The sequence below is a fragment of the Pelagerythrobacter sp. genome, assembly GCF_041912895.1.
Lineage (GTDB): Bacteria > Pseudomonadota > Alphaproteobacteria > Sphingomonadales > Sphingomonadaceae > Pelagerythrobacter.
This window is the reverse complement of record NZ_JAYSGI010000002.1, coordinates 554,613-612,164: the sequence shown is the minus strand read 5'-3', so window position 1 is coordinate 612,164 and position 57,552 is coordinate 554,613. Positions and strand designations below refer to the sequence as shown.

General features: G+C 68.4%; 46 protein-coding genes (2 of these 46 running past the window's edge). 20 read left to right on the top strand and 26 right to left on the bottom strand.

The genetic code is table 11. The annotated features are described in order from the left end of the window. The 7 genes from ACE3QC_RS09995 to ACE3QC_RS09965 form a co-directional block, all read right to left on the bottom strand. Positions 1-1,084: the 5' portion of a PLP-dependent aspartate aminotransferase family protein gene (locus ACE3QC_RS09995; protein WP_374407763.1), read on the bottom strand. Its footprint begins 68 nt before the window's first position; only the first 1,084 of its 1,152 coding nucleotides appear in the window; it begins with the start codon at positions 1,082-1,084; its stop codon lies off the left edge, out of view. 66 nt (positions 1,085-1,150) lie between these two features. After that, positions 1,151-1,861 (bottom strand): endonuclease III, encoded by a 711-nt coding sequence (gene nth / locus ACE3QC_RS09990; RefSeq protein ID WP_374407761.1) that lies wholly within the window; start codon positions 1,859-1,861, stop codon positions 1,151-1,153. 9 nt (positions 1,862-1,870) lie between these two features. Beyond that, the gene (locus ACE3QC_RS09985; RefSeq protein WP_374407760.1) at positions 1,871-2,257 is read right to left on the bottom strand and encodes a type II toxin-antitoxin system VapC family toxin; all 387 of its coding nucleotides are present in this window, start codon (positions 2,255-2,257) and stop codon (positions 1,871-1,873) included. A 5-nt stretch (positions 2,258-2,262) separates the two neighbouring features. Then, complete coding sequence (locus ACE3QC_RS09980) at positions 2,263-2,520, bottom strand: type II toxin-antitoxin system Phd/YefM family antitoxin (protein ID WP_374407759.1); 258 nt, start codon at positions 2,518-2,520, stop codon at positions 2,263-2,265. Between the two features lie 107 nt (positions 2,521-2,627). Next, a complete protein-coding gene (guaA, locus tag ACE3QC_RS09975; RefSeq protein WP_374407758.1) occupies positions 2,628-4,202 on the bottom strand; it encodes a glutamine-hydrolyzing GMP synthase in 1,575 nt (524 codons plus the stop codon). 425 nt (positions 4,203-4,627) lie between these two features. After that, a complete protein-coding gene (locus tag ACE3QC_RS09970; RefSeq protein WP_374407757.1) occupies positions 4,628-6,184 on the bottom strand; it encodes a class I adenylate-forming enzyme family protein in 1,557 nt (518 codons plus the stop codon). 32 nt (positions 6,185-6,216) lie between these two features. Next, positions 6,217-6,933: a ZIP family metal transporter gene (locus ACE3QC_RS09965; RefSeq protein WP_374407755.1), complete on the bottom strand. Its 717-nt coding sequence runs from the start codon at positions 6,931-6,933 to the stop codon at positions 6,217-6,219. A gap of 101 nt (positions 6,934-7,034) precedes the next feature. Between ACE3QC_RS09965 and gyrB the strand changes: the two genes are divergently transcribed. Continuing rightward, positions 7,035-9,563, top strand: a complete 2,529-nt coding sequence (gene gyrB / locus ACE3QC_RS09960; protein WP_374407754.1) for a DNA topoisomerase (ATP-hydrolyzing) subunit B — start codon at positions 7,035-7,037, stop codon at positions 9,561-9,563. A 3-nt stretch (positions 9,564-9,566) separates the two neighbouring features. Here the strand turns inward: gyrB and ACE3QC_RS09955 are convergent, their stop codons facing one another. Further along, complete coding sequence (locus tag ACE3QC_RS09955; protein ID WP_374407753.1) at positions 9,567-10,061, bottom strand: hypothetical protein; 495 nt, start codon at positions 10,059-10,061, stop codon at positions 9,567-9,569. 189 nt (positions 10,062-10,250) lie between these two features. Between ACE3QC_RS09955 and ACE3QC_RS09950 the strand changes: the two genes are divergently transcribed. After that, entirely contained in the window at positions 10,251-11,981 is a 1,731-nt protein-coding gene (locus tag ACE3QC_RS09950) for a bifunctional UDP-sugar hydrolase/5'-nucleotidase (protein WP_374407752.1), read from the top strand. A gap of 9 nt (positions 11,982-11,990) precedes the next feature. On the opposite strand, the gene ACE3QC_RS09945 is transcribed toward ACE3QC_RS09950, so the two are convergent. From ACE3QC_RS09945 to ACE3QC_RS09925, 5 genes are all read right to left on the bottom strand, one after another. Beyond that, positions 11,991-12,638, bottom strand: a complete 648-nt coding sequence (locus ACE3QC_RS09945) for a hypothetical protein (protein WP_374407750.1) — start codon at positions 12,636-12,638, stop codon at positions 11,991-11,993. A gap of 40 nt (positions 12,639-12,678) precedes the next feature. Beyond that, on the bottom strand, positions 12,679-13,242 hold the full coding sequence (locus ACE3QC_RS09940; protein ID WP_374407748.1) for a hypothetical protein: 564 nt from the start codon (positions 13,240-13,242) through the stop codon (positions 12,679-12,681). A 75-nt stretch (positions 13,243-13,317) separates the two neighbouring features. After that, complete coding sequence (locus ACE3QC_RS09935) at positions 13,318-14,925, bottom strand: carboxyl transferase domain-containing protein (protein ID WP_374407746.1); 1,608 nt, start codon at positions 14,923-14,925, stop codon at positions 13,318-13,320. Continuing rightward, entirely contained in the window at positions 14,922-15,347 is a 426-nt protein-coding gene (locus ACE3QC_RS09930) for a hypothetical protein (RefSeq protein ID WP_374407745.1), read from the bottom strand. Before ACE3QC_RS09930 ends, ACE3QC_RS09935 begins: the two co-directional genes overlap by 4 nt. Continuing rightward, positions 15,344-16,504, bottom strand: a complete 1,161-nt coding sequence (locus ACE3QC_RS09925; protein WP_374407743.1) for an isovaleryl-CoA dehydrogenase — start codon at positions 16,502-16,504, stop codon at positions 15,344-15,346. Before ACE3QC_RS09925 ends, ACE3QC_RS09930 begins: the two co-directional genes overlap by 4 nt. 145 nt (positions 16,505-16,649) lie before the next feature. Between ACE3QC_RS09925 and ACE3QC_RS09920 the strand changes: the two genes are divergently transcribed. Genes ACE3QC_RS09920 through ACE3QC_RS09910 form a run of 3 tightly spaced genes read left to right on the top strand, consistent with a single transcriptional unit; the run spans position 16,650 to position 20,510 of the window. After that, a complete protein-coding gene (locus ACE3QC_RS09920) occupies positions 16,650-18,170 on the top strand; it encodes a PAS domain-containing protein (protein ID WP_374407742.1) in 1,521 nt (506 codons plus the stop codon). Positions 18,171-18,207: 37 nt separating this feature from the next. Further along, positions 18,208-18,975 (top strand): ATP-binding cassette domain-containing protein, encoded by a 768-nt coding sequence (locus ACE3QC_RS09915; protein WP_374407740.1) that lies wholly within the window; start codon positions 18,208-18,210, stop codon positions 18,973-18,975. Further along, positions 18,972-20,510, top strand: a complete 1,539-nt coding sequence (locus ACE3QC_RS09910) for an ABC transporter permease/substrate-binding protein (protein ID WP_374407738.1) — start codon at positions 18,972-18,974, stop codon at positions 20,508-20,510. Before ACE3QC_RS09915 ends, ACE3QC_RS09910 begins: the two co-directional genes overlap by 4 nt. Here the strand turns inward: ACE3QC_RS09910 and ACE3QC_RS09905 are convergent. Together ACE3QC_RS09905 and lgt are read right to left on the bottom strand one after the other, a co-directional pair. After that, positions 20,507-21,583, bottom strand: a complete 1,077-nt coding sequence (locus ACE3QC_RS09905; protein WP_374407736.1) for a class I SAM-dependent methyltransferase — start codon at positions 21,581-21,583, stop codon at positions 20,507-20,509. The two genes, ACE3QC_RS09910 and ACE3QC_RS09905, sit on opposite strands and share 4 nt — an antisense overlap. Continuing rightward, complete coding sequence (gene lgt, locus ACE3QC_RS09900; protein ID WP_374407735.1) at positions 21,580-22,437, bottom strand: prolipoprotein diacylglyceryl transferase; 858 nt, start codon at positions 22,435-22,437, stop codon at positions 21,580-21,582. The genes ACE3QC_RS09905 and lgt overlap by 4 nt, the downstream gene beginning before the upstream one ends. A gap of 149 nt (positions 22,438-22,586) precedes the next feature. Here lgt and ACE3QC_RS09895 point away from each other — a divergent pair, with 149 nt between their 5' ends. The 3 genes from ACE3QC_RS09895 (at position 22,587) to ACE3QC_RS09885 (ending at position 29,906) form a co-directional block, all read left to right on the top strand. Beyond that, a complete protein-coding gene (locus ACE3QC_RS09895; RefSeq protein WP_374407734.1) occupies positions 22,587-24,284 on the top strand; it encodes a class I adenylate-forming enzyme family protein in 1,698 nt (565 codons plus the stop codon). Next, positions 24,281-27,040, top strand: a complete 2,760-nt coding sequence (locus ACE3QC_RS09890) for a [protein-PII] uridylyltransferase (RefSeq protein WP_374407732.1) — start codon at positions 24,281-24,283, stop codon at positions 27,038-27,040. Before ACE3QC_RS09895 ends, ACE3QC_RS09890 begins: the two co-directional genes overlap by 4 nt. 136 nt (positions 27,041-27,176) lie before the next feature. After that, complete coding sequence (locus tag ACE3QC_RS09885; protein ID WP_374407730.1) at positions 27,177-29,906, top strand: TonB-dependent receptor; 2,730 nt, start codon at positions 27,177-27,179, stop codon at positions 29,904-29,906. A gap of 54 nt (positions 29,907-29,960) precedes the next feature. Here the strand turns inward: ACE3QC_RS09885 and ACE3QC_RS09880 are convergent, their stop codons facing one another. Continuing rightward, positions 29,961-30,635 (bottom strand): YggS family pyridoxal phosphate-dependent enzyme, encoded by a 675-nt coding sequence (locus tag ACE3QC_RS09880; RefSeq protein WP_374407728.1) that lies wholly within the window; start codon positions 30,633-30,635, stop codon positions 29,961-29,963. Positions 30,636-30,657: 22 nt separating this feature from the next. On the opposite strand from ACE3QC_RS09880, the gene ACE3QC_RS09875 reads away from it, so the two are divergent. Continuing rightward, entirely contained in the window at positions 30,658-31,194 is a 537-nt protein-coding gene (locus ACE3QC_RS09875; RefSeq protein WP_374407726.1) for a thiamine phosphate synthase, read from the top strand. 305 nt (positions 31,195-31,499) lie between these two features. After that, positions 31,500-33,842 carry a DNA translocase FtsK 4TM domain-containing protein gene (locus ACE3QC_RS09870; RefSeq protein ID WP_374407724.1) on the top strand — a complete coding sequence of 781 codons (2,343 nt, stop codon included), beginning with the start codon at positions 31,500-31,502 and terminating at the stop codon, positions 33,840-33,842. An 8-nt stretch (positions 33,843-33,850) separates the two neighbouring features. On the opposite strand, the gene ACE3QC_RS09865 is transcribed toward ACE3QC_RS09870, so the two are convergent. The 7 genes from ACE3QC_RS09865 to ACE3QC_RS09835 all read right to left on the bottom strand — a co-directional run bounded on the left by ACE3QC_RS09865 (position 33,851) and on the right by ACE3QC_RS09835 (position 42,108). After that, the gene (locus ACE3QC_RS09865) at positions 33,851-34,360 is read right to left on the bottom strand and encodes a GDYXXLXY domain-containing protein (RefSeq protein ID WP_374407722.1); all 510 of its coding nucleotides are present in this window, start codon (positions 34,358-34,360) and stop codon (positions 33,851-33,853) included. Beyond that, positions 34,357-35,511: a DUF2157 domain-containing protein gene (locus tag ACE3QC_RS09860; protein ID WP_374407720.1), complete on the bottom strand. Its 1,155-nt coding sequence runs from the start codon at positions 35,509-35,511 to the stop codon at positions 34,357-34,359. Before ACE3QC_RS09860 ends, ACE3QC_RS09865 begins: the two co-directional genes overlap by 4 nt. Before the next feature lie 21 nt (positions 35,512-35,532). After that, positions 35,533-38,184, bottom strand: coding sequence for a DNA ligase D (gene ligD / locus ACE3QC_RS09855; RefSeq protein ID WP_374407718.1), 2,652 nt, complete (start codon positions 38,182-38,184; stop codon positions 35,533-35,535). After that, positions 38,181-38,654, bottom strand: coding sequence for an MgtC/SapB family protein (locus tag ACE3QC_RS09850; protein WP_374407716.1), 474 nt, complete (start codon positions 38,652-38,654; stop codon positions 38,181-38,183). The genes ligD and ACE3QC_RS09850 overlap by 4 nt, the downstream gene beginning before the upstream one ends. Continuing rightward, on the bottom strand, positions 38,654-39,508 hold the full coding sequence (locus ACE3QC_RS09845) for a Ku protein (RefSeq protein ID WP_374407714.1): 855 nt from the start codon (positions 39,506-39,508) through the stop codon (positions 38,654-38,656). The genes ACE3QC_RS09850 and ACE3QC_RS09845 overlap by 1 nt, the downstream gene beginning before the upstream one ends. Positions 39,509-39,631: 123 nt before the next feature. Next, positions 39,632-40,675 carry a substrate-binding domain-containing protein gene (locus ACE3QC_RS09840; RefSeq protein ID WP_374407712.1) on the bottom strand — a complete coding sequence of 348 codons (1,044 nt, stop codon included), beginning with the start codon at positions 40,673-40,675 and terminating at the stop codon, positions 39,632-39,634. A gap of 77 nt (positions 40,676-40,752) precedes the next feature. Next, complete coding sequence (locus ACE3QC_RS09835) at positions 40,753-42,108, bottom strand: OprO/OprP family phosphate-selective porin (protein ID WP_374407710.1); 1,356 nt, start codon at positions 42,106-42,108, stop codon at positions 40,753-40,755. Between the two features lie 183 nt (positions 42,109-42,291). Between ACE3QC_RS09835 and ald the strand changes: the two genes are divergently transcribed. From ald to ACE3QC_RS09820, 3 genes are read left to right on the top strand one after another with little or no spacing between them, the layout of a single operon-like run. Further along, positions 42,292-43,407, top strand: coding sequence for an alanine dehydrogenase (ald, locus tag ACE3QC_RS09830; RefSeq protein ID WP_374407708.1), 1,116 nt, complete (start codon positions 42,292-42,294; stop codon positions 43,405-43,407). A 54-nt stretch (positions 43,408-43,461) separates the two neighbouring features. Next, positions 43,462-45,171: a diguanylate cyclase domain-containing protein gene (locus ACE3QC_RS09825; protein ID WP_374407706.1), complete on the top strand. Its 1,710-nt coding sequence runs from the start codon at positions 43,462-43,464 to the stop codon at positions 45,169-45,171. Between the two features lie 57 nt (positions 45,172-45,228). After that, the gene (locus ACE3QC_RS09820) at positions 45,229-46,947 is read left to right on the top strand and encodes a diguanylate cyclase (RefSeq protein WP_374407704.1); all 1,719 of its coding nucleotides are present in this window, start codon (positions 45,229-45,231) and stop codon (positions 46,945-46,947) included. On the opposite strand, the gene ACE3QC_RS09815 is transcribed toward ACE3QC_RS09820, so the two are convergent. Together ACE3QC_RS09815 and ACE3QC_RS09810 are read right to left on the bottom strand one after the other, a co-directional pair. Continuing rightward, on the bottom strand, positions 46,944-47,330 hold the full coding sequence (locus tag ACE3QC_RS09815) for an acyl-CoA thioesterase (RefSeq protein WP_374408053.1): 387 nt from the start codon (positions 47,328-47,330) through the stop codon (positions 46,944-46,946). The genes ACE3QC_RS09820 and ACE3QC_RS09815 overlap by 4 nt on opposite strands. After that, entirely contained in the window at positions 47,330-49,414 is a 2,085-nt protein-coding gene (locus tag ACE3QC_RS09810; RefSeq protein WP_374407702.1) for a S9 family peptidase, read from the bottom strand. Before ACE3QC_RS09810 ends, ACE3QC_RS09815 begins: the two co-directional genes overlap by 1 nt. A 37-nt stretch (positions 49,415-49,451) precedes the next feature. Between ACE3QC_RS09810 and ACE3QC_RS09805 the strand changes: the two genes are divergently transcribed. The 6 genes from ACE3QC_RS09805 (at position 49,452) to ACE3QC_RS09780 (ending at position 55,294) form a co-directional block, all read left to right on the top strand. Next, positions 49,452-51,269 carry an aminopeptidase P family protein gene (locus tag ACE3QC_RS09805; protein WP_374407700.1) on the top strand — a complete coding sequence of 606 codons (1,818 nt, stop codon included), beginning with the start codon at positions 49,452-49,454 and terminating at the stop codon, positions 51,267-51,269. Between the two features lie 75 nt (positions 51,270-51,344). After that, entirely contained in the window at positions 51,345-51,737 is a 393-nt protein-coding gene (locus ACE3QC_RS09800) for a VOC family protein (protein WP_374407698.1), read from the top strand. Beyond that, complete coding sequence (locus ACE3QC_RS09795) at positions 51,737-52,135, top strand: cupin domain-containing protein (protein ID WP_374407696.1); 399 nt, start codon at positions 51,737-51,739, stop codon at positions 52,133-52,135. The genes ACE3QC_RS09800 and ACE3QC_RS09795 overlap by 1 nt, the downstream gene beginning before the upstream one ends. Before the next feature lie 194 nt (positions 52,136-52,329). Continuing rightward, on the top strand, positions 52,330-53,097 hold the full coding sequence (locus ACE3QC_RS09790; protein WP_374407694.1) for a hypothetical protein: 768 nt from the start codon (positions 52,330-52,332) through the stop codon (positions 53,095-53,097). Positions 53,098-53,162: 65 nt separating this feature from the next. Next, positions 53,163-53,897 carry a response regulator gene (locus tag ACE3QC_RS09785; RefSeq protein WP_374407692.1) on the top strand — a complete coding sequence of 245 codons (735 nt, stop codon included), beginning with the start codon at positions 53,163-53,165 and terminating at the stop codon, positions 53,895-53,897. Continuing rightward, positions 53,894-55,294: a sensor histidine kinase gene (locus ACE3QC_RS09780; RefSeq protein WP_374407690.1), complete on the top strand. Its 1,401-nt coding sequence runs from the start codon at positions 53,894-53,896 to the stop codon at positions 55,292-55,294. Before ACE3QC_RS09785 ends, ACE3QC_RS09780 begins: the two co-directional genes overlap by 4 nt. Here the strand turns inward: ACE3QC_RS09780 and ACE3QC_RS09775 are convergent. Further along, positions 55,291-56,865, bottom strand: coding sequence for a helicase HerA-like domain-containing protein (locus tag ACE3QC_RS09775; protein ID WP_374407688.1), 1,575 nt, complete (start codon positions 56,863-56,865; stop codon positions 55,291-55,293). The two genes, ACE3QC_RS09780 and ACE3QC_RS09775, sit on opposite strands and share 4 nt — an antisense overlap. Before the next feature lie 102 nt (positions 56,866-56,967). Here ACE3QC_RS09775 and pabB point away from each other — a divergent pair, with 102 nt between their 5' ends. Further along, positions 56,968-57,552: the 5' portion of an aminodeoxychorismate synthase component I gene (gene pabB, locus ACE3QC_RS09770; protein WP_374407686.1), read on the top strand. It continues 1,239 nt past the right edge of the window; the window shows 585 of its 1,824 coding nt (coding positions 1-585); the start codon lies at positions 56,968-56,970; the stop codon falls past the right edge of the window.

Genomic DNA, 57,552 nt, shown 5'->3' with positions numbered 1-57,552 from the left:
GCAGCGTGCGCGGCATGCGGCCCTCTTGCTCGGACCCCGGATCGCGGCGGTGGGGGCTGGTGACGAGACTCTCGACCCCGCCCCAGCTGATCGCCTTGCCGAAGAGCTTCAGCCGGTTACCGATAGCGAGCGTTGCGGCGTGATCGGGCAGGTCGAACTCGGTCGAGAACAAGCCGGAGTGCCCGCGCATCTGGCGCGCGAACAGGTCCGCCTGCGCGCCCTCCGCAAGCGCGGGATGGAACACGCGGCGCACCTTCGGATGATCGGCCAGCCAGCGCGCCACCGCCAGCGCGTCGGCCTGTTGCTGCGCCAGCCGCGCGGGCAGCGTCATCAGCCCGCGCAGCAGCAGCCAGGCGTCGAACGGCGCCATCGCCGCGCCCATCGGCATGTAGGCGCGGTAGAAGATCCGCTCGACCAGTTCGCGCGACCCCGCGACCGCGCCGCCCAGCGTGTCCGAATGCCCGCCGATGTACTTGGTCAGCGAATGCAGTGCGAGATCGCAGCCGAGCGCGAGCGGCTTCTGCAGCAGCGGGGTGGCGACCGTATTGTCGATCGCGGTGAGGATGCCGCGCGCTTTCGCCAGCGCGCAGACCTGCTCGATCGGCAGCAGTTCGAAGCGCATCGAGCCGGGGCTTTCGAGGTAAATCAGCCTCGTCGCGGGCGTCAGCGCGGCTTCGATCCCGTCGATATCGGCGGCGAAGCAGCGGCTGTGCGACACGCCGTACCCCTCCAGCCGCTGCGCGAACCCGATCGTCGGGCCGTAGATGTCGCCGCAGAACAGCACGTGATCGCCCTGCCCGAGCAGCGCGAACAGCGTCGCCGAGATCGCGCCCATGCCGCTGGCGAAGCACTTGGCCGCCTCGGCGCGTTCGAGCGCGGCCAGCGCGGTCTCCAACTCGCGCACCGTGGGATTGGTGCCGCGCGAATAGACGCTCGTCTCGTGCTCGCGATCCTGCGCGGCGAACAGTTCCTCAAGCGTCTCGAACCGGAACAGCGAAGCCTGCACGATCGGCGGCATGATCGGCCCCGCCGCGTGGCCCGAGCGCAGGCAGGTCAGGGTGTCGGCGGGATCGATCGCGTCCATCGGCGGCGTATTCCTCTCGCTGTCGCTCGGCCTTGCGGGAGGCAGGCCATCGGCGAGATCGCGCATTCACGCAAGCCCGGAGCCGGTGCGGCAATCGCCGCGCACCGGGCAGGCCGGGCACTGCGGCTGGCGGGGTCGGCAGAGGACCTGTCCGAGGCGCTTCACCAGCAGGTGGTGCTCGTCGATATCGGCGGCGGACCAATCGGTGGGGAGAACCGGCATCAGCGCATCGTAGGCACGGGTGGTGTCGGCGTGCGACGGCACCAGCGCCATGCGCTGGACCACGCGGCGGTGATGGCCGTCGATCACCAGCGCGCGCCGCCGAAGCGTCGAGGTGTTCACCACCCCCGCGGCGACCTTCCGCGCGACGCCGGGCAGCGTCTCGAGCCAGGCCAGCGCGGCGTCGGTTTCCATCGCGGCGAGATGTTCGAGATCGACCGCGCCGCGCCGCTCGATGATCGCGACGAGGCAATCCTTGAGCCGCGCGGCGGCGACATCGGGAAAGGTCTGCCGAGCCAGCCGCGCCTCCAGCGCCGCGACAGGCACCACCGCGACGGCTTCCCAGCTGCCGAAATCGGCGAGCAGCCGATCGGTCGCCTCATTCGAAATCCGCGTCTTCGTGCGCGCGCCGATCACGCCCTGCACCAGCACCCACACCGGATCGCGCCGCTTTGCCGCCGGTCGCACGATGCGCCCGAACCGCGATATCAGCGCCGCCTGCATCCGCCGCAGTACTTCCGTGCGCGGGTCCGGGCCGAGCGGGAGCTGTCCGGTCACGCGGGCCCTTCAGGCCGCGGCGAGGATATCGGTCTGCGCGAAATCATCGCCCTTGAACAGCAGCGGAAGGCCGCGCGTCTTCGCCAGCGCATAGGCGAACAGATCGCCGAAATTGAGCTGCGCGGGGTGGCCGCTGCCCTTGCCGTAGCGAACGAAGGCTGCGTGGGCGGCATCGGCCTGCGCGATATCGACCGGGATTATGTCGAATTCCCCGGAGGCTAGAAACGCATCCAGTCGCTCGACCATGGCCGTCCCGGAACGGCGATGCAGGACGAGCCGTGCTTCGACCAGCGTTGCGGCACTGACGGCACAGGTTTCCGCCCTGCTCATCGCAGTTCGCAACGTGTCGCGCTCGGGCTCCGCCAGCATGATCGCGACGAGTGCCGACGTGTCCACGCAAATCATATGGGCAGGCCGTTCTCATCCCATTCGAGATCGGACGGACCATCGGTACGTGGCAGCTGGTCGGCCTCAGCCAGAATCGCATCGATGCGTCTGCGCCGTTCCGCCTTGTCCACTGCTTGCGCGACAGCGAGCGGTGTCAGCCGCACCTGTGGCACGCCATCCTTGTCGATCACCACTTCTTCGCCGCGAAGGGCGGCGGCGATGAGCTTCGACAATTGCGCCTTTGCGTCACCGATGTTGAAGTGCACCGTCATGGAGTGAAATTAGGTTGACCAAGCAGGTTGGTCAAGATCGCGTTCGACGCGCCTCATGTCGCCGAGCGAACCGGCCGCGCCCGTCCTGGACGGTCGCAATTCGTGATTTACTCCCATTCGATCGTGCCGGGCGGCTTGCTGGTGTAGTCGTAAACCACGCGGTTGACGCCCTTCACCTCGTTGACGATGCGCGTGGCCACGCGGGTCAGGAAACTGGCGTCGAACGGATAGACGTCGGCGGTCATGCCGTCAGTGCTGGTCACCGCGCGCAGGCCGCAGACGCTGTCGTAGGTGCGGCCGTCTCCCATCACGCCCACGGTCTTGACCGGCAGCAGCACCGCGAAGGCCTGCCAGATCGCATCATATAGCCCTGCGGCGCGGATTTCTTCCAAGTAGATCGCGTCGGCCTTGCGCAGGATGTCGCAGCGTTCCTTGGTCACTTCGCCGGGAATGCGGATCGCGAGGCCGGGGCCGGGGAAGGGGTGGCGGCCGACGAACACCTCGGGCAGCCCCAGTTCGCGGCCCAGCGCGCGGACCTCGTCCTTGAACAGCTCGCGCAGCGGTTCGACGAGCTGCATGTTCATCCGTTCGGGCAGGCCGCCGACGTTGTGGTGGCTCTTGATCGTGACGCTCGGCCCGCCGGTGAACGAAACGCTTTCGATCACGTCCGGGTAGAGCGTGCCCTGCGCGAGGAAATCCGCGCCGCCGATCTTGGTCGCCTCGGCCTCGAACAGGTCGATGAACGCCTTGCCGATGAACTTGCGCTTTTTCTCCGGGTCGGTCTCGCCCGCGAGGCCGCCGAGGAACTGCTCCTCCGCATCCACATGGACGAGCGGGATGTTGTAGTGATCGCGGAACAGCGTGACGACCTGGCTCGCCTCGTTCATCCGCATCAGGCCGTGATCGACGAAGACGCAGGTGAGCTGCTCGCCGATCGCCTCGTGGATCAGCACTGCGGCGACCGCGCTGTCGACCCCGCCCGACAGGCCGCAGATGACCTTGCCGTCACCCACCTGCGCGCGGATTTCCTCGATCTTGGTTTTGCGGAATTCGGCCATCGTCCAGTCGCCCGCGAGGCCGCAGACGTGGCGCACGAAATTCGCCAGCAGCCGCGCGCCGTCGGGCGTGTGGACCACTTCGGGGTGGAACTGCGTGCCGTAGTAGCGCCGCTCGTCGTCGGCGATCAGCGCGAAGGGCGCGCCGTCGCTGACCGCGACGATGCGGAAGCCCGGGGCGAGCTGCGTGACCTTGTCGCCGTGGCTCATCCACACCTGATGACGTTCGCCCGGTTGCCACAGCCCGTCGAACAGCACGCATTCCTCGCTGACGGTGCAGTAGGCGCGCCCGAACTCGCCGCCTTCACCCGTTTCGTGGCCCGGGCGAACCTCGCCGCCCAGCTGCTGCGTCATCACCTGCTGGCCGTAGCAGATGCCGAGGATCGGCACGCCGCTGTCGAACAGCACCTGCGGCGCGCGCGGGCTGCCTTCGTCGGGCACGCTTGCCGGCCCACCCGAGAGGATGATGCCTTTGGGCTTCATCCGTTCGAAGGCTTCTTCGGCCTGCGTGAACGGAGCGATTTCGGAATAGACTCCGGCTTCGCGCACGCGGCGTGCGATCAACTGGGTCACCTGGCTGCCGAAATCGACGATAAGGATGGAATCGGGGAGATGCTGCGGGTCCATGCGCCCCGTTAGGGGGTGCGCGCGTCGCCTGTCCAGCGGCTCGCTACGGACTCGAACTTTCGAACGCCCGCACACTCCGTCGATTGCATTCTATCGATCATCTTTCCCACAAAACCCAGCAATGTGTTGCGCATTTTGCAACAAATCTGGCAGTTTTCTCATTTGTGAAAAGCATCGCGAAAGATTATTTCACGCCTTGAGCCGGGCGGAAGGTCTCTCCTCTCTCCCTCCTTCCCCCGGCTTGCAACAGGAGACACGCCATGCGCACGACTGCATCGCATTTCCTGGCCTTCCTCGTGGCGGCTTCGATAAGCAGCCTCATGCTCGGCGCGGCAATCGCCTGAGTTGACACGAACGGTCAGCGAACGAGACGCGGCCGCCCCAGTCCTCTCCCCCGAAAACTGGCGGCCGCGTCTCAATCGCGCCTATTCGATTCCCCCGATACTCTCGGCGCGCGCGCGCAGTTCGGTCTTGAGCAGCTTGCCGATATGGCTGCGCGGCATCTCGTCGATCGCGTGAAGCATTGCGAGGCGCTGGGTCTTGCCCAGCCGCGCATTGACCGCGGCAAGGATCGCTTCGGTCGTTTCCCCGGCCTCGCTTAAACGGACGAAGCCCACCGGCGTCTCGCCCCAGCGGCGGCTCGCCACGCCCACCACCGCAGCCTCGACCACGCCGGGTTCCCTTTCCAGCTCGGCCTCGAGGTCCGAAGGAAACACGTTGAACCCGCCCGAGATGATCATGTCGTTGGCGCGGCCGACCAGTTCGACGAAGCCGTCGGCATCAAGCCGGCCGATGTCGCCCATGCGCTGCCAGGTCTCGCCGGTCGCGGGATCGGTCCAGTAGGCCTCGCGCGTCTTGTCCGGCCGGTTGCGGTATCCGCTCATCATCGTCTGGCTGCGGCCCACCAGATTACCCGCGGTGCCCTGTGGCACCTCTTCGTCGGCATCATCGAGCACCTTCAATTCGCTCCCCGGCGCGGGGCGGCCCACGGTGTGGAGCTTGTCGGGAAATTCGTGGCACGGCAGCAGGCACACCACCCCGCCCTCGGTCATCGAATAGATCTCGATCAACGCGCCGGGCATCCGCTTCAGCACCTCGCGCTTGAGCGGGGCGGGGAACGGGGCCGAGGTGCAGTACTTGACCGCCAGCGCCGAGAGGTCGAATTCGGCAAAGCGCGGCTCGTCCATCAGCCGCTGGTATTGCACCGGCACCAGCATCGTCGCCGTGGTGCGGTCGGCCTGCGCGCCTTCGAGCCAGCCGAGCGCCGAGAACTTGCCGGCCACCCGCACCGTGCCGCCGGCCAGCAGCGGCGCGAGGAACGCGACCATCGTGGTGTTCGAATAGAGCGGGGTCGAGGCGAAGGCCCGCACCTCCAGCTCGCTGGCGATGTAGGACGCGGCGATGCTGGCGAACTGCCGCCAGCGCATCCGGTGCGAATGGACGATGCCTTTCGGAATGCCCGTGGTGCCGCTCGAATAGATGATGTTGAACGGCTCGTCCGGCTGCGGATCGAAGGCGTCGGCGCGGGTTCCGGCTGGCGCCATCCAGCCGTCGAGTTCCTCGTCGAGCACGATCCGGTCGAGATGGGGAAGGAAATCGGCGCCCAGTTCTTCCGCTTTCGCGCGATCGACGAACAGGTGGCGCGCCCCGCTGTCGCGCGCCATGCCTTCGAGCTGTTCGCGGCTCGCGCTGGTGGTGAGCGGCGCGGCCACCCCGCCCGCGCGTACCGCCGCGAGGAAAACGAGCGCGTAGGCCACGCTCGAATATCCGAGGATCGCGACCGACTGTCCGCGCTCCAGGCCCGTCTGTTGCAACTTCGCCGCGATCCGTTCGACCCGCTCGCCGAGTTGGCCCCAGCTTATCTCGCCGTGCTCGTCGCGCAGCGCGGGCTTGCCGGGCTGTCGCCTCGCCCATGCGGCGAGGATATCGGGGAAGGCGCCATAAGGTTCGGCGAGCGCGGCGGCGGGATCGGCTATCGGCATACCCGCCGTTCTATTTCCTGCGCAGCGCTTGTCTAGCCGCCGAGTTCGCCGAGCGCGAAGGCGAGGATCACGCCGAGCGCGGTCGCGACTCCGGCCCAATGGCGATCTTCCTTGAACGCTTCGGGGAACACGGTGATGGCGAGGCTGGCGACCACCGCCCCGGCGGCGAAGCAGCGGATGAAGGCGAGGTGGTGTTCGCTCGCGCCCTCGAGCAGCACATTGCCACCGATCGCCGCCAGCGAGAGCAACGCCGCGGTCGCGGCCCACAGCGTGAAGATGTTCCCCTTGGAACGGCCGGTATCGGCCATCTGCCGCGCGCCGCCGGCCGCCTCGGGCAGATTGGACAGCAGGATCGATCCCGCCAGCGCGGCGACTTCGGGCGCGCCCGCGCCGATCAGTGCGACCCCGAGCGCGAGGTTTTCCGGTATCCCGTCGAGCGTGATCGCGGCGAGCAGCCCGCCGCCCGAATCGGGACCCCAGCGCTCGTCGATCCAGTAATCGGCCACGGCGAACACCACCGCGCCGCCGGCCACCCCGAGAGCGGCGACCCACAGCGAGCTGCCTTCGATCGAGGGCTGAATCAATTCGGTCGTCACCGAGAGCAACAGCGCGCCGCCGGCGAGCGCGACGAGGAAACCCTCGGTGCGCTTGTGCAGAGTGCCGAAGATGCCCCAGGCCGCGCCCGCTATCAGCGCGCCCGAGACCACCAGTACGACCAGCAACGTCATCGCCATGCGATCGGAACGCACGACGGCGCTTCGGGTTGCCGGCCTTCTGCGGCTGGGGAAAAGAGCGGCGCGAGGCGGGCGTTTTCCTTCGCATTCGCCGGGCGAATCCCTATATGATGGGCATGGACGAGACCACCGGAAACACCCCGCCCGACACGGCGAAGATCAACCTCTACGGCGCCGATTCGATCAAGGTCCTCAAGGGCCTCGACGCGGTGCGCAAGCGCCCCGGCATGTACATCGGCGACACCGACGACGGTTCGGGCCTGCACCACATGGTGTTCGAGGTGTCCGACAACGCGATCGACGAAGCGCTCGCCGGGCATTGCGACCTGGTGCTGATCGAATTGAACGCCGACGGCTCGGTTTCGGTCGAGGACAACGGCCGCGGCATTCCAGTGGACATGCACAAGGAAGAGGGCGTTTCGGCGGCCGAGGTCATCATGACCCAGCTCCACGCGGGCGGGAAGTTCGAGAACACCAGCAACGACAACGCTTATAAGGTGTCGGGCGGCCTGCACGGCGTCGGCGTCTCGGTGGTCAACGCGCTGTCCGAATGGCTCGAGTTGACCGTCTGGCGCGACGGCAAGGAACACTGGATGCGCTTCGAAGGCGGCGATTCGGTCGCTCCGCTCGAAGTGAAGGGCGATGCCCCAAAAGTCGAAGGCAACGCCGACGAGAACGGTTTCAAGAAGGGCACCCGGGTGACCTTCAAGGCGTCCGAGGACACCTTCAAGAACGTCACCGAGTTCGATTTCGAGAAGCTCGAGCACCGCTACCGCGAGCTGGCCTTCCTCAATTCGGGCGTGCGCATCCTGCTGCGCGACCGGCGGCACGAAGAGCCGCTGGAGCACGACCTGTTCTACGAGGGCGGGATCGGCGCGTTCGTGAAGTATCTCGACCGTAACAAGCAGGCGATCCTGCCCGAACCGATCGCGATCAGCGCGGAAAAGGACGGGATCGGCATCGACGTCGCGCTCGAATGGAACGATTCCTATTACGAGAACGTGCTGACGTTCACCAACAACATCCCCCAGCGCGACGGCGGCACCCACCTCGCCGCGTTCCGCGCCGCGCTGACCCGGACGCTCAACAACTACGCCAGCGCCTCGGGGCTGATGAAGAAGGAAAAAGTCCAGCTTTCGGGCGAGGACATGCGCGAGGGGCTGACCGCGATCGTCTCGGTCAAGCTGCCCGATCCCAAGTTCTCCAGCCAGACCAAGGACAAGCTGGTCAGCTCCGAAGTCCGCCAGCCGCTCGAATCGCTGATGGGTGACAAGATGACCGAGTGGCTGGAGGAGAACCCCAAGCTCGCCGCCGAAGTGATCCAGAAGATCGTCGACGCCGCCGCCGCGCGCGAAGCGGCGCGCAAGGCGCGCGAGATGAGCCGCAAGGGCGCGATGAGCGTCGCCAGCCTGCCCGGCAAGCTGGCCGACTGCCAGGAACGCGACCCGGCGCAGAGCGAGCTGTTCCTGGTCGAGGGTGATTCGGCCGGTGGCAGCGCCAAGCAGGGCCGCGACCGCAAGACGCAGGCGATCCTGCCGCTCAAGGGCAAGATCCTCAACGTCGAGCGCGCGCGCTTCGACCGGATCATCGGATCGAAGGAAGTCGGCACGCTGATCCAGGCGATGGGCACCGGCATCCGCGACGATTTCAACCTTGAGAAGCTGCGCTATCACAAGATCGTGATCATGACCGACGCCGACGTCGACGGCGCGCATATCCGCACCCTGCTGCTCACCTTCTTCCACCGCCAGATGCCCGAGATCGTCAAGGCCGGGCACCTGTTCATCGCCCAGCCGCCGCTGTTCAAGGTCAGCAAGGGCCGCAGCGAGGTCTACCTCAAGGATCAGGGCGCGCTCGACCGCTACCTCGTCGATGCCGGGCTGCAGAACCGCGTGCTCGAAACCGCCGAAGGTGCGCGCGGCGACGCCGACCTGCGCGCGCTGGTCGAACACGGGCTGCGCCTGCGCAACCTGATCGCCTTCGTCCCGCGCAAGTACGATCCCGCGATCATCGAGCAGATGGCGCTGTCGGGCGCGCTCGATCCCGAGCTCGACGCCGCGACCCGCGCGCAGGCGCTCGATCTCGCCGCGCAACGGCTCGGCATGGCGGATGACGAGGCGCGCTGGAGCGCCGAACTGCGCGCCGATGGCAGCGTGCGCTTTGAGCGGCTGTGGCGCGGCGTGACCGACGTACACGATATCGAAGCGCCGTTCCTGACCAGCGCCGAGGCCCGCAAGCTGCATCGCCTCGCGAGCGACAATGCCGAGGTCTACGCCCGTCCCGCGCGATTGGCGCGCCTCGGCAGCGAAGCCGAAGCCCCCGAAAGCGGCGCCGAGGGCGAGGAAGCGGAGATCGTGGTCTCGCCCGACGCCGCGATCACCCGGCCGACCGAACTGCTCGACACGGTGCTCGCCGCCGGGCGCAAGGGCCTGTCGATCGCGCGCTACAAGGGACTGGGCGAGATGAACGCCGAGCAGTTGTGGGAAACGACGCTCGACCCCGACAACCGCGTGCTGCTGCAGGTCAAGGTCGAGGACGCGGACGTGACCGACGAAATCTTCACCCGCCTGATGGGCGACGTGGTCGAACCGCGCCGCGAGTTCATCCAGGACAACGCCCTGAACGTGGCGAACCTCGACATCTGAGCGTTACTGCTCGCCCGCGCCGAGGCGATAGGTGCGCTCGGGTGTGACGTCGTCGAACGGCACGCGCTCGTTCTGCATGCGGTAGAGTGCGCCGTCGGCGACGAGCACGACCGGCTGCTGGACCACGCCCTCGAGCCGCAGGCGCTTGCCGTCGGGCAGCCATTGCCACGCGCCCGTGGTCGTGCGCCCGGCCTCGACCAGCGTGAACGTGCCGTCCTGCCGGATCGCGAGGCTGTCGGCCGTGCCGTCGGCATTGGGCCGGGTATAGGCGGCGGCCTGATCGAGCGCCTTGCGCCCGTTGGCCGCGACGCGCGGGAGCGACGGGTCGCGCGGTCCATCGGCCTGGGGCCCTCGCGGCGCGGGCATCTCGGCATCGCCGCCGCCGTTGACACGGGCGGCGAAATCGTCGGCCCCCTCGCGTTCGGGCTTCTCGCTGCAGGCAGCGAGCGCGAACGGAACGGTAAGGACGAAGGCGAACGCGGCGGTGGTGCGGCGCATCTGTGGGTGGCTCCTGTCGAATCGGGTGCCGCATCCGATACGACGGTCAGATGACAGATTTTGGTCACGCGGAGACGCGGAGCGGACGGCGGCACGCTCGCCATCGAACGATTTCAGGTTGAGCCGCACGCGCGATACCGCCACGGCATCGTCATGATCCTGCCATCCGCATCAGCCAGAGCTGCCCGCATGACCCTCGCCAAGCTCCTCCCGCTCGCCGCCGCCTTGGCGCTCGGCGCCTGTACCACGGTGCGCGACACGCCTTCCGCCACGCCGGTCACGGTCAAGATCGTCGGCCTCAACGACTTTCATGGCAACCTTGAGCCGCTGGCGAAGCCGGTCGAACTGACCAGCGAGAACGGCGCGGAACACGCGGTGCGCGCCGGTGGTGCGGCTTATCTCGCCAGCGCAGTGGCCGAGCATCGCAACGGCGGAGACCATTCGCTGGTGATCGCGGCCGGTGATCTCATCGGCGGCAGCCCGCTGGTGTCCTCGCTGTTTCTCGACGAGCCGACGATCGGGGCGATGAATCGGCTCGGGCTCGATTTCAACGCCGTCGGCAACCATGAATTCGATCGCGGCTGGCGCGAACTCAAGCGAATGCAGGAAGGCGGCTGCGAGAAGTTCGGCCTGCGCGATCCTTGCGCGGTAGAGCCGGACTTCGGCGGAGCGGACTTCGCATTCCTCGCCGCCAACGTGATGACCGGAGGCGGCACGCTGTTTCCCGGCCACGCCATCCGCCGCTTCGGCAGCGGCGAGCGCGCGGTGGCGGTGGGCGTGATCGGGCTGACGCTGAAGGACACGCCCACGCTAGTGACGCCGAGCGGAGTGGAGGGGCTGACCTTCGGCGACGAGGCCGACGCGATCAACGCGCTGATCCCCGAACTGGAGCGCGAGGGCGCCGACGCGATCGTGGTCGCGATCCACCAGGGCCTCAGCCCCGAGCCGGGCACGCCCTATTCCGGCTGCGGCGCGGTCGCGGGGGCGCTGCGCGCGGTGCTCGAACGGCTCGACCCGCGGGTCGATCTCGTGATCTCGGGCCACACGCACCGCACCTACGTCTGCGATTTCTCGACCGTCGATCCGGCCCGCACCTTCACGGTGTCGAGCGCGGGCTACGGCGGCGCGCTGCTGACGGATATCGCGCTGACGATCGATCCGGCGGCGAACGAGGTCACCGCCGTGACCGCGCGCAACGTGGTGGTGCAGAACGCGCCCGCGCCCGGCGGCGAGGCGGCCGACCCGGCGTTCGCGGCATTTACCCCCGACGCGGCGATCGCCGACTACGTGGCGCGCTATGCCGCCGCGGCGCACGAAGCCGAATCGCGCCCGGTCGGCAAGATCTCCGGCCCCGCGCCCGATCCCGGCCCGGCGACCGAGGAGACGCAGCTCGGCAATCTGATCGCCGACGCGCAGCTCTTCGCCACGCGCGAGGCGGGCGCGCAGATCGCGTTCATGAACAATTCGGGCGTGCGCGCCGCGATCCTGCCGGGCGAGGACGGCACGGTCACCTTCGGCGACATCTACGCCGCCCAGCCTTTCGGCAACACGCTGATGACCAAGACGTTCACCGGTGCGCAACTGCTCGCGCTGCTCGAACAGCAGTTCGACGACGACGGCTTCGTGCAGACCTTTTCCGCCTCCGAAGGTTTCGCGCTGCGCTACGACATGGGGCGGCCTTCGGGCAACCGTGTCGTTTCCGCCACGCTCGACGGCGCGCCGATCGATCCGGCGGCGAATTACCGGGTGACGATGAACAGCTTCCTCGCCGCGGGCGGAGACACTTTCACCGTGTTCGCCGACGGGGCCGAGGCCGCGACCGGACCGACCGACCTCGATGCGATGGAGAGCTATCTGCGCGCGACGGAGATGCGGCAATTGCCCGCGACAGGGCGGATAACCGACCTCACCGCGCGCTGAGAGTCCGCCTCAGGCGATCCTGAGGCCCACCACCGGCGCGGCGCCGCGCGCTTCGGCGCGAAGCCCGTCGAACAGCGTGTCGATGATCGCCGCCAACTTGTCCTCGGCCAGTCGCTCCTCGATTATGAGCATCATGTAGGGCGAGGTGTAGCACGCGACCATCTGGTTGATCAGCGAGAGCGCGCGGTTGATCCCGAGCCCGGCGAAATAGCCGTCTTCCTGCGCCTGCGCGATCAGTTCGCTGAGATAGTGATCGGCCAGGTCGATATAGCCGCGCACGTTCTCGATCTTGTCGCTGCCGATCTCGCAATAGACCGCGAATGCCGCGGGGTCTTCGCGGTAGCGCGCGCGCTCGCGCAGGAAGCGGCGGGCGAAGAATTCGTAGAACTTGCGCCGGATCGGCAAGTCGGAGGCGACCGCCTCCTCCATGATCGCAATGGCGGGCGCGTACCACTGTTCGAGGATCGCATCGAACAGCTCGTCTTCCGATGGAAAGAGAGCGTCGATCCGGGCGCGCGGCAGGCGCGCTTCGGTGGCGAGCGCGGTGCGGGTGACATTCTCTCCGGTGCGCCCGATAGCGCGCATCGCCAACTCCACGAGCCGCGCGCGTTCGCTGTCAGCCTGGCTGGGCGAGATCATGTCCACCGGTCCGTCCATCCGCTCGATTTCGCACAACCTAGCGACCGGGGCGGCGCGATTAAAGGCCCGCGGCGGGCGAATTTTCGCGCGGGCGCGATTCCCGGGGCGCGGCGGGAGCCTCGTCGGAGGCATCGGCGTCGGCGGTGTCATCGGTATCGGGCGATCCGCTGCGGCGCCAGGTGGTTTCCTCGCTGCGCTCGCCGTTCGCCGGGGCGGTGGCCGACGGCAGGCGGTAGAGCACGTTCTCGGCCACCGCATAGGCCTGAACCTCGCCGTCGCGCTCGATCAGGATGCGGTCGCCATCAGGGGCCCAGGCGAAGACGCCGTCGATCCGTGTGCCGTCCGCCGCGCTCCAGGTGTAGGTGTCGTCGGCGCGCAGCGTGATCCGGCTGACCTTGTCGTCGGCGCCGCGCAGCTCGTAGTCGCCGGCGTAGTCCACCGTGGTCCGGGCATCGATCGGAACCTCGGGATATTCGCCGTCGACCTTCGGCAGCGTCACGTCGGCCGGCGTCGCGATACCGGCGGGCTCGACGATGACATCGTCGACGTCGGTGGTCTCGCCGCATGCGGACAACGCCAGCGCGAGCGGAGCGGCGAGAACGAGGCGGGCGGTCGGGGTCATCGGGGTTGGTCCTCCTGTTGGCAGGTTCGCCGGTTCAATGCATGGGCCGGAGCGGAGTTTCGCGCCGGTCCCGGCTCACATCCGGAACACGCCGAACGCGGGCCGTTCGGCGATCGGGGCCTCCAGCGCGGCGGCGAAAGCGAGCCCGAGCACGTCGCGCGTCTGCACGGGGTCGATCACCCCGTCGTCCCACAGGCGCGCGGTGGCGTAGTAGGGGTTGCCCTCGTCCTCGTACTTCTGGCGGATCGGGGCCTTGAATTCCTCGGCCTGTTCCGCCGTCCAGCTGTCGGCGTCGCGGTGGACGGTGGCGAGCACCGATGCCGCCTGTTCGCCGCCCATCACCGAAATGCGCGCGTTGGGCCAGGTGAACAGGAAGCGCGGGGAATAGGCGCGTCCGCACATGCCGTAGTTGCCTGCGCCGAAGCTGCCGCCGATCACCACGGTGACCTTGGGCACGGTGGCGGTGGCGACCGTGGTCACCAGCTTGGCGCCGTGCTTGGCGATGCCTTCCGCTTCGTACTTGCCGCCGACCATGAAGCCCGAGATGTTCTGCAGGAACAGCAGCGGAATCCGCCGCTGGCAGGCGAGCTCGATGAAATGCGCCCCCTTCTGCGCGCTTTCGGAAAACAGCACCCCGTTGTTGGCGAGGATCGCCACCGGCATGCCGTGGATGTGCGCGAAGCCGCAGACGAGGGTGGAGCCATAGAGCGGCTTGAATTCGTGGAACTCGCTGCCGTCGACGATGCGGGCGATGACTTCATGCACGTCGTAAGGCGCGCGCACGTCGTCGGGGATGAGGGCGTAGAGATCTTCGGCGTCGAACTTCGGCGGGAGCGGGTCGCGCAGCGCCACGTCCTTCGCTGCGCCGGTGTTCGCGCCGAGATGGCTGACGATGTCGCGCACGATGGTCAGCGCGTGCTCGTCGTTCTCGGCGAGGTGGTCGACCACGCCCGACTTCCTGGCGTGGAGGTCGCCGCCGCCGAGGTCCTCGGCCGAAATCTCCTCGCCCGTCGCGGCCTTCACCAGCGGCGGCCCGGCGAGGAAGATCGTGCCCTGCTCGCGCACGATCACCGTCTCGTCGGACATGGCGGGCACGTAGGCGCCGCCCGCGGTGCACGATCCCATCACGCAGGCGATCTGCGGGATGCCGAGCGCGGACATGTTGGCTTGATTGAAGAAGATGCGCCCGAAATGCTCGCGGTCGGGGAAGACCTCGGCCTGGTAGGGCAGGTTCGCTCCGCCGCTATCGACGAGATAGATGCACGGCAGGCGGTTTTCCTGTGCGATTTCCTGCGCGCGCAGGTGTTTCTTGACCGTCATCGGGTAGTACGAGCCACCCTTCACGGTGGGATCGTTGCACGCGATCATCACTTGCCGTCCCGAGACACGGCCCACGCCCGCGATCATCGAAGCGCCGTTGACGTCGCCTTCATACATCCCGTTCGCCGCGAGCTGTCCGATTTCGAGGAACGGCGAGCCCGGATCGAGCAGCCGCTCCACCCGCTCTCGCGGGAGCAGCTTGCCGCGGCTGACATGCCGCTCGCGATGCCGCGCCGCCCCGCCCAGCGCCGCCTCGGCGACCTTGGCGCGCAGATCGTCGGCGAGCGCTTTGTTGTGCGCGAACCGCGCCTTGGCCTCGGGGCTCTCGGGGTCGAGCTTGGTGGTGAGGGTGGGTGCGGTCATCGAAGGTCCGGTCTGGAGTGGCGCGACGGCTTGTGGCGGATCGCGACGTAAAAGACAAAGGCGGCAAAGATCGTCTGAAAGCCGAGACTTGGCAGTATCTCGAAGAATCCCGCACCGAACACGGTCCACGTGTTGACGAGTACATCCGACGCCATGATGAGGCAGCCGAGCCATAACGCCCAGCCCGGCTTCGTCCAGATCAGCAGCGCTGCCAACGGATCGAGGACGACAAGGCTGGTCCAGTAAACATTGAAGCCGAGCGGCATGAAATCATAGGGCAGCCAGCCGAAGGTTGCGATGTCGAGCGCGTGGGAGGCGGTGCCGACCAAGAAACCGATCGACCACACGATTTTCACGGCCAAAGGAATCGACCCTGCGCGTGCGACAGCATTGCCGCCATCGCTTCGCACAGGATCGTTCAACCCGCCGCCCCGATCAGTTCGCGGCCGATCAGCATGCGGCGGATTTCGTTGGTGCCCGCGCCGATGTCGAGCAGCTTGGCATCGCGCAGGTAGCGTTCGACCGGCCAGTCTTTCGTATAGCCCGCGCCGCCCAGCGCCTGGACCGCCTCGCCCGCGACGCGGAAGGCGTTCTCGCTCGCCAGCAGGATCGCGCCGGCGGCGTCGAAGCGGGTGGTCTGGCCCGCATCGCAACTTTTCGCCACCGCGTAGGTGTAGGCCCGCGCCGATTGCAGCGCGACGTACATGTCGGCGACCTTGGCCTGGATCAGCTGGAACGCGCCGATGGGTTTGCCGAACTGCTTGCGCTCGCGGACGTAGGGGATGACGGTGTCGAGGCACGCCTGCATGATCCCGAGCTGCAAGCCGGCGAGCACCACGCGCTCGTAGTCCAGCCCGCTCATCAGCACACCGACCCCGCCGTGCAGCGGGCCCATCACGTTTTCTTCGGGCACCTCGCAATCGTCGAACACGAGTTCGGCGGTGGGGCTGCCGCGCATGCCCATCTTGTCGATCTTCTGCCCGATCGAAAAGCCGGGCATGTCCTTCTCGATCAGGAAGGCGGTAATCCCCTTCGAACCTTCGCCGGTCTTGGCATAGACCACCAGCGTGTCGGCATGGGTGGCGTTGGTGATCCAGAACTTGGTGCCGTTGAGCACGAAACCGCCCTGCACCGCATCGGCCTTGAGCTTCATCGAGACCACGTCGGAGCCGGCCTGCGCTTCCGACATCGCGAGCGATCCCACGTGTTCGCCCGAAATCAGCTTCGGCAGATATTTCGCCTTCTGCTCGTCGTTGCCCCAGCGGCGGATCTGGTTGACGCACAGGTTCGAGTGTGCGCCGTAGCTGAGGCCCACGCTGGCGCTCGCGCGGCTCACTTCCTCCACCGCGATCACGTGTTCGAGATAGCCGAGGCCGAGACCGCCGAATTCCTCCTCCACCGTGATGCCGTGGAGGCCGAGCTCGCCCATCTTAGGCCACAGCTCCACCGGGAAGCGGTCCTCGCGGTCCGCCTGCTCGGCCAGCGGGGCGATCTGCTCGTCGGCGAAGCGCGCGGCGCTCTCGCGGATCATCGTGGCGGTTTCGCCGAGCTGGAAATCGAAATCGGGGGTGGCGCGCATGGTAACTCCTGTTGGCGGCAACGCGCATAGCCGAGCGCTCGCGCGGCGGCAAACCGCTGCCTGACGCGGCCGGGGCCCATGTTAAGTTCGCGCTGGAAAGCCTTTGGAATTCCGCTGCTTTCCTGTATGCAGGCGATGGATCGGGATGAAATTGCGCGAATCTACTCTCTGGCCGGGCAACACGCCGCCTGCGCCCGCATTCTGCGGCGAGAGCGAACGCGCCAAGATAATCGCCGCACACGGTCTCGACTCGCTGGCGGACGATCCCGAACTGACCGCCATCACCCGCTTCGCTGCGCAACTGTGCGATGTGCCGGTTTCGCTGGTCACTCTGGTCGAATCCGAGCGTCAGCGGTTTCTCGGCAGCACCGGGGTCGAGGTCGATGGCACCCCGCGCTCGACCAGTTTCTGCGCCTACGCGATGATGGGTAGCGGCCTGTTGATCGTGCCCGACGCGACGCGCGATCCGCGCTTCGCCGAATTCGAACTGGTCACCGGCGACTTCGGGCTGCGGTTCTATGCCGGCGCGCCGCTGATCTCGGCCGAAGGCGCGCCGATCGGGGCGCTGTGCGTGATCCACACCGTGGCCCGGCCGGGCGGACTGACCGAGTTCCAGCAGCAGGGCCTCGCGGTGCTTGCGCAGGCGGCCAAGCGTCGCATCCAGGGCCGGCGGGAAACGCGCGAGAACGAAGCGGAACTCGCGCGCCGCGCATCGGAATTCCGCACGCTGGGCGACTGGCTGCCCGACATCATCTGGTCGGCCGACGGCAAAGGCAGGTTCGACTATTTCAACGGGCGCTGGCAGGCGATCACCGGCGGCAAGCCGCCGATCGAGGCCGACGACTGGCGCCCGTTCATCCACGACGAGGACCACGAACAGACGTTCGGCAACTGGACGAACTCGCTTGCCCGCGGCGAGGCTTACGAGAACGAATATCGCCTGCGCCAGTCCGACGGCGGATGGCGCTGGACCCTCTCGCGCGCGCTGCCGGTGAAGGACGAGAGCGGCGCGGTGGTGCGCTGGTACGGCACGCTGACCGATATCGACGAGCGGCGGCGGCAGGCCGACACCAACGATACCCTCGCGCATGAACTGGCGCACCGGATCAAGAACGTGTTCGCGCTGATTTCAGGCCTCGTTTCGGTCCGCACCCGGGGGCGCGAGGAACTGCGCGAATTCGGCGAGGATCTGGTCGGCACGATCAGCGCGCTCGGCAAGGCGCAGGATTTCATCCGGCCGACCGGCGGCGCGAGCGAATTGCGCGGGTTGGTGCGCGCGGTGCTCGAACCGTTCACCGGCGAAGACGGGCGGCTGACGGTCCAAGGCGAGACCGCGCCGGTCGGCGCGCGGGCGGCGACCCCGCTCGCGCTGGTGCTGCACGAACTGGCGACCAATTCGGTCAAGTACGGCGCGCTCTCCACTGACAGCGGCGCGATCGACATCGCTCTGCGCGAGGAGCACGGCGATGGCGTGGTGCTGGAATGGACCGAGCGCGGAGGCCCCGAGCCCGTAGAGCCCGATCCGGGCCAGCGCACCCGCGGCTTCGGCACCCGCCTGATCGACATGAGCGTGACCTCGCAGCTCGACGGCACGATCGCGCGGGACTGGCGCAAGGGTGGCCTCGCGGTAACGATCGGCCTGCCGCGGGACACGCTGGCAAGCTGACCTTCCGTTCGCCCGCCGCTGCCCCTAGGGTAGCCTGATGGCCGCCGCTTCCGACGACCAGCTCCGCCTGACCGGCATCGCCAAGCGTTTCGGTGAAACCCATGCGCTGGGCGGGGTCGATCTCGCCGTGCCGCGCGGCAGCTTCGTCGCGCTGGTCGGCGCGTCGGGTTCGGGCAAGTCGACCCTGCTCAAGACCATCAACCGGCTGATAGAGCCCGACGCGGGCACGATCCTGTTCGCCGGGTCCGACGTGCGCGATGGCCCTGCGCCCGCGCTGCGGCGGCGGATCGGCTACGTGTTCCAGTCGATCGGGCTGTTCCCGCACATGACGGTCGGAGAAAACATCGCGCTCGGCCCGAAGCTAGCCGGAAACCCGATCGGGCAGGAGCGCGTGGCCGAACTGCTCGAACTGGTCGAACTCGAATCCGATCACGCGCGCCGGATGCCGAGCGAGCTTTCGGGCGGCCAGCGCCAGCGGGTCGGCGTGGCGCGCGCGCTGGCGGGGGATCCGCAACTGCTGCTGATGGACGAGCCGTTCGGCGCGCTCGATCCGGTCACGCGCGACGCGCTGGGCCGCCGGGTGCGCGAATTGCACGACCGGCTCGGCCTGACCACGGTGATGGTGACGCACGACATGGCCGAGGCCTTGCTGCTGGCCGAGCGCGTGCTGGTAATGTCCGCCGGACGCATCGTTGCCGACGAAACGCCGCGCGCGTTGCTGGCGGGTGCGGGCGGGGCGGAGGCGCAGGCGCTCGTCGCGGTGCCGCGCGACCAGGCCGAGGCGATCGCGGAGCTGGAGGGATGAGCGATATCCTCTCCATCCTGCTCGGGCTCGGCGACAAGCTCGCCGCGCATGTCCTGCTCGCCTCGGCGGCGATCGCGCTGGGGATCGCGGTGGCGCTGCCGCTGGCGGTCTGGGCCAGCCGCTCGCCGCCGGTGGCGCGGATCGCGCTCGGCTTCGCCAGCTTGGTGCAGACGATCCCCGCACTCGCTTTGCTGGCGCTGTTCTTCCCGATCCTCCTGAGCCTGCGCGCGGTGTTCGGCGAGGGTCTGCCGACGCTCGGCTTCCTGCCCTCGCTGCTCGCGCTCGCGCTCTATGCATTGCTGCCGATCCTGCGCAACGCGGTCACCGCGCGCGAGCACATGGAGCCCGGCGTGCTCGAGGCGGCGGACGGCGTGGGCATGACCGGATGGCAGAAGCTGCGGCTGGTCGAGGCGCCGCTCGCCGCGCCTTACGTGATGGCGGGCGTGCGCACCGCAGCGGTGTGGACGATCGGCGCGGCGACGCTGTCCACCACGATCGGGCAGGAGAGCCTGGGCGATCCGATCTTCGCCGGATTGCAGACGCAGAACTGGGCGCTGGTGCTGGCCGGGTGCATCGCCAGCGCCGGGCTGGCGCTGGTGGCCGACATGCTGCTGGGCGCAATCGAGCGCGGGTTCGCGAGCCGGCGCAAGGTGCTCGTGTGGAGCGGCGCTGGGCTCGCCGCGCTCGGCATCCTCGCGGCGGCCGTGTCGCAGTTCGATTTCGGATCGCGCGAGGACCGCGTGGTGATCGGGGCGAAGAGCTTTTCGGAACAATACATCCTCGCCCGCCTGATCGGGCAGCGGCTGGAAGACGCGGGCTATGCGGTCGAATATCGCGACGGGCTCGGCTCGGCGGTGGTCCACGATGCAGTCACCACCGGCGCGATCGACATCGCGATCGATTACACCGGCACGATCTGGACCAACGAGATGGGCCGCGAAGGCAATCCCGGGCGCGAGCAGACCTATCGCGCGGTGGTCGCGTGGGAGGACGAGACCAGCGGCACCCGCGTGCTCGGGCGGCTGGGCTTCGAGAACGCCTATGCCCTCGCCATGCGCCGCGACCGCGCCGCCGCGCTGGGCGTGCGCGGATTGGACGATCTGGCGCGCGTCGCCCCCCGCCTGACGATCGGCGGCGACCCCGAATTCTTCCGCCGTCCCGAATGGCTGGCAGCACAGCGCGCCTACGATCTCCAGTTCGCCCGCCAGCGCACCTTCACCCCCACCTTCATGTACAACGCCCTGCGATCGGGCGGCGCGGACGTGATCGGCGCCTATACGTCCGACGGCCGGATCGCGGCGGACAACCTGCTGGTGCTGGAGGATGTCGAGGGCGCATTTCCCGCCTACGACGCGCTGGTGCTGATCGCCCCCGACCGCGCGGGCGATGCGCGCCTGATGGCGACGCTCGAACCGCTCGTCGGCGCGATCGACGTCGAGACGATGCGCGAGGCGAACCTCTCGGTCGACCGCGCCGATGACAAGCGCAGTCCCACGCAGGCGGCGCGGGAACTGGCCGAGAAGCTGGCGCTCTAGGCCTCTTCGAACCCCACACCGTCGGGCCAACCGGGCGCGGCGAGGGCGGCGACCTTGAACAGCGTGCCCATCTGGTCGTCGGCGACGAGGCGGTGGCGGGCGGCCTCGATCTCCTGCGCGTAGTGCGGCGCGCGCTTCGCCAGCGCTTCGGCGCGCGCGTCGATGCCGAGCGCCTGCAGCCAGCGCCCCTGCCCCACCGTGCCGAGGTGGCGGACGCCGCGCGCCTGCGCGATCTTGGCCAGCGTGGCGAAATCGACGTGCGCGGTCAGATCCGCCTCGCCCGGCGCGGCGAAGGGATCGACCTTTTCGTGCGCGCGCACCGCCTGCAGCGTCGAGCCAGGGCGCAGTTCGGCGCTACCGTAGTCGATCACCAGCGCGGCCCCGCCCTGATCGGCCAGCCGCCCGGCGATCTCGTAGGCGACCGCCGCCGCGCCGGGGCTCGTTTCGAGCAGCGTGCCCTGCGGCGCATCGCGCCATTCGTCCGGCACCGCCGCGTCCATCGGCTGGCGCCCGGCGGCGAACACGAATTCCTCGCCCGCCAGCGCCACCATCCGCTCGCGCCAGCCCTCCGCCGCGCGCACCAGCTGGCGCACCGGCAGCGCGTCGAGGAATTCGTTGGCGACGAGCAGCAGCGGCGCGTCCTGCGGCACGGTGGAGAGGTCGCTGTGCCACGTCGCGCCCGGCACCGCCTGTTCCTGCACTTCGCGCAGCGCCTGCGACGCTTCGACGAAATGCACCTCGGGCGCGAAGCCGTAGCGGGCGCCGGCGCGCAGCGCGTCCTTCGCCAGCGTGCCGCGACCCGGGCCGAGTTCGACGTAGAGCACCGGCTCCTCGCGACCGGCGCGAATCCACACGTCGGCCAGCCACAGCCCGATCAGTTCGCCGAACATCTGGCTGATCTCGGGCGCGGTCACGAAATCGCCACCGCGCCCGATCGGATCGCGGCTGGAGTAATAGCGCGCATTGCTCTCGCCCATGAACTGCGCGAGGCTGATCGGGCCGGTGTTGCGAATCAGCCGGCGGAAGACCGCGCCCAGATTGGTATCGGGATCGGGCTCTGCCTCTCCGTTCATGCCGGGGCGGGCGCGCCCTTGCCACTCGCCAGCGGCGGCTTCATCAACGCGCGCACCGTCACCGCGATGCCTAGCACGATCAGCGGAATGGTGAGCCACTGGCCCATCGAGAGGCCGGTTTCCGCCGCGAACTCGGCCAGCTGCGCGTCGGGCTCGCGGAAGAATTCGACCGTGAAGCGGCCCAGCGCGATGCCCGCGGTGAACACGCCGACCAGCAGCCCGGGACGATAGCGCGCGCGGGTGCGCCAGAACAGAAACAGCAGCACGAGCACCAGCAGCGCGCCTTCCAGCGCCGCCTCGTACAGCTGCGAGGGATGGCGCGGCAGCGGGCCGGCGCCGGGGAACACCATCGCCCACGGCACGTCGGTCGGGCGGCCCCACAGCTCGCCGTTGACGAAGTTCGCGAGCCGCCCGAACATCATTCCGAACGGCACGTTGACCGCGATGTAGTCCGCCACGCGCAGGAAGCTGAGCTGGCCGCGCCACGAGACGAACCCGATCGCCACGAGCACGCCCGCGACCCCGCCATGGAAGCTCATCCCGCCGGTCCACAGCTGGAAGAACCGCAGGCTGGTCCACAGCGACGGCTCGTAGAACGTGGCATAGCCGATCCGTCCGCCAATGATGATGCCCAGCGTGCAGTAGAAGAACAGGTCGTCCGCATGGCGCTGCGCCATCGGCGCGCCGGGGGCCCTGATCATTCGCGACAGATGCCAGTAGCCCAGCACGATCCCCGCGAGATAGGCGAGCGAATACCAGCGCAAGGTGAAAAAGCCGAGATCGATCCCGGGCGTCAGGCCGAGCTGGGCCCACTGGATCGGCTCGGCAGCCGCGCCTGCGAGTAGTGACAGCAAAACGCGAACCCCCTATCGTTTCACCCCGCCGCGCGGGATTTTCGCGCGGCTTTTGGCATAGAGCGAGACGGGGCGAAACCCCGCGTTCGGGCAGTCGGCGCGATTATCTCCGCCGAGACGTAACGGCAAGGCGAGAGGAGACACGACGAATGCCGAGCGAATTGGACAACGATCTCGAGCGAATCATGGACGAGCTGACCGGGCCCGGCATGCCGTTCGAGACAGCGCCGGTTGAAAGTTTCGGGCAGCCGCTGCCGGCATTCAGGAACGCTCCCCCCAGCCTCGCGCACTATTTCGCCCACTTCTGCAACGAGCATAAGGATCTCGTCTTCCTCGTCGACGGCGACACCCGGCTCACCTTTGGCGAGTGCTGGGCCGCCGCGAGCCACGTCGCGGCAGGCCTCGCCGACCGGCACGGGATGCGGAAGGGCGACCGCGTCGGCATCGCCGCGCGCAATTCGGCCAACTGGATCGTCGCCTACATGGGCGTGATCATGGGCGGCGGCTGCGCCACCCTGCTCAACGGTTTCTGGACCGGCGACGAACTCGCCCACGGCGTGCGCATCGCCGAATGTTCGCTGGTGCTCGCCGACGCGGAGCGCGCGGCGCGGCTCGAAGGCACCGACCATTCGGCGAACGTGATCGAGATTTCGCACGACCTGCCGCCGTCCGAAGGGCTCGCCGCGCTCTGGGGCGAAGGCGACACTGCGATGCGCATACTGGGCGAACTCGGGCCGGACGATCTCGCGACGATCCTCTACACGTCTGGTTCGACCGGGCAGTCGAAGGGTGCGTGGTCCGATCATCGCGGCGTGGTCAACGGCACGATGAGCTACGTCTCGCAGAGCGCGATGGCCGCGCAGCTCCTGACCGAGCGCGGCGACATGCCGGGCACCCAGGCCTGCGCGCTGATCGCGGTGCCGCTGTTCCACGTCACCGGCGAAGTGCCGCTCTATCTCCAGAGCTACGCGATCGCGCGCAAGCTCGTGCTGATGCCCAAGTGGGACGCGCGCGAGGCGATGCGGCTGATGGAGGCGGAGAAGGTCAGCTATTTCGTCGGCGTGCCGCTGATGAGCTACGAGATCGCGACCCACCCCGACCGCGACAGCTTCGATCTGACCGCGTGCAAGAGCTTCGCCGCCGGCGGCGCGCCGCGCCCGGTCGATCACGTCACCAGGATCAAGGAGGCCTTTCCCGAAGGCTTCCCGCTGCTCGGCTACGGCCTCACCGAGACCAACGGCGTGGGCTGCGGCAACTTCAACGAGAACTACATGGCCAAGCCCGGATCGACCGGGCGCGCCAGCCGTCCGCTGGTCGACCTCGCGATCCTCGACGACGACGGCCAGCGGCAGCCGCAGGGCGCGGTGGGCGAGATCTGCATCCGCTCGGTCGCCAACTTCCGCGGTTACTGGAACGACGACGCATCGACCCGGGCCGCCTTCTTCGACGACGGCTATTTCCGCACCGGCGACCTCGGCTATCTCGATGCCGACGACTACCTGTTCATCGTCGACCGCAAGAAGGACATCATCATCCGCGGCGGCGAGAACATCTCGTGCATCGAGGTCGAACAGGGGATCTACGGGCACGACGCGGTGGCCGAATGCTCGGTCTTCGGCCTGCCCGACGAGCGGTTCGGCGAAATCCCGGCGGCGGTCTATTACTGCAAGGACGGCTGTTCGCTGAGCCCGGACGAGCTTCTGGAATTCCTCGCCGGGCGTCTCGCGCCTTTCAAGATTCCGCAGTTCGTCTGGCAGTCCGGCGCGCCGTTGCCGCGGCTCGGCACGCAGAAGATCGACAAGCGCGCGGTGCGCGCGCTCTATGCCAAGGAGCAGCTCGAGGCTTGAATCAGGTCCGCATCCCCCGTCAGCGCGCGGTGATCGACCGGCGCGCGCTGGCCGAAGCGATCGCCACGCTCGCCGCCGAGCGTGGCGACAAGGCCCGCGGCGGGGTCGTCGAATTGCTGCGCGAGGCGCTGGCCGAGGGGCGCGAGGAACTGCGCCGCCGGCTCGAGGCCAAGCCCCATGCCGGGCACGAATGCGCCGCCGGGCATGCCTTCCTGGTCGATCAGCTCGTACGCCTGATCCACGACCATGTCGTGGGCCATGTCTATCCGGTGGCCAACCGTTCGGAGGGCGAGCGCCTGTCGATCCTCGCGGTCGGCGGATACGGCCGGGCGGAGATGGCGCCGCATTCCGACGTCGACGTCGCCTTCCTCACCCCCACCCGCCGCGCGCCGTGGTGCGAGCAGGTGATCGAGGCGATGCTCTACTACCTGTGGGATCTCGGCCTCAAGGTCGGCCATTCGAGCCGCACGCCCGACGACATGGTGCGTCTGGCGAAAGAAGACGTGACCATCCGCACCGCGCTGCTCGAGGCGCGCTACGTGTGGGGTGATGAAGCGCTTTACGAAGAGGCGCGGCGGCGCTTCTGGGCCGACGTCGTCACCGGCACCGAGCGCCAGTTCGTCGCCGACAAGCTGGAAGAGCGCAACGCGCGGCACAAGCGCATGGGCGACAGCCGCTACGTCGTCGAGCCCAACGTCAAGGACGGCAAGGGCGGCTTGCGCGACCTCCAGACGCTCTACTGGATCGGCAAGTATATCCACAAGGTGCGCAGCGCCGCCGAACTGGTCGACGTCGACCTGCTGACGCGGCAGGAATACCGCGGCTTTCGCCGGGCGGAAGGCTTCATGCTCGCGGTGCGCTGCCATCTGCACATGATCACCGGGCGGGCCGAGGATCGGCTGACCTTCGATCTCCAGCGGCAGGTCGCCGAGCGGATGAATTTCACCGACCGGCCGGGCAAGAGCGAAGTCGAGCGCTTCATGCAGTTCTACTTCCTCCAGGCCAAGCGGGTGGGCAGCCTGACGGGCGTGTTCCTCGCGCATATCGACGAGCAGTTCGCCAAGGCGCGCGCGCGCAAGGGGCTGCTCGCGGGCTTCCGCACCCGGCCGCGCATGGTGAAGGGCTACCCCGTGTTCGGCGGACGGATCGGCGCACCGGGTGACGACTGGTTCCGCGCCGATCCGGTGCGCCTGATCGAGCTGTTCCAGGTCGCCGAGGCGGAGGGGCTGGAGATCGAGCCTGCCACGATGCGTCAGGCCGACCGCGATTCGCGCCTGATAACCGCCGAAATTCGCAACGATCCGCGCGCCAACGCGCTGTTCCTCGAGCTGCTGAGCGGCCGCAACGATCCCGAGACGGTGCTGCGCTGGATGAACGAGGCGAGCGTGTTCGGCCGCTTCGTGCCCGATTTCGGCAAGGTCAACGCGCAGATGCAGTTCGACATGTACCACCATTATACGGTGGACGAGCACACGATCCGCGCGATCGGGCTGCTGAACCGGATCGAGAAGGGCGAGTTGGCGGAGGATCATCCGCGTTCCACCCGCCTGATCCGCAAGCTCGCCTCGCGCCGCGCGGCCTATATCTCGGTGCTGCTGCACGACATCGCCAAGGGGCGCGGCGGCGACCATTCTGTGCTGGGCGAGGAGGTCGCGCGCGAGTTGTGCCCGCGCTTCGGCCTCACCGAGGACGAGACCGATCTCGTCGCCTGGCTGGTGCGCCAGCACCTGCTGATGAGCGCGACCGCGTTCAAGCGCGACCTGACCGATCCCAAGACGGTGGAGGATTTCGTCGCCGAGGTGCAGAGCCTCGAGCGATTGCGCCACCTGCTGGTGCTGACCGCGGTGGACATCCGCGCGGTCGGGCCGGGGACGTGGAACAGCTGGAAGCGGCAGTTGCTCGGCGACCTCTACGATATCGCGCACGAGCGGCTGCGGCTCGGCCACATGCGCCACGGGCGAACCGAGCGCGTGTCCGCCACCAAGGACGCGGTGCGTGCGCTGCTGGGCGAGGATGCGCCGCTGGTCGAACGCTACAGCGCCGATCTGGGCGACGCCTACTGGATCGCCGAGCCGGAGGACATCGTGGCGCTCAACCTGCGCCAATTCGCCGCCGCGCGGCGGCTCGACCACGACCTGTCCGTCCACTGCGAGGTCTATCCATCGCGCGGGGCGACGCTGGTGAGCGTGATCGCGGCCGACCATCCGGGGCTGTTCTACCGCATCGCCGGCGGCATCCACCTCGCCGGCGCGAACATTATCGACGCGCGCATCCACACCACGCGGGCGGGATGGGCGGTCGACAATTTCCTGGTGCAGGACCCGCTCGGCCAACCGTTCCACGAGGCCGAGCAGCTCGAGCGGATCGAAACCGCGATCGGCGACGCGCTGGCCAACCGCATCGAACTGGTGCCGCGGCTGGCGAAGCGGCCGCTGCCGCGCAGCCGGGCCAAGGCGTTCGACGTGCGCCCGCGCGTGATCGTCGACAACGAAGCGTCCAACCGCTTCACCGTGATCGAAGTCAACGCGCGGGACCGCCCGGCGCTGCTCAACCGGCTGGCGCGCGCGCTGTTCGAATGCCAGTTGATCGTGCACTCCGCCCACATCACCGCCTACGGCGAACGCGCGGCGGACACGTTCTACGTCACCGACCTCCTGAGCGAGAAGATCGACACGCCGGAACGCCTCTCGGCGATCGAGGCGGCGCTGCTCGACGCGGCGAGCGACCGGCGGCAGGCGGAGCTCGAAGACGCCTGAATGCAACACATAACGGTCGTTTTCGGCCGTTGGTGGAAAACGATGTTTCATCGCGCGCCACTTCACGTTAACGAAAGCGTCAAGCACGACGGCATCCGACACGTCGCGGCATGGTGAGGAGAGAGAAATGACCCGCATGGCATCCGTTCGCGCACTCGCGCTGGCAGGCGCAGGGATCGCGCTGTTCCCGCAGATGGCTTTCGCGCAGGACGTCGACGACGCGAGCGTGACGGAGGCGGAAGACACCGGCACGGTCATCGTCGTCACCGCGCAGGGCCGCGAGCAGTCGCTGGCGGACGTGCCGGTCGCGGTCTCGGCGGTCACCGGCGAACTGCTCGAGAAATCCGGCACCAACGACATTCGCGAACTGAATCAGGTCGCACCTTCGCTGCTCGTGTCCTCCACCGGCAACGAAGCGAACGGATCGGCGCGCATCCGCGGGATCGGCACCGTGGGCGACAACCCCGGCCTGGAAAGCTCGGTCGCGGTGTTCGTCGACGGCGTCTACCGCTCGCGCTCGGGCAACGCGCTCAGCGAGCTCGGCCCGATCGACCGGATCGAAATCCTGCGCGGTCCGCAAGGCACGCTGGGCGGGCGCAATTCCTCCGCCGGCCTGATCAACATCTATACCGCTCCGCCCGAGTTCGAATTCTCCGGCTACGGCGCGTTCACCTACGGCAACTACGACGCGATCCGCGTCGAGGGCGGGATCAACGCGCCGATCGGCGAGACGGTAGCCGCGCGCGTCGACGGCATCTATTTCAAGCGCGACGGCTTCTACAACGACGTCGTCAACGACACCGACGTGAACAATCGCGACCGCTATCTGGTGCGCGGGCAGCTGCTGTTCGAACCGAGCGACACGCTCAGCTTCCGGCTCGTCGGCGACTATTCGAAGAAAGACGAGGCATGCTGCGCGGCGACCTTCGTGCAAACCGATTTCGCGCCGCTGGCGCGCCTCAGCGACGACATTCCGCCGGTCTCGGCAGAAGCGAAGTTCGACTATCCCGGCTCGCCCACCCCGGGGCTGACCAGCACGGCGAACCCGATCATCCCGATCATCCTCGCGCTCGGCCAGAATCCGCGCGCGCTCAACCAGGGTACCTTCAACCGCGACATCTACGTGTCGCCGGGCCGCAGCTACGAAGGCGAGACCGAGGATTACGGCGTCTCGGGCGAGCTCAACTGGGATCTGGGCGGCGCGCGGCTGACCTCGATCACCGGCTATCGCGAGTATTCCAACACGCAAGGTTCCGACACCGACTACACGCAGGTCGACATCCTCTACCGCGAACCGGGCGATTTCGCCGGCGCGCGCGCGTTCAAGACCTTCACCCAGGAACTGCGCCTGCAGGGCAGCCTGTTCGACGACCGGCTCGACTGGCTGGTGGGCGGCTTCTACGCCAACGAGAAGCTGACCGTGCGCGACAACCTGCGGTTCGGCAACGATTACGGCGCCTTCGCCCCGTGCCGCGTGGTCAACGCGATCAACCCCGCGCTGGCCGATCCTTCGGCGAGCGGCTGCATCGGCGCGGGCGGCCGCGCGGTCCTCGCCGCTGCCAACGGCGGTGCCGGCGCGTTCGGCCCCGCAACGCCGCTGATCTTCGCCGGGCTCGACAACCTCGCGCAGGTCAACGACCTCGGCAGCACGAACGACATCTACCGGCAGGAGAGCAACAACTACGCGCTCTTCACGCACAACATCTTCCACGTCACCGACACGGTCGATCTGACCCTCGGCCTTCGTTACACCAACGAAACCAAGGATTTCGACGCGACCTTCGGCAATGACAACGTGATCTGCCCGCAGAACCGCGCACTGCTCGGCGGCCTGCTCGGCGTGCCGGCGCTGGCTCCGCTCGCGGGCGGCATCATCGCGCTGTCGTGCCAGGGCAACTCGACGTCCGAGATCGACGGCGTCTCGCTCAGCGATTCGCGCGACGAGGACGAGTTCACCGGCACCGCGATCCTGAGCTGGAAACCGATCGACGACCTGCTGCTCTACGGTTCGTATTCGCGCGGCTACAAGGCGGGCGGCTTCAACCTCGACCGTTCGGCGCTGTCCAACCCGCTGCTGTTCAACGCCGCCGCCATCAATGTCGGCAATCTCCAGTTCGACGAGGAGACGGTGGACGCCTACGAAATCGGCGCCAAGTACCAGACGCGCGAATTCGGCCTCAGCGTCGCCGCGTTCCGGCAGGAGTTCTCCAACTTCCAGCTCAACACGTTCAACGGCTCGGTCTTCCTAGTGCAGAACATCAACGCCTGCGCCGACGCCCTGAACGGCGCGGACCAGGACGCGAGCGCCGCTACCGGCGCCTGCTCGCCCGACAACATAACCCCCGGCGTGGTCGCGCAGGGCGTGGAAATCGAGGCTTCGCTCAACCCGACGCGCGATTTCGGGATTACGATGGGGATCACCTATTCGGATACGAGCTTCGAGAACGACCTGATCGGCAACGAGAACGGCACCCCGCTCGACCCGGCGCTGCGCCTGCTGCCGGGCGACAACATGTCGAATGCGCCCGAATGGGTCGCGACCTCGTCGCTGTCGTGGACGCCCGAGCTGAGCCCGGGCGGGATGCGTGGCCTGGTGTTCGTCAACGCGCGCCTGTCCGACGACTACAACACCGGCTCCGACCTGCTCTACGGCAAGGAGCAGGACAGCTTCGTCGTCGTCAACGGCCGCATCGGCGTGACGAACATCGCCGACCGCTTCGCGATCGAAGGCTGGGTGCAGAACCTGTTCAACAAGAACTACACGCAGGTCGCGTTCAACACGCCCTTCGTGGCCGAGCAGCAGACGTTCTCCGCCTACCTCGCCGAACCGCGGACCTACGGCATCACGGTGCGCGGCGAGTTCTGAACCGCCGCACAATATAGGCTAGAGAAGGGGCGCTTTCGGGCGCCCCTTTTTGTTTCAATCCCGCTTCCCGAACAGCGCCGTGCCGACGCGTACATGGGTCGCGCCGAGCATGATCGCCGTTTCGTAGTCGCCGCTCATCCCCATGCTCAGGCCCCAGGATCCGTCATCTGGCCCGTTGTCGCGCGCCAGCTTGTCGAGCAGCGCGAAGAACGGCGCGGGTTCGATCTCGAGCGGCGGGATACACATCAGGCCAGCGACCGGAATGTCGGCCTTGCGCGCGGCGGAGAGCAGCGCGGGCAGTTCGCCCACCGGGCAGCCGCCCTTCTGCGGCTCCTCCCCCACGTCGACCTGCACGAAGCACGGCACGCGCCTGTCCGCCTTGTCCATCGCCTTGCCCAGCGCCGACACGAGGCTCGGCCGGTCGAGCGAATGGATGCAGTCGAACAGCGCGACCGCGTCCGCCGCCTTGTTCGATTGCAGCCGGCCGACGAGGTGGAGCTGCACCGCCGGATGCTCCTCGCGCAGCGGCGGCCATTTCTCCTGCGCCTCCTGCACCCGGTTCTCGCCGAACACGCGGTGGCCCGCCGCCAGCAGCGGTTCGATCGCCGCGGCGGGATGCATCTTGCTGATCGCGATCAGCGTGAGCTCGCCGGGATTGCGCCGCGCCACCTTGCACGCTTTCGCGATCATCATCTGGACGTGTTCGAGCGGAGTGTCTGGGTTTTCCATCGCGGCGCGCTATAGCGCCCCGATGCCGCGAAGTCAGTCTCTCCCGCAACTGTGGCTGCTGTCCGATGCGCGCAACGACGCCGCGCTCGATCGCGTCTTGCGCGCACTGCCGCGCGGATCGGCCTTCGTCTTTCGCCACTACCATCTCGACCCCAAGGCGCGCCGCGCGCGGTTCGAGGATCTGGCGGCTGTCGCGCGCGACTGCGGACACCGCGTGGTGCTGTCGGGCAGCGCGGGCGAGGCACGCGTGTGGGGCGCGGACGGGCTCTACGGCCCGGCGCGGCGGATCGGGCCGGGCGGCGCGGGGCGCTGGCGGATCGCCACCGCACACGACGCGCGCGAGATCGACGCGGCGAACGCGATCGGTGCCGATGCGGTGGCGCTCTCGCCGGTCTTCCCCACCCGTTCGCACCCCGATGCGCCGACGCTCGGCGCGATGCGATTTCGCGCGCTCGCCTCCCGCGCGCTAATGCCAGTAATCGCGCTCGGCGGCATGACCGCGGAGCGGGCGGCGGAACTGGACTGGCCGCGCTGGGCCGCAATCGACGGGCTTTCGTAAAGTTTCGCGCCAAGGCGCCAAGGCGCGAAGGGGCTCACACGAAGACACGAAGATGTTTCGCGTCACGAAGTGACGCACCAGGAATTGCGACGCTGGAAACCTGAACGCGGCTGCGCCGCAAGCAGGACATCTTCGTGTCTTCGGGTGAACAAATTACCGGCGCACCGTCACGAATGGTGCCCTTCGCGCCTTGGCACTTTGGCACGAAAAAACCTGTCGCCTCGACTCGCCCCGCCGCAGGATTCTTGACGCGGGAGTCCCGCCGGGCGCATGGTGGCGCGATACGGAACGGCAGGGGAACAACAATGGCCACCCGCGCGGCGGGAAAATCGCCGACGACAGACTGGCGCGCCGCCCTGCGGCGCAGCCTGCGACGTGCCGTGCAGATGGCGGGCGCGGGCGTGCTGATCGCTGCGATGGTGTTCCTCGGCCTGTCGCTGGCGAGCTACACCCAGACCGACCCGAGCCTCTCCACCGCCGCGGCGGGCAGCGACATCGGCAACTGGATGGGCGCGACCGGCGCGTGGACGGCGGAGCGCGTGCTGTTCGTGTTCGGCCTCACCGCGGTGCTGCTGCTGCCGCTGCTCTACGTCGGCGCGCGCAAGCTGTGGCGCGACGTGGAGGAGGAGGATCGCGACACCGACACCCACTGGCTGCGGCCGGTCGGCCTGCTGCTGCTGGCGATGGTGCTCCTCTCGACCGTGCTCGCGCTGGCGTTCGACGGGCCGGGGTGGAGCGTTCCGGCCTCGCTCGGCGGGATCGTCGGCCTGCTCGGTGCCGGTGCGATCGAGGCGGTGGCGGGGCGTCTGCCCGAAGGTATCTCGGGCTGGGCGATCCTCGGCCTCGCGCTCGCGTGCCTCGCTGCCGGGGTCGCGCTCGTCACCCGCGTGTTCGCGATCGACTGGCGCATGCTGCTGACGTTGCCCGCGTTCCTGAAACGCGCGCCTTCGCTGCCGCAGCGCGATATCCCCTTCCTGCCCAAGCAGCGGCGGCAGGCGAGCAAGCCGCGCGCCGAGGATGACGGGGACACGGACGAGACGCCTTCGCCCGCGCGTCGCAGCCCCGAAATCGCCGAGCGCTCCGCCCCGCCCAAGCGCGCCGAACCCGCCACGGCCAAGCAGCGCGACATGTTCGCCGCCTACGAGCTGCCGAGCCTCGATATCCTCGCCGAGCCGGCCGTCGACAAGGGGCCGAAGCTCGACAAGCTAGCGCTCGAGCGCAACGCGCGCCTGCTCGAAACCGTGCTCGACGATTTCAACGTCAAGGGCGAGATCACCGCCGTGCGCACCGGCCCGGTGGTGACGATGTACGAGCTGGAGCCAGCGCCGGGCATCAAGGCGAGCCGCGTGGTCGGCCTGGCCGAGGATATCGCCCGCAACATGAGCGCGATCAGCGCCCGCGTCTCGCCCATTCCGGGCAAGACGGTGATGGGCATCGAACTGCCCAACGCGCACCGCCAGACGGTGGCGTTCAAGGAACTCGCCGCATGCGAGGCCTTCGCGGGCGCGAAGGGCAACCTGCCGATGATCCTGGGCAAGGATATCGCGGGCGAACCGATCGTCGCCGATCTCGCCGCGATGCCGCACCTGCTGGTCGCGGGCACCACCGGATCGGGCAAGTCGGTGGGCCTCAACTGCATCCTGCTGAGCCTGCTCTACCGCTTCACGCCCGAGGAATGCCGCCTGATCCTGATCGATCCCAAGGTGCTGGAACTCAAGAGCTACGACGATATCCCCCACCTGCTCAGCCCCGTGGTGACCGAGCCGCACAAGTCGGTCCGTGCGCTGAAATGGGCGGTCGAGGAGATGGAGCGGCGCTACCGGATGATGAGCTCCATCAATTCGCGCAACATCAACTCGTTCAACGAGCGCGTGAAGGCCGCCATCGCCAAGGGCAAGCCGCTGGGCCGCCGGGTGCAGACCGGGTTCGATCCCGAGACGGGCGAGGAGCTGTTCGAGGAGGAACAGCTCGACTACGCCCCGCTGCCGCAGATCGTGCTGATCGTCGACGAGCTCGCCGACCTCATGGTCACCGTCGGCAAGGAGATCGAGGTGCTGATCCAGCGCCTCAGCCAGAAGAGCCGCGCCGCCGGTATCCACCTGATCATGGCGACGCAGCGCCCCTCGGTCGACGTCATCACCGGCGTCATCAAGGCGAACCTGCCCACCCGCATCAGCTTCCACGTCACCAGCCGCATCGACAGCCGCACGATCCTGGGCGAACAGGGCGCCGAGCAGCTGCTGGGCAAGGGCGACATGCTCTACAAGCCGAGCAGCGGCGCGATGGTGCGCGTCCACGGCCCGTTCGTGAGCGACGAGGAAGTCGAGGCGGTGGCCGATCACTGGCGCGGGCAGGGCAAGCCCGAATACATCGACGCCGTGACCGAGGAGCCCGAGGACGGCGGCTTCAGCTTCGACGACGAACTGACCGCGAGCGACAATCCGGAAGAGCGCAAGTACCGCCAGGCCTGCCAGATCGTGTTCGAGAACCAGAAGGCGAGCGGCTCGTGGCTCCAGCGCCAGATGGGCGTGGGCTACAACACCGCCGCCAAGTGGATCGAGAAGATGGAGGAAGAGGGTCTCGTCGGCCCCGCCAACCACGTCGGCCGCCGCGACATCTATCGCGACCGGGACGGCAACCCGCTCTAGACCCGGCCCTAGCGGCGCGGGCGGAATTCGATATCGAGCGGAGTGATGTGCCCGTCGCCGCGCACGCGGATGCGGACCACGCCCTGCAGCGCGGGGTCGGCGAGGCGCCGCTGGAGTTCAGCGGCGCGGGCCTGCGAGACATAGAGCCTGCCCCGGTCGAGCCCGCCTTCGGGATCGTTCCACCCGCTGCGTGCACGCACGAAGGTGTCGCAGTCCCTGCCCGCGGGCCGGTGGACGCGCTCGATGCGCGGAGCTTGCCCCTCGATGCACAGCACCGGTTCGAGCGCGAGGTTGGTCCGGCGCCCCTCCAGCCCCGGCCACTCGTAGCGGTAGATCACGTAGTGGCCGCGCAGCAGGTCGCGCGGGTCGTAGCCGGCGATCGGCACATGCCACTCGGTACCGCGCTGCGCCGCCGCGTGCGAACTCGCCCAGCTCAGCCCCAGCCCCGCGATCGGCAGCGCGAGAGCGAGGGCGAGCACAGTGCGCGGGTCAAGGCGCGAGGCTAGACGGCGGATCATTCCGCACTCTCCCGCGGCGGGGCGAGGCGGCGCGAGACATGCACCGCGCCCCACGCGACGCCGAGGATCAGCAGCCCCGCGACGATCAGCCCGAAGCCGCTGGTGAGCAGGTTGCTCGCAAGCTCGAAGCTGAGGATCACCAGCCGCAATGCGACCATGCCGACTGCGAGCTGGAACACGTCGCGCCAGCCGCCGTGGAACGCCGCCAGCCCGATCGCGACCCACAGCGCCATGAACAGCAGCGCGGCGCCGAGCGCGTTGCCATCGACGGCATGCGCCATAACCAGCGCGAGCGCGGCGGCGGCGAGGGTGGCGGCGGTGGCGGTTTCGGACGGGCCGCGCCGCGCGGCGAAGGTGAGCCCGGCGGCGAACAGGCCGACGCCCGCCTGCGCCCCTTGCGTGCCGAGTGCGAGGAAGCGCCCGTCGCCGTCACTTGCGAAATCGCCGAACCCGCTCGCCACCACCATCAGCGAGGCACATACGAGCACATAGAGGAACCCGAGCTGCTCCAACCGGCGCCAGAAGGCGGGCCGCGCGCTCCTTTCCAGCCGCCACGAGCCGAGCGGCACGAGCAGGACGGGCAGCGCACTCGCCAGCCCCATCAGGAAGCGCGAACGCTGCTCGGCCTCGAACCCGAACAACGGGCGGGTCGGGTTGGCGAAGTCCCAGCAGGCGAAGATCAGCACGCCGGTCAGCAGCAGCGCGGTGATCCAGCTGTTGCCGCGCAGCAGCAGCAGCGGCCCCATCAGCGCCAGCCACAGCGCCATCGGCTGCCACAATGGCGCGCTCGTCTGGTACACCTGCCCGAGATGGCCGAGGAAGCCGAGGCCGAGTATCGCGAGTACGAACAGCAGCGCCTCGTGGAGCCACGGGCTGCGCGCCATCAGCGTGTCGCCGCGCAGCCACAGCGCCGCCGCGAGCGCCGCCATCAGCGCGAAATGCACCGCGAGGCGGGCGAGGCCGGGAATATCCTCCCAGTTCGCGGCGACGACCGAGATCACCCCGAGGCCGACCGCGAGCGCGCCGATCCCGATCACCGCCCACAGCGCGAGCGGCCGGGCGTTGGCGTCTTCCCACGACCGGATCGCCGCGGCCGTCGGCGCGTCGATCAGTCCGGCGCTCTGCCAGGCGGCGAGTTTGCGGTCGATCACGGAGGGGAATCTATGCCGTGGTCAGAGGTCGGGCAAGCGCTGTTCGGCGAAACCCCATCCGGCGAGCGCCTTGCCCTCGGCGCGCGTGAGGAGCTTCTTGGCATCCGAGATCGAGAACGGGTGCGCGTCGGCGAAGCCTTTCAGCTCGGCCCAGGCGATCGGCACCGCGACCGGCGCGCCTTCGCGGGCACGCGCCGAATAGGGCACCACGGCGGTGCTGCCGCGCTGGTTGCGGAGCCAGTCGACGAAGATCTTCCCCTTGCGCTTGGCCTTGCTCATCGTCGCGACGAAGCGATCGGGTTCGGCCATGCTCAGCGCCTCGGCGAAGCGCTTGGCAAAATCCTTGTGCGCGTCCCATGAGTGCCCCGGCGCCAGCGGCACGACGACATGGACGCCCTTGCCGCCCGACAGCATCGCGAAGCTGGCGAGGCCGAGATCGGCGAGCTTGCGGCGGATGTCGCTCGCCGCTCGCTTCACGTCGCCGAAGTCGAGGCCTTCGTCGGGGTCGAGATCGAAGATCATGCGGTCGGGCTTTTCCACGTCGCCGCTGCGAGCGGCCCAGCCGTGGAACTCGATCGTGCCCATCTGGACGCAGGCGAGCAGGCCCGCGGCATCCTCGACATAGAGGTAGTCCTCGGTCCCGCCGCCCTTCTCCGTGATCGGCACGTGGTGGACGTGCGGCCCGAACGAGCCGCTGTCGTGCTTCTGGAAGAAGCATTTCTTCGCCCGGCCCTGCGGACAGCGCACAAGGCTGATCGGGCGCTGCGCGGCGAAGGGGAGCATCAGCGGCGCGACGGCTGCGTAATAATCGGCCAGTTCCCCCTTGGTCTGGCCGCTTTCGGGGAAGATGACCCGATCGCGGCTGGAGATCGCCACGTCGTCGCCATCGCTCTCGGGCGCGGCTGCGGGCTTTTCGGGGGTCACGGCGCTCGCCTCCTTGTCGCCGCGCAGGCCGAGGAAGCTGGCGTGGCGCACGTTGCCGTCCGCCGTGAACTCGGCGAAGGCGATCTCGGCGACCAGCTTGGGCGTGAGCCAAGTGACGCCGCGCGACGAAGCCTTGTCGACCTCGGCGGGCGGCGTCTTGCGCTCGAGCTTCGCCATCCTCTCGGAGAGATCGGCCATCGTGTCGTGATTGAACCCGGTGCCGACATTGCCCTTGTAGGCGAGCGCGCCATCCTCGTGCTGCGCCAGCAGGAGCGAGGCGAACGGGCGGCCCTTCGCTTTCGAAGCCTTCCACCCGATCACCACGAACTCCTGCCGCCGGGTGCACTTGACCTTCACCCAGCTCTTCGTGCGGCTGCCGTGATAGGGCGCGTCGATCGCCTTGGCGATGATCCCTTCCTGCCCCGCATCGCACATCGCGCGGTAGAGCTTCTCGCCCGCGCCGATCACGTGGTCGGCGACATGGATCGGCGGCTCGGCATCGGCCAGCAAAGCCTCGAGCCGTTCCTTGCGCTCGATATTGGGCAGCCTGGCGAGGCTCTTCCCATCCACTTCGAGCAGGTCGAAGGCGTGGAAAGCGAAGGCATCGTCCTCGCCCTGCGCGCCGTGGCCGCGCTTCAGCACCTGTTGCAGGCTGGAGAAATCGGGATTGCCCTTGGCATCGTAAGCGACGATTTCGCCGTCGATCAGGCACGGCGGCAGGTCGAGCGCGGCCACGGCGCGGGCGAGCGGGGCGAACTTATCCGACCAGTCCTTGCCGCTGCGGGTGTAGACGCGCACCTCGGCCCCCGCGGCGGCGACGAGCGCGCGATAGCCGTCGAACTTGATCTCGTGCATCCAGCGGTTGCCGGTGGGCACGGCGTCGACCAGCGTGGCGAGCTGCAGCTTGCGGAATTTGGGTGGCTTTGATCCTCCCCGCTTCGGGGAGGGGGACCGCGCCGCGGAGCGGCGGGGTGGAGGGGCGCCGGCCTTGCTCCGGCCAGCCGAAGTCTCGATCCCTGCACGTGCCCCTCCACCAGCTTCGCTGGTCCCCCTCCCCGTACCGGGGAGGCTGGCGTTGTGCACGCCCGCCTTCGCCATCTCCTTCGCGAAGGCCGTACCCTTCTTGCCTTCGAGTGAATGTTCGCCGCGCTTGTCGGCCGCGATCTCGGCCATCGCACGGCCGGTCAGCACGCTGGTCAGTTCGCGTTCGACCAGCGCGTCGCCTTCCTCGGCGTGGTCGTCGCCGACCTTGCGCAGCAGCCAGTTCTCGCGCTTTTCGCCCTTGCGCGGCTTCATCCGCACCAGCAGCCATTCGCCCTTCATCCGCTCGCCATCGAGCGTAAAGTGCAGATGTCCCTTTTCGATATCCTTCCAGCTCTTGCCTTCGACCGGCGCCCACGTTCCGCGATCCCACAGCATCACCGTGCCGCCGCCGTATTCCTTTGCGGGGATCGTGCCCTCGAACTCGGCGTAGGACATGGGGTGATCCTCGGTCCGCACCGCGAGCCGCTTCACTTCGGGATCGGCCGAGGGGCCCTTCGTGACGGCCCACGACTTGAGCACGCCGTCGGCCTCCAGCCGCAAGTCCCAGTGCAGCCGGCTCGCATCGTGCTTCTGGACGATGAACAAGTCGCCCCGCCCCGTCCCGGATTTCGGGCGGCGCTTGCCCGCAGGCGAGCCGGATGGTTCGGGGGTCGTCTTGAAATCGCGCTTGCGATTGTATTCGGCGAGTGGATCCTCCGCTGTCATTCGACCTTGCCTTCGGTATCGGGGAAATAGCGCTTCTCGACGAACCACAACACGGTGAGGAGGACCAGCGAAACGCCCATGGCGATCGCCACCAGCGGCCATTGGCCCGCGCCGCAGGCGATCCCGACCACCGCGACCAGCCACAGGTGCGCCGCGGTCGTCAGGTTCTTTACCTCGCCCTTCGAGAACACGATCAGGCCCGCGCCGATGATGCCGATGAACGCGCCGGTCGCCTCGAACACGCGCAGCGGGTCCATCCGCTCACCTTCCAGCTGGTTGTAAAGCGCGATGATCGAAACGGTCATCGAAGCGGCGGAGAAGCAGATCAGCCCGTGCGTGCGGAGGCCCGCGGCATGACCGCGCACCTCGCGGTCGAGGCCGAGGACGAGCCCCAGCAGCGCCGCCACGGCGAGGCGCGAGAACAGGTCCCAATCGATGAAGTGGATCAGGACCGGCGCGTTGAGGTCCATCAGGCGCGCTTCTTCGCCTTGGCGGCCGTGGATTTCTTCGCGGGGGCCTTCTTCCTCGCCGGCTTTTCGTCCTTCACCGATTTCTTCAGCGCGGCCATCAGGTCGATCACGTTCGACTTGCCCGAAGGCGCGGGCTCGTCGACATCCTCCAGCACCTTCTTGCCCTTCGCCTTGGCCTTCTTCTCGACCAGCTTCTTGAGCGCATCGACGTAGCGGTCCCCGAACTCGCCGGCATCGAACGGCGCGCTCTTCTTGTCGATCAGGCTGCCGGCGAGGTCGAGCATCTCCTTGTCCGGTTTCACCTCGGGGATGTCCTTGAAATAGGTCTTCGCCTTGCGGACCTCGTCCTCGTAGCGCAGCGTTTCGAGCACGATCCCCTTGCCGCACGGCTTCAGGCTGACGAGCATCTCGCGCCCGCGCACCGAAAGCTGGCCGAGCGCGACTTTCTTCTTCTGCCGCAGCGCCTCGCGCAGCACGACGAAGGCTTCCTCCGCCAGTTCGTCCTGCGGCACGACGTAGTAAGGCTTCTCGAAATAGAACACGTCGATCTCGTGCGCATCGACGAACTGGACCAGTTCGAGCGTCTTGCGGCTCTCGATCTTCACCGCTTCGATCTCGTCGTCTTCCAGCAGCACGTAGTTGCCCTTCGACACCTCGTAGCCCTTGACGATCTCGTCGCGATCGACCGGGCCGATGCCCTGCACGACCTTCTCGTAGTTGATCGGCCTGCCGCTCGGCTCGTGGATCTGGCGGAAGGAGATCGACGCGCCGCTCTTGGTCGCGGCGTAGATCTCGACCGGAATCGAGACCAGCGCCAGCCTGATCTGCCCCTGCCAATAGGCCCGTGCCGCCATCGTTCGCATCCTCTTTCGCGCCGAGTCAGCGCTTGGCGCGGGGATTCGTTTCCGCCGATGCGAAAAGGACGCCGGCCTCGTGTCGAGGCGGCGCCCTTGCCGGTGTTCGCGAAACGCGAAGGTTCAGTTCAGCTCGTCGGCCGTCAAGGCGGTGTACTGGGTCGCCTTCGCGGTGTTTGCCGCCAGCGCGTCGTCGGGCGAGGGGACGAGGCCGATCGCCGCGAGCGGTCCGTCGCGGCCCCAGCTCTGCGTCCACTGGGTCAGGAATTCCTTGAGGCCCGGGATCGCCTCGAGGTGGGCCTTCTTGACGTAGATGTAGAGCGGGCGGGCGCCCGGATACTGGAAGCTGGAGATGTTCTCGTAAGTCGGCTCGACCCCGTTCATCGGCAGGCCCTGCACCTTGCCCATGTTCTCCTCCAGGTAGGAATAGCCGAAGATGCCGACCGCGCGCGGATTGTTGCCGATCTTCTGCACGATCAGGTTGTCCTGCTCGCCCTGGTCGACATAGGCGCCGTCCGAACGGACTTCGGTGCAGAGCTGCGCGTGGCGGTCCTCGTCGGTTTCCTTCAGCGCTTCCATTTCGGGATTGCTGTCGCAACCGATTTCCAGAACCAGCTCCTTCAGCGCGTCGCGCGTGCCCGAGGTGGAGGGCGGGCCGTAGACGAGGATCGGCTCGTCGGGCAGCGAGGGGTCGACGTCGGCCCAGGTGCGGTTGGTCTGCTCCTCGCCATAGGGCCGCGCGGCGATCGCTTCGTAGACGATCTGCGGCGTCAGGTTCATCATGATTCCGCCCTGCGCCGAAGCGAAGGCGATGCCGTCGAGCCCGACCTGGATCTCGATCACGTCTTCCACGCCGTTCGCCTGGCAGGTGGCGAACTCGCTGGCCTTCATACGGCGGGAGGCGTTGACGATGTCGGGCGTGTTCGGGCCGACGCCGCCGCAGAACAGCGCGACCCCGCCGCCGGTCCCGGTCGATTCGATCAGCGGCGACTTGAAGTCGGGGTGCGAGCGGGCGAAGTTTTCCGCGACCACCTTGGCGAACGGATAGACGGTGGACGAGCCGACCGCGCGGATCGAATCGCGCGTGCCGCCCGCCCCCGGTGCATCGCATGCGGAAAGCGAGAGCGCCGCGGCGGCGGCGAGGCAGATGGATGTGGTGAAACGCATTGTCTTACCCCTCGAGGTTGGATGGCTGCGGCCGATATTGCCTGTCTGTGACAAGCGCATGACATCGCCCGGCATGGTCAGAAATCGATCTGCGCGCGCACGCCGAACGCGTCGACGCCGTAGGACGTGTCGCCCCCCGCGGCCGGGACGGCGGCGTCGCGGTATTGCATGCGGGCATAGTTCGCGACGATGCGCGTGTAATCGGTCGGCGTCCACACCAGCGAGACGGCATAGCCGTCCTGCTTGCCGCCGATCACCCCGGCATCGACGAGGTCGAGATAGTCATAGCGCAGGTTGACCTGCACCGCGCCAAAGCCGCCCTCGCCAACCGGCTCGGCGGGCTTCACCCGGTCGAACACCCCCGCCTTGTAGCCGCGCGTGTCGCCGCGAGTCAGGAACATGCCCAGCTCGGCATAACCGCCGAAGAACGTCGGATCGGCGAGCGCGCCGGAACGGTCGGCGGTCTGCCAGAAGCCTTCCGCCACGACGTGAAACGGACCGGCGATCGCCGCCGCCTCGAGCCCCGCGCCGAACTCGCTGGCGGCGGCGAAATCGCCGGTGTCGATGAAGCGATCGTCGGTGAAGTGGACGAACGGGCGCTGGCGATAGCGCACTTCGTGGCCCGCTTCGTAGTCGGCATAGTGGAGCGAACCGCCGAGATGGAGCTGCGTGTCGCCGAGCTTGGGCATGAACACCGCGCGCCCGTCGGCGCTCCAGTTCCGGTTCGAAAGATCGCCGAGATTGTCGCTGAACAGCCCGCCCTGCACCAGCAAGCTCGTCGCCGCGTATTGCGCCGAGAGGCCGACCCGCCGCTCGAACCCGAAGGCGTCGGTGAAGGCGGCGCGCTCCATCGTCGAGATGAAACGGCTGCTGGTCAGTTCCTCCAGCCCCTGGAAGGTGTTGTGCTGCCCGGCGGAGATCGTCAGCCCACCGCTGCCCCAGATGGCGATGGCGTCGACGACCTCGACTTCGTTGGCCGCGAAATCGACCTCGAACTTGTAGCCGAAGCCGCCCAGGACATCGCCTTCGACGCCGAGCCGCGCGCGGCGGACTTCGCTGCCGAAGCCGTCGGCGGCGCCGGTGCCGTTGGGCGCGTCGATCGCCCCGGCGTCGATCTGCAGCCGCCCGCGCGGCTTGAAGCTCCAGCCGCTCTCGCTCTCGATCACCGGCGCGCCGCTCCACGAGATCGTGGTCGCATCGCCTTCGGGTTCGGGTTCGGCCGCAGCTTGCGCAGGCGCGGCGTCGGCCTGCGCTTCGGCGGCGGCCAGTTCGGCTTCGAGCGTATCGATCCGCGCGGCCATGCGCGCCATCTCCGCGCGCATCGCGGCCAGCTCCTCCGCTATGGCGGACCCGGCGTCCTGCGCCATGGCGGGAACCGACCAAGCCGAAACGGCGGCGGTGGCGAGCACCGAGAGACGGCGAGTGCGGTTCATTTTCGTTACCTGTCGATGACCGGTTCGTGACCGATTGATTGCGCGGCTATGCCCGTTTTGTGACACTATGGTGACGAACACGCGAAGTCCTCCATCGCGGCGCGGCGCGCGTTGCCTGGTCGCAGACAGGTTGCCGCGCGATAGTTACAAATGTAACGGCGCTCGCAACGAGGAGACTCAGCCATGCGCATCGGTTGCCCAACGGAAATTAAGAATCACGAATACCGCGTCGGCCTGACGCCGGAAAGCGCCCGCGAACTGATCACCCACGGCCACGAGGTCTGGATCCAGAGCGGCGCGGGCAACGGCATCGGCGCGGGCGATAGCGAATATCGCCAGGCCGGGGCGATCATCAAGGACGGGCCGGACGATATCTTCGCCGAATGCGAGATGGTGGTGAAGGTCAAGGAACCCCAGGCCGAAGAGCGCGCCAAGCTGCGCCCCGGCCAGGTACTCTATACCTACCTCCACCTCGCGCCCGACGCGCCGCAGACTGCCGATTTGGTCAAGAGCGGCGTCACCGCGATCGCTTACGAGACGGTGACCGGCCCCGGCGGCTCGCTGCCGTTGCTCAAGCCGATGAGCCAGGTGGCCGGGCGGATGAGCGTGCAGGCGGGCGCCACCGCGCTGGAAAAGGCGCACGGCGGACGCGGCGTGCTGCTGGGCGGCGTGCCGGGCGTGCTGCCGGGCAAGGTGCTGGTGATCGGCGGCGGCGTGGTCGGCTTCAACGCCGCGCAGATGGCGGTCGGCCTCGGCGCCGACACCACCATCCTCGACCGCGATCCGGCGGTGCTCGAGAAGGTCGGCATCCATTTCGAAAGCCGCGCCAAGACGCGCTTTTCCAACAAGGCGAACCTCGAGGAAGCGGTGTGCGAAGCCGATCTGGTGATCGGCGCGGTGCTGATCCCCGGCGCGGCGGCGCCCAAGCTGGTCAGCCGCGACATGCTCAAGTGCATGCAGCCCGGCGCAGTGCTGGTCGACGTCGCGATCGACCAGGGCGGTTGCTTCGAGACGAGCCACGCCACCACTCACGCCGAACCGACGTACGTGGTCGACGAGGTGGTGCACTATTGCGTCGCCAACATGCCCGGCGCGGTGGCGCGCACGAGCACCTACGCGCTCAACAACGTCACCCTGCCGCACGCGCTGAAGATCGCCGAGCTGGGCTGGCAGGAAGCGATGCGCCGCGATCCGCATCTCGCCGAGGGGCTCAACGTCCACGACGGCAAGGTGACCTACCGCGCCGTCGCCGAGGAACTCGGCTACGCCTACACCCCCATCGCCGAGGTGCTCGGATAGCGGCGCGCGCGGCGGCTTAACCCGGAGATAACCTCGGGGCTCTACCGCCCCCCCATGGCGGGGGGTACTCCCATACGCGCGGTCGTGGCGGCGCTGCTGGCGTTTTTCGCAGCGCTCTGCGCCGGTGCGGCCTCCGCCGCCCCGCCCTGCACGACGCACGACCATCCCGCTGCCCCGCTGACCACGCTGCCCGCCGACACCGCCTGGACCTGCGGCGAGCCGGGCCCCGCGCGGCCCGGGCAGACGGTGACGCTCTGCTTCGATGTTGATCCGGCGCAGCCGGCGCCGCGCTACCTTGTCATGCGGCTGGGGCGGTTCGAGGCGGCGGCGATCGCGGTCGTCGACGGCGCGGGCAGGTACGCCACGGCGCGGGTGCCGATGGCCGCGGCGATCCCCACCAGCGACGGGCCGACGATCGCCCTGCCGCTGCCCGCCATCACCGGCGCGCCCGAGCACGTGCTCGTGCGCTTCGACGGTATGGCACACACCGCCAGTCTCGAGAGCCTGCACCTCGCCGCAGAGCGGCCCGACCGGGCGCCGGGCCATATTGCGCATCTGCTGATGATCGCGTTGCTGATCGGCATGCTGGCGATGCCGATCGTGTTCGACGGGCTGTTCTGGCGCGTGCTGCGCGACCGCTTCATCGCCTGGCACGCGGCGATGACCGCGTGCTTCATTCTGCTGATCGTGTTCCGCAGCGGGATTGCCAACGAAGTGGTCGCGCTCGACATCGCGCTTTGGCGTTACGCGATCATCGGTACGTTCGGCACCGCGATCGCCGCTTGCCTGATGTTCACACGCCATTTCATCGAGGCGGACAAGCGTGATCCGCGGCTCGACCGCGCGATGGCTTGGGCGGTGCCCTGGGTGCTGCTGGTGTCGGCGGTCCAGGCGGTCTGGCCCGAGGGGCTGCTGGCGGGCGGCCTGCCGCTGCACGCGCTCGCGCTGAGCCCGGTGCTCGCGCTGTGGCTGGTCGCGAACGGCAAGGCGCTGGCGCGCGGCAGCCGCGCGGCCGTGTTCCAGCTGGTCGGGTGGATTCCGCTGACCGCCGCGCTGGCGATCCAGCTCGTCAGCGAGCTGCTGCCGGGTGTCCCGGCCGTGGAGGCGCTCGAGCTGTTCTACCTCGGCATGCTGTGCGAGGCGATGATTACCGCACTGGGCGTGGCGGACCGGTTCCTGACGCTGCGCCGCGAACGCGACAGCGCGCGCAAGATGGCGCTCGAGCTGGGCTCGCTGGTCGAGCGCGACCCGCTGACCGACCTCATCAACCGCCGCGGGCTCGAACGGCGTTTCCCGCAGCTCCAGGCGCAAGGCTTCGCGACCTTCGCGCTGCTCGACCTCGACCGCTTCAAGGACATCAACGACACCTTCGGACACGGCGTGGGCGACGACGTGCTGCGGTCGGTCGCGGCAGCGCTTTCGGGAGAGGGCGGGCGCAACTCGATCGCAGTGAGGATGGGCGGCGAGGAATTCCTGATCCTGCTGCGCGGGGACGATCAGGCCGGCCGCGCCGAACGCATGCGCCGCGCCATCAGCCTGCGCGTGGCACGCGAGATCGCCGAGATCGACCGGCTCGTCACCGCCAGCATGGGGGTGATCGAGTCGCCACAGGGGCTTGCGGACACCTTGGGCTTCGACGAGCTTTACGCGCGCGCCGACAAGCTGCTCTACGAAGCCAAGGAGTCCGGGCGCAACCGGACGATGCACGAACGTTTGACGCTGTTTCCATCGCATGGTGCGAGAGGGCCGCGCGCGGTTGCGTGAAGCGCGGCGGCGCCCCTGCTTAAGCGGACCATAACCATTCCCCGCTAGACCTCCGGCATGATCGGGCGTGCGATCAGGGGGGTGATGACGCTCGCGGTCCTCGTGGCCGCGCTGTTCGCCGTTCCCGCCGCGCAAGCCGAACCGCTGGCCGCGGCCTGCCAGGCCGAAGGCGCGCTTTCCACCCCTCCCACGAAGACCGGCGCCCAAGCGCCCCAATGGCGCTGCGACGGCAGCCTGGCCGACTACCGCGCCCCGCGGGCGATGCTGCGCTTCGATCTCGCGAATTCGGCCGAAGCGCCCGCGTGGTTCACTACCCGCGTCGGCGATTTCTCGCGCATCGCGATCTCGGTGATCGACGAGGGCGGCGCGGTGCGCACCGCCAGCTATACGATGGACGATGCGCAGTTGCTGGGCCGGGGGATCAAGTTCGCGCTGCCGCTCCCCGATGTGACCGACCAGTCGCGTGCGGTGGTGGTGGCGATCGACCAGGGATGGGTCGCTCCGCTGGTGGGCGACGCGCGGCTCGTCGCTTCGGCCGACGAAGTTCGCTGGCCCTACGATTCGCTGCTTGCGATCGCCGCCATCTGCGGCCTGCTGGTGATGCCGCTGCTGTTCGATCTCGCGTTCTACCGGGTGCTGCGCGCACGCTTCCTGCTGTGGCACTGGCTGTCGGTGTTCGGAATGCTCGGGCTGACGCTGGCCACCTCGGGCCTGATCCTCGAACTGGTCGAACTCGAGCTGTGGCAGCTCTCGCTGCTGTTCCCGCTCGGCTCGCTCGTCGGCGTGTGCGGTGCGGCGATGTTCGCCGCCGATCTGTTCGAGGAAGGCTGCCTGCCCGAACGAACCCGGCGAATGCTACGTATCGCGGCGGCGATCACCGCCGCATCCTCGCTCGTCTACGCTTGCAAGTTCCCCGCGCTGCGCGAGCATGGGATCGAGGTCTACTACCTCGCCTTCCTGCCGCTGATCGCGCTGTTCTTCTACGCGCTGATCCAGGCGATGCTGCGCGGCAGCCGCGCGGCGCGCTATCAGTTCGTCGCCTGCATGCCGATCTGGATCGTCGCGCTGGTGCGCATCCTCAGCAATCTGGGCTGGGGTGCCGCACCGCAGGACCAGGTGCTGGCGTTCAGCGCGGCGATCGCGTTCGAACTGATCGTCACCTCGCTCGGCGCGGCGGACCGGTTCATGATCCTCAAGCACGAGCGCGACAACGCGCGCGCGCGCTCCGCCGCGATGGAGGCGATGGCCGAGCGCGATCCGCTCACCGGCCTGCTCAACCGCCGCGCGATCGAGGCGCGCTTCGCCGATCTCCAGCGGCAGGGCTTCGACACCATGGCGCTGCTCGACCTCGACCATTTCAAGGCGGTCAACGACACCCACGGCCATCAGCTCGGCGACGAGGTGCTACGCGTCTGCGCCGGTGCGCTGCAAGCCGACGGCGACCGCGATTCGATCGCGCTGCGGCTGGGCGGCGAGGAGTTCATGCTGTTGCTGCGCGGACCGCACGCGCGGCGGCGCGCGGAGGAACTGCGCCGCGCGATAACGCAATGCGTCGCCGAGCGGATCGCCGCGCTCGGCACGCCGGTGACGGCGAGCATGGGGGTGATCGAGATGCCCCGCGGCGGGCTGGAACCGGCGAGCTTCGCCGACCTCTACGCGCGCGCCGACCGGTTGCTCTACGAAGCGAAGGCGGCGGGCCGCGATCGCACGCTGCACGAACGGCTCACGCTGTTCCGGCCCGATGGAATGCAATTACGGCAGAATGCGGCGGCCTAGCGCCTGAACGGCTCCAGCACCTCGGCCCGCACCCGCGCCGGACGGCCGCTCGCTCGGTCGAGCATCGCCCAGGTCGTCGCGGCGGAGACGATGACCTTGCCGCGCGCGTCGCGGAAATCGACCCGGCGCACCGAGGTCGCGCCGCGCGGCTCTCCCTCGATCCAGGTCTCGGCGGTCACGCTCTCGCCTTCGGCCACGTTCCCGCGATAGTCGATCTCGTGCCGCGTCACGAGCCAGACGTAGGCGGCGGCGTGTTCGGGCCGCGCCGCCGCTTCCCAGTGCGCGCCCGCCATGTCCTGCACCCATTGCAGCCACACCGTGTTGTTGACGTGGCCCATCACGTCGATGTGTTCGGGCCGCGCGGTGAAGCTGCGGGTGAACATCAGCGCGCGCAGCCCATCTGCCACAGGATGAAGGCGAATTCCTCGGCGGTTTCCTCGAGGCTCTGGAAACGCCCCGACTTGCCGCCGTGGCCTGCGCCCATGTTGGTCTTGAGCAGCAGTTCGTTGCCGTCGGTCTTCACGTCGCGCAGGCGCGCGACCCACTTGGCCGGTTCCCAGTATGTCACGCGCGGATCGTTGAGCCCGGCGGTCACCAGCATCGGCGGATAGCCTTGCGCGCGCACGTTGTCGTAGGGGCTGTAGCTGGCGATCAGCTCGAACGCGGCGCGATCCTCGATCGGGTTGCCCCATTCGGGCCATTCGCCGGGCGTCAGCGGCAGCGAGGCGTCGAGCATGGTGTTGAGCACGTCGACGAACGGCACGTGCGCCACCACCGCGCCCCACAGCTCGGGGTCCGAATTGATCACCGCGCCCATCAGCTCGCCGCCCGCCGAGCCGCCCGAGATGCTGATCCGGCCCGCTTCGGTATAGCCCGCCGCGATCAGGCCCTTCGCCGCGTCGACGAAATCGGTGAAGGCGTTGGTCCGCCGTTCGAGCTTGCCCGCCTTGTACCACGCGCGCCCGAGATCGTCGCCGCCGCGGATGTGCGCGATGGCGTAGGCGAAGCCGCGGTCGACAAGGCTGAGGCGCGCGGTCGAGAAGCCGGGCGGGATCGCGATGCCGTAGGCGCCGTAGCCGTAGAGGTGGAGCGGGCCAGGGTTCGACCGATCGGCGCGGTAGACGATCGAGACGGGAATCGCGGTGCCGTCGCGCGCGGCGATCTCCAGCCGCTCGGTGCGGTAGAGCGAGGCGTCGTAGCCCGAGGGTATTTCCTGCACCTTGCGCGTTTCGAGCCGACGCTCGCCGACATGGTAGTCGTAGACGGTCGAGGGGCTGACCATGCTTTCGTACGACAGGCGCAGCGTTTCGGTCGCGAATTCGGGGTTGTTGCCCAGGCCCGCGGAATAGCTTTCCTCGGGGAAGGCGATCGGCTCGATCCGCTGCGGATCGTCGTAATACCGCAGCTCGATCGTATCGAGCCCGGCCTGCCGCCCTTCGACGACGTAGAAATCGCGGTGCAGTTCGAACCCGGTGAGATAGAATTCGTCCGATCCGGCGATCAGCGTGGTCCATTCGGACGGATCGGCGAGCGGCGCGGTGGCGAGGCGGAAGTTCTCGTGCTCGTCGTTGGCGTGGACGAACAGCGTCGCGCCGTTCACGTCGACATCGTATTCGACCCCGGTCTGCCGCTCTCGCACCAGCAGCGGCGTCGCCAGCGGATCGTCGGCGGGGACGAGCCGCACTTCGCTCGTCTCGTGGTCGCTCGCGCCGATCAGCACCCACTTGTCGTCGGCCGACAGCGAAGATCCGACGCGGAAGCCCTCGTCGTCCTCGTGATAGAGTTCGGCGTCGTCGGACAGCGGCGTGCCGAGGCGATGGAGCCGCGCGTTGTCGGTCCGCCATTGTTCGTTGGCCAGCGAATAGATCAGCGCGGTATCGCCCGCGACCCAGACGAGTGAGGACAGCGTGCCGGGAATCTCGTCGGGCAGCATCTCGCCCGTCGTCAGGTCCTTGATGCGGACGGTGAACCGCTCCGAGCCGTTGTCGTCCACCGCATAGGCGAGCCTGGTTCCGTCCTGGCTGACCGACAGCGCGCCGAGGCGGAAATAGTCCTTGCCTTCGGCCAGCGCGGGTTCGTCGAGGATCAGTTCGTCCGCGCTCCCGTCATCGGGCCCGGCGACGGGCCTGCGCCACCATTTCTTGTATTCGGCGCCGTCCTCGAATTCGATCCAGTAGAGCCAGTCACCATCCTTGCGCGGCACCGACGTGTCCGCTTCCTTGATGCGCGCGCGCATTTCCTGGAACAGCGTATCGACCAGCGGGCGGTGCGGCTCCATCCGCGCCTCGAACCAGGCGTTCTCCGCGTCGAGGTGGTCGAGCACCTCCTTGTCGTCCACGGTGGGATAGCCGGGATCGCGCAGCCATGCGTAATCGTCGGAAATCTCCAGCCCGTGGTGCGTTGCTTTCACAGGGCGCTTCACCGCTACGGGTGGCCTAGAAACCGAATGTTCGGTGGCATCATCCATCCCGCGCCTCTATGTGGACCGTGAAAGGACCGCAACCATGCTTATGCAAACCACAAAGGACTCCGGCTCAGCCCGTCTTTCCGCGCTGCGCGAGGAACTGAAGCGCCGCGGCCTCGACGGTTTCGTCATTCCCATCTCCGACGAACATATGAGCGAGTACATCGGCGGCTATGCCCAGCGCCTCGCCTGGCTGACCGGCTTCGGCGGCTCGGCGGGCAGCGCGGTGGTGCTCAAGGATCATGCCGCGATGTTCGTCGACGGCCGCTACACGATCCAGGTGCGCGAGCAGGTGGACGAAAAGCTCTACGACTATTGCCTCGTGCCCGATGTCTCGATGGGCAAGTGGATCGCCGACAACGCGCCCGCGGGCGCGAAGATCGGCTTCGATCCGTGGCTGCACACCAAAGGCTGGGCCGATCAGGTCGGCAAGGCGCTGGCCAAGAAGGGCAGCGAGCTCGTCGCGGTCGATACCAACCCGGTCGATGCGGTGTGGAGCGACCGGCCCGAACCCTCCGCTGCCGCCGCGCAGGTCCACGCCGACGAGCACGCGGGCCGTTCCAGCGCGGAAAAGCGCGCCGAGGTGGCAGACTGGCTGAAGGACGAAGGCTACGACGCGGCGGTGGTGTCCGCGCTCGATTCGATCGCCTGGCTGCTCAACATCCGTGGGGCGGACGTGGACCGCACGCCCGTCGCGCTGTCGTATCTGATCGCGCATGCCGACGGCACCGCCGACCTGTTCATCGCGCCCGAGAAGGTCACGCCCGAACTGGAAAAGCACCTCGGCAACGCGGTGACGATCCGCCCGCGCAGCGAGTTCGACGGCGCGCTGGGCACGATGAAGGGCAAGACCGTCTCGGTCGATCCTGACTACGGCGTGGCGGCGATCTTCCGCCTGCTGGAAGATGCGGGCGCGACGCCGGTGGCCGAGCGCGATCCGGTGATCCTGCCCAAGGCGATCAAGAATACCGCCGAACAGCAGGGCCATCGCAAGGCGCAGGAACGCGACGGCGCGGCGGTTACGCAGTTCCTCCACTGGCTTTCGGTCGCCGCGCCCAAGGGCGGCGAGACCGAGCTTTCGGCAGCGGCGAAACTGCAGGAATTCCGCAAAGCCACCGGCGTGCTGAAGGACAACAGCTTCGACACGATCTCCGCCGCCGGGCCGCATGCCGCGATCCCGCATTACCGGGTGGACGAGGAATCGAACCTGCCGATCCAGCCGGGCAGCGTGTTCCTGTGCGATTCGGGCGGGCAGTACCTCGACGGCACGACCGACATCACGCGCACCGTGTGGATCGGGCCGGGTGAGCCGAGCGCCGAACAGAAGGACCGCTTCACCCGCGTGCTCAAGGGCCACATCGCGATCGACCGCGCGGTCTTTCCGCAGGGCACCAACGGCAGCCAGCTTGATTCCTTCGCGCGGCAGTTCCTGTGGCAGGCCGGGGTCGATTACGGCCACGGCACCGGCCACGGCGTCGGCAGCTACCTCGGCGTGCACGAGGGGCCGCAACGCATCGCCAAGCCGGGCGGAGCCTATCCCGGCACCGGGCAGGAACTGTTCGCGGGGATGATCCTTTCGAACGAGCCCGGCTACTACAAAGGCGGCGAATACGGCATCCGCATCGAGAACCTGATCCTCACGGTCGAACGCGAAATCGTAGGCGGCGAGGGCACTTCGCTCGGGTTCGAGGCGCTGACCTTCGTGCCGATCGACGCCACGCTGGTCGACCGCTCGCTGCTGACCCAGGACGAGATCGCCTGGTGGAACGATTACCACGCCAAGACGCGCGATCTGCTCGCCCCGCAGCTCGAGGGCGAGGCGCTGGCCTGGCTCGAGGCGGCGTGCCAGCCGCTGTAGATCTCGGCCTTCCCTGCGGCACAATGTTCCACTAATGTTCTTATCGGTCGCGAATCGAGGCCGAGGAGAGGAACGATGATCGGTTACGTTACGCTGGGGACCAACGATCTGCGGGGCAGCGCTCCATTCTACGACGCGATCGCGAAAGAGATGGGCGTCGGTCGGATGATGGATTTCGACAGCTTCATCGCTTGGGGACAGTGGGACGGGGGCGCCGGAATCGCGCTTACCAAGCCGTTCGACGGCAATGCGGCGAGCGTGGGCAATGGCACGATGGTCGCGCTCGAGGCGAAAGACCGCGATCAGGTCGGCCGGCTCTACGAAATCGCGCTCGCCAACGGCGGGAGCGACGAGGGCGCACCCGGCCCGCGGGGCGAACCGGACCAGGGCGGCAACACCTTTTACGCCGCCTATTTCCGCGACTGCGACGGCAATAAATTGAACGCCTTCTGCATGGTGAAGGACTGATGGGGCAGGCGCGCCGCCTCGCCGATTCCTTCATCCACCTGGGGCTTGGCGCGAGCGCGGTGCCGCAGCCGCCGTTCGATGGAATGGAATGGTACGAGGCCTATGGCGCGCGCCATGCAGACGATGGCCGCGAGGGCCGGCTGGTGGCCGAGCACAGCTTCACCGAGGGCTGGCCGAGCTGGGAGATGCACCCGCACGGTGCCGAAGTCGTGATCTGCACCGCGGGCGAGATGGTGCTGACGCAGGAATTCCCCGATGGCCGCATCGACCGCACGACGCTGGGTGCGGGCGACTATGCGATCAATCCGCCGGGTGTCTGGCACGTGGCCGACGTGAAAGATCACGCCACCGCGATCTTCATCACCGCGGGCGAAGGTACCGAGCACCGCCCGCGCTGAAATCTTGCGCGCGCTTGAACGGCGCGCCCGCAGCGCGACAAAGCGCGACAAACTGGCCGCGCAGCGGGATAATGCTGCGACAATCGGGCGCTATTGAAGGCACCGTGAGCTGCGTGGGCCGCTTTATCGACCTCCCCTTCCGGGCGGCCCCGCAGTTCAGACCCTCTTCCCTCCAATCCGATGGAGCGTTCACGATGAAAACGATCACCCTTTCCCTGTCCGCCGCTGCGCTCGCCCTGAGCGCCGGCACTGTCGCGCTCGCCCAGCAAGGCGGTGGCCGCCACGGCCCCGATGCCGACCGCGACGGCAACGTGACCCGCGCCGAGATGACCGCGCATTCCGCCGCGCTGTTCGCGCGGATGGATGCCAACTCCGACGGCGTGATCGACGCCGCCGATCGCGAAGCACGCAAGGCCGAGCGGTTCGCGAAGCTCGACGCGGACGGCGACGGCGAGGTCACGCAGACCGAGATGCAGGCCGCCGGCGCGACGATGCGTGAGAAGTCCGCCGAACGCCGCGCCGCGCGCGCCGAACGCATGCAGCAGCGCGGGGCCGAACGCTTCGCCGCGCTCGACACCGACGGCAGCGGCGGCGTCTCCGCGGCCGAGATGGCGGCTGCCCGCGAGGCGCGCGGCGAACGCTCGGGCGAAGCGCGCGCGGCGCGCGGCGAACGCTCGGGCGAAGCGCGCGCGGCGCGCGGCGACCGCGAAGGCAAGCGCGGCGGCAAGATGCGCGGCCACCATCGCGGCGACAACATGATGGCGATGGGCATGATGCGCATGGCCGATGCCGATGGCGACAAGGCGATCACCCGCGCCGAGTTCGACACCGCCTTCGCGCAGAACTTCGAGCGTGCCGACGCCGATGGCGACGGCACCGTGACGGCGGCCGAAGGCAAGGCCGTGCGCGAGGCGATGCGCGCCGAATGGAAGGAACGCCGCGCCGCGCGCCAGGCCGACTGACCCGAAACGCGGCCCCGCCGCCCGTGCCGCTTGATCGGCGCGCGGCGGCGGGGCTAGCTACCGCGATGGACGCTCCCGCCCCCACCCGATTGCTGCTGGTCGACGACGAGGCCAGCCTGCGCGAACCCCTGGCCGACTATCTCGTCCGCCAGGGGTTCGCCGTGCAGCAGGCCGAGAGCGCGGCGGCGGCGCGCAGCCTGCTGATGGAAGGCGCGCCAGATCTCGTCCTGCTCGATGTGATGATGCCGGGGGAAGACGGCCTTTCGCTGTGCCGCCACCTCGTCGAATCGCGCGAGATCCCGGTGATCTTCTTGACCGCACGGGGCGAGGCGACCGACCGCATCGTCGGGCTGGAGATCGGCGCCGACGACTACGTGGTCAAGCCGTTCGAGCCGCGCGAGCTGGTCGCGCGCATCCGCTCCGTCCTGCGCCGCGCGGGCCGCGGCGCGGCGGCGCCGGAAGACGACGCGCATTACCTGTTCGAAGGCTGGCGGCTCGACCCGATGAAGCGCAAGCTGACCGACCCGGAAGGCGCGGTGGTGCCGATCTCGACCGCCGAGTTCCGTCTGCTGCGCGCCTTCCTCGACCATGCCCGGCAGGTGCTCGACCGCGACCGGCTGCTCGATATGGTACAGGGGCGCGAGGCGCACCTGTTCGACCGGGCGGTGGACAACCAGGTCAGCCGGCTGCGGCGCAAAATCGAGGCGGACAGCCGCAATCCGCAGCTCATCCTCACCGTGCGCGGCGGCGGCTACCGCTTCGCGGCCGATGTCCGCCGCGCGATGCCGGAGCGGTCGTGACAACCCGGCTCTGGCCCCGCAGCCTGCTCGGCCAGATGCTGCTCGCGGTCGCGGCGGTGCTGCTGATCGCGCAGGCGATTTCCGCCGCGCTGCTGTGGCGCGCGGCCGATACGCGGCGCGAAGGCGCGGTGCTCAACGCCGCCGCCTTCGCGCTCGTGGTGCGCGACGAACGGGCGCGCGAACCGCGCGAGCGGGCCGAGGATGCGGGCGAGCGCCGCCGCTTCGAACGCCGGCGCTATCCGCGATCGCTGCGAATCGAGCACACCGGGAGCTTCGCCCTGCTGCCAGGCGAGACCGCCGACGCCGGACTGGCGAGCGAGTTGCGCGCACTGGTCGAGGACCGCGAGGTGGCGGTAGGCCGGATCGTGGTGACCGAACGCGACGCGCTCGACGATCCCTTCGTCACCGCGCGGCCCCGCTGGCAGGCGCGCTACGAACGGCGCGACGCGGGCGAACGGCGGCTGCTCGTCGCCGCGCTCCAGCGCAGCGGCAGCAGCGAATGGAGTGTGGCGCGCGTGCCGATCCCACCCACCCCGCGCGGGGTGATCGGGTCCATCCTGCTCCAGACGCTGGTGATCTACGTGCTGCTGGTGGGCCTGCATTTCCTGCTGCTGCGCCGCATCACCCGCCCGCTCGCCGCGCTGACCGGCCGCACGGAGAGCTTCGCGCGCACCCAGAGCGCGGACGGCCAGCTCGCGCCGCAGGGGCCGCACGACGTGCGCCGCCTGATCGCCGCGCACAACGCGATGGAAGCGCGGATCGCCGCGCTGCTCGACGAGAAGGACGTGATGCTCGGCGCGATCGGGCATGATCTGAAAACCCCGCTCGCCGCGCTGCGTGTGCGCATCGAATCGGTCGAGGACGAAGGCGAGCGCGCCAAGATGGCGGCGGGCATCGAGGACATCACCCGCTCGCTCGACGACATCCTCTCGCTCGCGCGCGTCGGCCGGGCGAGCGAGCCGCCCGAGCGCGTCGACCTCGCCGCGCTGACCGCCGCGGTGGTCGAGGAATTCGAGGACATGGGCGAGCCCGTGGTGCTGGGCGATACCGCGCGCACGGTGCTGCCGGTCCACATCACCTGGCTGCGCCGGGCCTTGCGCAACCTGATCGGCAACGCGCTCCGCTACGCGGGGCGGGCCGAGGTGACGCTGCTGCGCAAGGGCGCACACGTGGTGCTGCGCGTCGACGACGAAGGGCCGGGTATTCCCGAGGGCCGGATCGCCGACATGATGGAGCCGTTCACCCGCGGCGAAGCCTCGCGCAACCGCGAGACGGGCGGCGCCGGCCTCGGCCTCACGCTCGCCCGCGCGATCGCCGAGCAGCACGGCGGCGAACTCGCGCTGGCGAATCGGCCCGAGGGCGGTTTGCGCGCCGAAATCCGGCTACCGCTCCCCTAACGCATCAGCCCGCCGATCAGATTGCGCACGAAACGGCCCGCAAGCGGCCCGGCGAGGTCGGTCGCGAGCGAGCCGATGCCGGACGACGCGGCGGTCTTCATCGGATTGGCGCGCGACTTGCGCCCGGTGATCGCACTTGCCGCGATCGTTGCGCCCGATCCGGTCGCTGCGCCGACCGCGCGTTTCATAGCCTTGCCCCAGATCGAGGTCGACTTGCGCGGCTCCTTCGCCACTGCGGCACGCCCCTTCTCCTCGACCTCTCCGGCGGTCGCGGCGGCATCGGCGGCCTTTTGCGCGAGTACCTCCTCCGCGCTCTCGCGGTCGATCGCGGTGTCGTATTTGCCCGCGAACGGGCTGACCGACTGAATGATCGCGCGTTCCTTCGCCGTCACCGGGCCCAACCGGCTGCACGGCGGCTTGATCAGCGTGCGCTGGACGACAGAGGGCGCGCCGTCGGCCATCAGCGTGGACACCAGCGCCTCGCCCACCTTCAGCTCGGTGATCGCGGTCTCGACGTCGAGATCGGGATTGATGCGGAAGGTTTCCGCCGCAGCCCTGATCGCGCGCTGGTCGCGCGGGGTGAAGGCGCGCAGCGCGTGCTGCACCCGGTTGCCAAGCTGGCCCGCGACCTTCTCCGGGATGTCGATCGGGTTCTGCGTCACGAAGAACACGCCCACGCCCTTCGACCGGATCAGGCGCACCACCTGCTCGATCTTGTCCTGCAGGGCATCGGGCGCATCGTCGAACAGCAGGTGCGCCTCGTCGAAGAAGAACACCAGCTTCGGCTTCTCCGGGTCGCCGACCTCGGGCAGGCTCTCGAACAGTTCGGCCAGCAGCCACAGCAGGAAGGTGGCGTAGAGCTTGGGGCTGCGCATCAGTTTGTCGGCGGCGAGCACATTGACGATCCCGCGCCCCTGGTCGTCGCACTTGAGGAAATCGTCGATCTCCAGCGCAGGCTCGCCGAAGAAGCGATCCGCGCCCTGACTCTCGAAACTGAGCAACTGGCGCTGGATCGTGCCGACACTCGCCTTGGTGACGTTGCCGTACTTCGCGCTCAGTTCCTTCGAGTTTTCCGCGCAATGCGCGAGCATCGCCTGCAGATCGCCGAGGTCAAGCAGCAGCAGCCCGTTCTCGTCGGCATGGCGGAAGACGATCTGCAATACCCCTTCCTGCGTGTCGTTGAGATCGAGCAGGCGCGCCAGCAGCAGCGGCCCCATTTCGGAGATGGTGGTGCGGATCGGGTGGCCCTGTTCGCCGTAGAGATCCCAGAACACTGCCGGATTGTCGGCATAGGCGTAGTCCGCCATGCCCAGCTCGGCGGCGCGGCTTTCGAGCGCGGCGGCGTTCTTGAAGGTCGGCGATCCGGGCATGGCGATACCCGACAGGTCGCCCTTCACATCGGCGACGAACACCGGCACGCCTTCTGCCGAGAAGCTTTCGGCGAGGCCCTGCAGCGTCACTGTCTTGCCGGTGCCGGTCGCGCCCGCGATCAGCCCGTGGCGGTTGGCGCGGGCGAGATCGAGCACCTGCCGCTCGCCGTTCGCGCCAAGCCCGAGGAAAATTTCGCCCATGTGCTGTTGCTCCCGCCGTCAGGTCCGCATCCCGCATGGCGCAGCGGCGCGCACGCGGTCAAGTTCTCGACTTGCGCGGCGAAGTCACTAAGGCAGGGCGCGATGGCCGACCGCAAACCCTTCGTGCTGCTCGACGACGCGCGGGCCGAGGGCGCGGTCGACGCGCATCTCTACGAGAACCCGGCCGAAGTCTTCGTGGCGCGGCGGGCGGGCGAGGTCGCGGCGGCGCTCGCCGCGGCCGATGCCGCGCGGGCGGAGCATGGCGGGTGGCTCGCGGGTTTCGCCGCCTACGAGGCGGGGCTGGCGCTGGAGCCGAAGCTGCTCGCGCTGGCCGAAGCGCGCACCGGGGCGGCGGGGCCGCTCGTGTGGCTCGGCCGCTTCGAGCACGAGATCGTGATCCCGGCGGGCGAGGTCGAGAAATGGCTGGCCGCGCGTGCTGCCGAAGACGACGAGGGGGACGAGGCGTCGCTCGGTCCGCTCGATCCCCAAGTCTCGCCCGGCGCCTACGAGGAGGCGTTCGCGCGGTTGCAGGAAGCGATCCGCGCGGGCGACATCTACCAGGCGAACCTCACCTTCCCGCTCGCCGGTTCCTATCGCGGCGATCCGCTGGCGCTCTACGCCGCGCTGCGCCCGGCGGCGCAGGCGGGCTATGGCGGCATGGTGTTCGACGGGCAGCACTGGCTGCTG

Coding starts and splice junctions, on each gene's coding strand:
- ACE3QC_RS09970 (WP_374407757.1), bottom strand. CDS start 6,184: ATGCCGATAGCCGATCCCGCCGCCGCGCTCGCCGAACCTTATGGCGCC.
- ACE3QC_RS09880 (WP_374407728.1), bottom strand. CDS start 30,635: ATGGAAAACCCAGACACTCCGCTCGAACACGTCCAGATGATGATCGCG.
- ACE3QC_RS09920 (WP_374407742.1), top strand. CDS start 16,650: ATGAAATTGCGCGAATCTACTCTCTGGCCGGGCAACACGCCGCCTGCG.
- guaA (WP_374407758.1), bottom strand. CDS start 4,202: ATGGACCCGCAGCATCTCCCCGATTCCATCCTTATCGTCGATTTCGGC.
- ACE3QC_RS09865 (WP_374407722.1), bottom strand. CDS start 34,360: ATGATCCGCCGTCTAGCCTCGCGCCTTGACCCGCGCACTGTGCTCGCC.
- ACE3QC_RS09800 (WP_374407698.1), top strand. CDS start 51,345: ATGATCGGTTACGTTACGCTGGGGACCAACGATCTGCGGGGCAGCGCT.
- ACE3QC_RS09950 (WP_374407752.1), top strand. CDS start 10,251: ATGACCCTCGCCAAGCTCCTCCCGCTCGCCGCCGCCTTGGCGCTCGGC.
- ACE3QC_RS09980 (WP_374407759.1), bottom strand. CDS start 2,520: ATGACGGTGCACTTCAACATCGGTGACGCAAAGGCGCAATTGTCGAAG.
- ACE3QC_RS09790 (WP_374407694.1), top strand. CDS start 52,330: ATGAAAACGATCACCCTTTCCCTGTCCGCCGCTGCGCTCGCCCTGAGC.
- ACE3QC_RS09870 (WP_374407724.1), top strand. CDS start 31,500: ATGGCCACCCGCGCGGCGGGAAAATCGCCGACGACAGACTGGCGCGCC.
- ACE3QC_RS09775 (WP_374407688.1), bottom strand. CDS start 56,865: ATGGGCGAAATTTTCCTCGGGCTTGGCGCGAACGGCGAGCGGCAGGTG.
- ACE3QC_RS09785 (WP_374407692.1), top strand. CDS start 53,163: ATGGACGCTCCCGCCCCCACCCGATTGCTGCTGGTCGACGACGAGGCC.
- ACE3QC_RS09875 (WP_374407726.1), top strand. CDS start 30,658: ATGCCGCGAAGTCAGTCTCTCCCGCAACTGTGGCTGCTGTCCGATGCG.
- ACE3QC_RS09925 (WP_374407743.1), bottom strand. CDS start 16,504: ATGCGCGCCACCCCCGATTTCGATTTCCAGCTCGGCGAAACCGCCACG.
- ACE3QC_RS09820 (WP_374407704.1), top strand. CDS start 45,229: ATGATCGGGCGTGCGATCAGGGGGGTGATGACGCTCGCGGTCCTCGTG.
- ACE3QC_RS09905 (WP_374407736.1), bottom strand. CDS start 21,583: ATGAACGGAGAGGCAGAGCCCGATCCCGATACCAATCTGGGCGCGGTC.
- ligD (WP_374407718.1), bottom strand. CDS start 38,184: ATGACAGCGGAGGATCCACTCGCCGAATACAATCGCAAGCGCGATTTC.
- ACE3QC_RS09845 (WP_374407714.1), bottom strand. CDS start 39,508: ATGGCGGCACGGGCCTATTGGCAGGGGCAGATCAGGCTGGCGCTGGTC.
- ACE3QC_RS09885 (WP_374407730.1), top strand. CDS start 27,177: ATGGCATCCGTTCGCGCACTCGCGCTGGCAGGCGCAGGGATCGCGCTG.
- ACE3QC_RS09940 (WP_374407748.1), bottom strand. CDS start 13,242: ATGACCCCGACCGCCCGCCTCGTTCTCGCCGCTCCGCTCGCGCTGGCG.
- ACE3QC_RS09815 (WP_374408053.1), bottom strand. CDS start 47,330: ATGTTCACCCGCAGCTTCACCGCGCGGCCCGAACACATCGACGTGATG.
- ACE3QC_RS09895 (WP_374407734.1), top strand. CDS start 22,587: ATGCCGAGCGAATTGGACAACGATCTCGAGCGAATCATGGACGAGCTG.
- ACE3QC_RS09810 (WP_374407702.1), bottom strand. CDS start 49,414: ATGGATGATGCCACCGAACATTCGGTTTCTAGGCCACCCGTAGCGGTG.
- ACE3QC_RS09805 (WP_374407700.1), top strand. CDS start 49,452: ATGCTTATGCAAACCACAAAGGACTCCGGCTCAGCCCGTCTTTCCGCG.
- ACE3QC_RS09955 (WP_374407753.1), bottom strand. CDS start 10,061: ATGCGCCGCACCACCGCCGCGTTCGCCTTCGTCCTTACCGTTCCGTTC.
- ACE3QC_RS09935 (WP_374407746.1), bottom strand. CDS start 14,925: ATGACCGCACCCACCCTCACCACCAAGCTCGACCCCGAGAGCCCCGAG.
- ACE3QC_RS09795 (WP_374407696.1), top strand. CDS start 51,737: ATGGGGCAGGCGCGCCGCCTCGCCGATTCCTTCATCCACCTGGGGCTT.
- ACE3QC_RS09910 (WP_374407738.1), top strand. CDS start 18,972: ATGAGCGATATCCTCTCCATCCTGCTCGGGCTCGGCGACAAGCTCGCC.
- ACE3QC_RS09850 (WP_374407716.1), bottom strand. CDS start 38,654: ATGGACCTCAACGCGCCGGTCCTGATCCACTTCATCGATTGGGACCTG.
- ACE3QC_RS09825 (WP_374407706.1), top strand. CDS start 43,462: ATGGCGGGGGGTACTCCCATACGCGCGGTCGTGGCGGCGCTGCTGGCG.
- gyrB (WP_374407754.1), top strand. CDS start 7,035: ATGGACGAGACCACCGGAAACACCCCGCCCGACACGGCGAAGATCAAC.
- ACE3QC_RS09915 (WP_374407740.1), top strand. CDS start 18,208: ATGGCCGCCGCTTCCGACGACCAGCTCCGCCTGACCGGCATCGCCAAG.
- ACE3QC_RS09945 (WP_374407750.1), bottom strand. CDS start 12,638: ATGGACGGACCGGTGGACATGATCTCGCCCAGCCAGGCTGACAGCGAA.
- ACE3QC_RS09835 (WP_374407710.1), bottom strand. CDS start 42,108: ATGAACCGCACTCGCCGTCTCTCGGTGCTCGCCACCGCCGCCGTTTCG.
- ACE3QC_RS09840 (WP_374407712.1), bottom strand. CDS start 40,675: ATGCGTTTCACCACATCCATCTGCCTCGCCGCCGCCGCGGCGCTCTCG.
- ald (WP_374407708.1), top strand. CDS start 42,292: ATGCGCATCGGTTGCCCAACGGAAATTAAGAATCACGAATACCGCGTC.